At 63.2% G+C, this 46,208-nt stretch carries 38 protein-coding genes, 1 tRNA gene and 1 pseudogene (1 of these 40 cut by a window edge); 30 read left to right on the top strand and 10 right to left on the bottom strand.

Annotated features, from left to right (window positions below; translation table 11 throughout):
- From AC1ROT_RS22230 to AC1ROT_RS22180, 11 genes and pseudogenes are all read left to right on the top strand, one after another.
- Positions 1-77 (top strand): EF-Tu C-terminal domain-related protein (locus tag AC1ROT_RS22230; RefSeq protein ID WP_445808136.1); only part of this gene is annotated, 77 nt, incomplete at its 5' end.
- 26 nt (positions 78-103) lie between these two features.
- Positions 104-180: transfer RNA gene (locus AC1ROT_RS22225), tRNA-Trp, on the top strand.
- 43 nt (positions 181-223) lie between these two features.
- A complete protein-coding gene (gene secE / locus AC1ROT_RS22220) occupies positions 224-421 on the top strand; it encodes a preprotein translocase subunit SecE (RefSeq protein WP_492973279.1) in 198 nt (65 codons plus the stop codon).
- 5 nt (positions 422-426) lie between these two features.
- Positions 427-957 carry a transcription termination/antitermination protein NusG gene (gene nusG / locus AC1ROT_RS22215; protein ID WP_492973278.1) on the top strand — a complete coding sequence of 177 codons (531 nt, stop codon included), beginning with the start codon at positions 427-429 and terminating at the stop codon, positions 955-957.
- 144 nt (positions 958-1,101) lie between these two features.
- Positions 1,102-1,536 (top strand): 50S ribosomal protein L11, encoded by a 435-nt coding sequence (gene rplK / locus AC1ROT_RS22210; RefSeq protein ID WP_341899184.1) that lies wholly within the window; start codon positions 1,102-1,104, stop codon positions 1,534-1,536.
- A gap of 15 nt (positions 1,537-1,551) precedes the next feature.
- Entirely contained in the window at positions 1,552-2,268 is a 717-nt protein-coding gene (gene rplA / locus AC1ROT_RS22205) for a 50S ribosomal protein L1 (RefSeq protein ID WP_492973277.1), read from the top strand.
- Positions 2,269-2,597: 329 nt separating this feature from the next.
- A complete protein-coding gene (gene rplJ / locus AC1ROT_RS22200) occupies positions 2,598-3,107 on the top strand; it encodes a 50S ribosomal protein L10 (RefSeq protein ID WP_492973276.1) in 510 nt (169 codons plus the stop codon).
- A 65-nt stretch (positions 3,108-3,172) separates the two neighbouring features.
- On the top strand, positions 3,173-3,547 hold the full coding sequence (gene rplL / locus AC1ROT_RS22195) for a 50S ribosomal protein L7/L12 (RefSeq protein WP_341915005.1): 375 nt from the start codon (positions 3,173-3,175) through the stop codon (positions 3,545-3,547).
- A 235-nt stretch (positions 3,548-3,782) separates the two neighbouring features.
- Positions 3,783-7,877, top strand: coding sequence for a DNA-directed RNA polymerase subunit beta (gene rpoB / locus AC1ROT_RS22190; RefSeq protein ID WP_493001709.1), 4,095 nt, complete (start codon positions 3,783-3,785; stop codon positions 7,875-7,877).
- A 38-nt stretch (positions 7,878-7,915) separates the two neighbouring features.
- A pseudogene (rpoC, locus tag AC1ROT_RS22185) lies at positions 7,916-12,187 on the top strand (DNA-directed RNA polymerase subunit beta'); the annotation flags it as partial.
- Between the two features lie 191 nt (positions 12,188-12,378).
- Entirely contained in the window at positions 12,379-13,233 is an 855-nt protein-coding gene (locus AC1ROT_RS22180) for a pPIWI-associating nuclease domain-containing protein (protein ID WP_493001707.1), read from the top strand.
- A gap of 72 nt (positions 13,234-13,305) precedes the next feature.
- Here the strand turns inward: AC1ROT_RS22180 and AC1ROT_RS22175 are convergent, their stop codons facing one another.
- Positions 13,306-13,752, bottom strand: coding sequence for a PAS domain-containing protein (locus AC1ROT_RS22175; RefSeq protein ID WP_492973273.1), 447 nt, complete (start codon positions 13,750-13,752; stop codon positions 13,306-13,308).
- Between the two features lie 114 nt (positions 13,753-13,866).
- On the opposite strand from AC1ROT_RS22175, the gene recO reads away from it, so the two are divergent.
- Genes recO through AC1ROT_RS22160 form a run of 3 tightly spaced genes read left to right on the top strand, consistent with a single transcriptional unit; the run spans position 13,867 to position 18,397 of the window.
- Entirely contained in the window at positions 13,867-14,631 is a 765-nt protein-coding gene (gene recO, locus AC1ROT_RS22170) for a DNA repair protein RecO (protein WP_492973272.1), read from the top strand.
- Between the two features lie 33 nt (positions 14,632-14,664).
- On the top strand, positions 14,665-16,902 hold the full coding sequence (parC, locus tag AC1ROT_RS22165; RefSeq protein ID WP_492973271.1) for a DNA topoisomerase IV subunit A: 2,238 nt from the start codon (positions 14,665-14,667) through the stop codon (positions 16,900-16,902).
- Positions 16,903-16,927: 25 nt separating this feature from the next.
- Positions 16,928-18,397, top strand: a complete 1,470-nt coding sequence (locus AC1ROT_RS22160; RefSeq protein WP_493001705.1) for a hypothetical protein — start codon at positions 16,928-16,930, stop codon at positions 18,395-18,397.
- 6 nt (positions 18,398-18,403) lie between these two features.
- On the opposite strand, the gene AC1ROT_RS22155 is transcribed toward AC1ROT_RS22160, so the two are convergent.
- Complete coding sequence (locus AC1ROT_RS22155) at positions 18,404-19,645, bottom strand: flavin-dependent oxidoreductase (RefSeq protein WP_493001703.1); 1,242 nt, start codon at positions 19,643-19,645, stop codon at positions 18,404-18,406.
- A gap of 23 nt (positions 19,646-19,668) precedes the next feature.
- Positions 19,669-20,661 (bottom strand): tripartite tricarboxylate transporter substrate binding protein, encoded by a 993-nt coding sequence (locus AC1ROT_RS22150; RefSeq protein ID WP_493001702.1) that lies wholly within the window; start codon positions 20,659-20,661, stop codon positions 19,669-19,671.
- A 138-nt stretch (positions 20,662-20,799) separates the two neighbouring features.
- Here AC1ROT_RS22150 and AC1ROT_RS22145 point away from each other — a divergent pair, with 138 nt between their 5' ends.
- The gene (locus tag AC1ROT_RS22145; RefSeq protein WP_492973267.1) at positions 20,800-21,309 is read left to right on the top strand and encodes a MarR family winged helix-turn-helix transcriptional regulator; all 510 of its coding nucleotides are present in this window, start codon (positions 20,800-20,802) and stop codon (positions 21,307-21,309) included.
- On the opposite strand, the gene AC1ROT_RS22140 is transcribed toward AC1ROT_RS22145, so the two are convergent.
- On the bottom strand, positions 21,306-22,493 hold the full coding sequence (locus tag AC1ROT_RS22140) for a hypothetical protein (RefSeq protein WP_493001700.1): 1,188 nt from the start codon (positions 22,491-22,493) through the stop codon (positions 21,306-21,308). The two genes, AC1ROT_RS22145 and AC1ROT_RS22140, sit on opposite strands and share 4 nt — an antisense overlap.
- A gap of 577 nt (positions 22,494-23,070) precedes the next feature.
- On the opposite strand from AC1ROT_RS22140, the gene AC1ROT_RS22135 reads away from it, so the two are divergent.
- The 6 genes from AC1ROT_RS22135 (at position 23,071) to AC1ROT_RS22110 (ending at position 29,178) form a co-directional block, all read left to right on the top strand.
- Complete coding sequence (locus tag AC1ROT_RS22135) at positions 23,071-23,871, top strand: undecaprenyl-diphosphate phosphatase (RefSeq protein WP_493001698.1); 801 nt, start codon at positions 23,071-23,073, stop codon at positions 23,869-23,871.
- 32 nt (positions 23,872-23,903) lie between these two features.
- Positions 23,904-25,535: an AMP-binding protein gene (locus AC1ROT_RS22130; RefSeq protein WP_493001697.1), complete on the top strand. Its 1,632-nt coding sequence runs from the start codon at positions 23,904-23,906 to the stop codon at positions 25,533-25,535.
- Between the two features lie 222 nt (positions 25,536-25,757).
- Positions 25,758-26,801 (top strand): COX15/CtaA family protein, encoded by a 1,044-nt coding sequence (locus AC1ROT_RS22125; RefSeq protein ID WP_493001695.1) that lies wholly within the window; start codon positions 25,758-25,760, stop codon positions 26,799-26,801.
- Positions 26,802-26,804: 3 nt separating this feature from the next.
- Complete coding sequence (gene cutA, locus AC1ROT_RS22120) at positions 26,805-27,131, top strand: divalent-cation tolerance protein CutA (protein ID WP_493001693.1); 327 nt, start codon at positions 26,805-26,807, stop codon at positions 27,129-27,131.
- Between the two features lie 76 nt (positions 27,132-27,207).
- Positions 27,208-27,897: a peptide-methionine (S)-S-oxide reductase MsrA gene (gene msrA, locus AC1ROT_RS22115; protein WP_493001691.1), complete on the top strand. Its 690-nt coding sequence runs from the start codon at positions 27,208-27,210 to the stop codon at positions 27,895-27,897.
- 75 nt (positions 27,898-27,972) lie between these two features.
- Positions 27,973-29,178: an MFS transporter gene (locus tag AC1ROT_RS22110; protein WP_493001689.1), complete on the top strand. Its 1,206-nt coding sequence runs from the start codon at positions 27,973-27,975 to the stop codon at positions 29,176-29,178.
- Position 29,179: 1 nt separating this feature from the next.
- Here AC1ROT_RS22110 and AC1ROT_RS22105 read toward each other — a convergent pair whose 3' ends face one another.
- The 3 genes from AC1ROT_RS22105 to AC1ROT_RS22095 are packed head-to-tail and all read right to left on the bottom strand — an operon-like array spanning position 29,180 to position 31,820.
- Complete coding sequence (locus AC1ROT_RS22105) at positions 29,180-30,502, bottom strand: O-acetylhomoserine aminocarboxypropyltransferase (protein WP_493001688.1); 1,323 nt, start codon at positions 30,500-30,502, stop codon at positions 29,180-29,182.
- 5 nt (positions 30,503-30,507) lie between these two features.
- A complete protein-coding gene (locus AC1ROT_RS22100; protein WP_493001686.1) occupies positions 30,508-31,011 on the bottom strand; it encodes a CoA-binding protein in 504 nt (167 codons plus the stop codon).
- Between the two features lie 2 nt (positions 31,012-31,013).
- Positions 31,014-31,820, bottom strand: coding sequence for an enoyl-CoA hydratase (locus AC1ROT_RS22095; RefSeq protein WP_493001684.1), 807 nt, complete (start codon positions 31,818-31,820; stop codon positions 31,014-31,016).
- A gap of 258 nt (positions 31,821-32,078) precedes the next feature.
- On the opposite strand from AC1ROT_RS22095, the gene galU reads away from it, so the two are divergent.
- Positions 32,079-32,954, top strand: coding sequence for a UTP--glucose-1-phosphate uridylyltransferase GalU (galU, locus tag AC1ROT_RS22090; protein ID WP_492973256.1), 876 nt, complete (start codon positions 32,079-32,081; stop codon positions 32,952-32,954).
- A gap of 27 nt (positions 32,955-32,981) precedes the next feature.
- The gene (locus tag AC1ROT_RS22085) at positions 32,982-34,298 is read left to right on the top strand and encodes a UDP-glucose dehydrogenase family protein (RefSeq protein ID WP_493001682.1); all 1,317 of its coding nucleotides are present in this window, start codon (positions 32,982-32,984) and stop codon (positions 34,296-34,298) included.
- A 6-nt stretch (positions 34,299-34,304) separates the two neighbouring features.
- Here the strand turns inward: AC1ROT_RS22085 and AC1ROT_RS22080 are convergent, their stop codons facing one another.
- The 3 genes from AC1ROT_RS22080 to AC1ROT_RS22070 form a co-directional block, all read right to left on the bottom strand.
- Complete coding sequence (locus AC1ROT_RS22080) at positions 34,305-35,570, bottom strand: MFS transporter (RefSeq protein WP_493001680.1); 1,266 nt, start codon at positions 35,568-35,570, stop codon at positions 34,305-34,307.
- Between the two features lie 206 nt (positions 35,571-35,776).
- On the bottom strand, positions 35,777-36,817 hold the full coding sequence (locus AC1ROT_RS22075) for an adenylate/guanylate cyclase domain-containing protein (RefSeq protein WP_492973253.1): 1,041 nt from the start codon (positions 36,815-36,817) through the stop codon (positions 35,777-35,779).
- 148 nt (positions 36,818-36,965) lie between these two features.
- Complete coding sequence (locus AC1ROT_RS22070; protein ID WP_493001678.1) at positions 36,966-38,189, bottom strand: D-alanyl-D-alanine carboxypeptidase; 1,224 nt, start codon at positions 38,187-38,189, stop codon at positions 36,966-36,968.
- Positions 38,190-38,363: 174 nt separating this feature from the next.
- Here AC1ROT_RS22070 and AC1ROT_RS22065 point away from each other — a divergent pair, with 174 nt between their 5' ends.
- The 7 genes from AC1ROT_RS22065 to AC1ROT_RS22035 form a co-directional block, all read left to right on the top strand.
- A complete protein-coding gene (locus tag AC1ROT_RS22065) occupies positions 38,364-39,116 on the top strand; it encodes a hypothetical protein (protein ID WP_493001677.1) in 753 nt (250 codons plus the stop codon).
- A 182-nt stretch (positions 39,117-39,298) separates the two neighbouring features.
- Positions 39,299-39,763: a phasin family protein gene (locus AC1ROT_RS22060; RefSeq protein ID WP_492973250.1), complete on the top strand. Its 465-nt coding sequence runs from the start codon at positions 39,299-39,301 to the stop codon at positions 39,761-39,763.
- A 176-nt stretch (positions 39,764-39,939) separates the two neighbouring features.
- Positions 39,940-40,269: an ATP-dependent Clp protease adapter ClpS gene (gene clpS / locus AC1ROT_RS22055; protein WP_492973249.1), complete on the top strand. Its 330-nt coding sequence runs from the start codon at positions 39,940-39,942 to the stop codon at positions 40,267-40,269.
- Between the two features lie 16 nt (positions 40,270-40,285).
- Entirely contained in the window at positions 40,286-42,667 is a 2,382-nt protein-coding gene (gene clpA, locus AC1ROT_RS22050; protein WP_492973248.1) for an ATP-dependent Clp protease ATP-binding subunit ClpA, read from the top strand.
- 158 nt (positions 42,668-42,825) lie between these two features.
- Positions 42,826-44,424, top strand: coding sequence for an ABC transporter substrate-binding protein (locus AC1ROT_RS22045; RefSeq protein WP_492973247.1), 1,599 nt, complete (start codon positions 42,826-42,828; stop codon positions 44,422-44,424).
- A gap of 70 nt (positions 44,425-44,494) precedes the next feature.
- Positions 44,495-45,487 (top strand): ABC transporter permease, encoded by a 993-nt coding sequence (locus tag AC1ROT_RS22040; RefSeq protein WP_492973246.1) that lies wholly within the window; start codon positions 44,495-44,497, stop codon positions 45,485-45,487.
- Positions 45,484-46,208: the 5' portion of an ABC transporter permease gene (locus AC1ROT_RS22035; protein ID WP_493001676.1), read on the top strand. It continues 214 nt past the right edge of the window; only the first 725 of its 939 coding nucleotides appear in the window; it begins with the start codon at positions 45,484-45,486; its stop codon lies off the right edge, out of view. The genes AC1ROT_RS22040 and AC1ROT_RS22035 overlap by 4 nt, the downstream gene beginning before the upstream one ends.

Raw genomic sequence — 46,208 nt, 5'->3', positions numbered from 1 at the left:
ATGAAGGCCTGCGCTTCGCGATCCGCGAAGGCGGCCGCACCGTCGGCGCCGGCGTCGTCGCCAAGGTCATCGCGTAACATTACGCGACGACTGACGCGCATGCAGGGGCGTAGCTCAACTGGCTAGAGCACCGGTCTCCAAAACCGGGGGTTGGGGGTTCGACTCCCTCCGCCCCTGCCAGCGTGGCAGACGTAACGAGTTTCGAGTTTAGGATAACAAGGCGATGGCGAAAGTCAGTCCGATCGAGTTTTTCCGGCAGGTCCGGCAGGAGACCGTCAAGGTTACCTGGCCGAGCCGTAAGGAGACCCTGATCACCACAGCAATGGTGTTCGTGATGGGGCTGGTCGCCGCGCTGTTCTTTTTTGTGGTCGACACGATCCTGCGCTTCGGTGTGCAGACGATCCTCGGCCTGGGGAGCTGAAGACGATGGCGGCGCGCTGGTACATCGTCCATGTCTACGCGAACTTCGAAAAGAAGGTCGCGCAGGCGATCCGCGATGGCGCGGCACAGAAGGGCATGTCCGAGCACTTCGAAGAGGTGCTGGTCCCGACCGAGGAAGTGGTGGAAGTCCGCCGCGGCCAGAAGGTCAATGCCGAACGCAAGTTTTTCCCCGGCTACGTGCTGGTGAAGATGACCATGACCGACGAGACCTACCATCTCGTCAAGAATTCGCCGAAGGTCACCGGCTTCCTGAGTTCGGGCGGCAAGCCGTCGCCGATCACGGAAGCCGAGGCGCAGCGGATCGCCAATCAGGTGAAGGAAGGTGTGGAGCATCCCAAGCCTTCGGTCACCTTCGAGGTGGGCGAGCAGGTGCGTGTGGCCGACGGCCCGTTCACGTCGTTCTCCGGCGTGGTGGAAGAAGTGGACGAAGAGCGCGCCCGCCTCAAGGTGGCGGTGTCGATCTTCGGTCGCGCCACCCCGGTGGAGCTGGAATACAGCCAGGTCGAGAAGCTCTGACCTGACTGCTTGAGTACCCGGGCCGCATATCGCCGGGTTCACCGCGTGGGAGACAGCTAAGGTCCATATTCGCCGGACCGACCCTGTCGCACCGCGTATCCGCTAGCGGGGAGCAAGGCTCTCCAAGCAGGAAAGGAAGTTAGTATGGCGAAGAAGATTGACGGCTATATCAAGCTGCAGGTTCCGGCCGGCAAGGCCAACCCGTCGCCGCCGATCGGCCCGGCTCTGGGCCAGCGCGGCGTCAACATCATGGAATTCTGCAAGGCGTTCAACGCGCAGACCAAGGACCTTGAGCAGGACATGCCGATCCCGGTGGTTATCACCGTGTATTCGGACCGTTCGTTCACGTTCATCACCAAGACCCCGCCGGTGACCTACTTCCTGAAGAAGGCTGCCAACATCAAGTCCGGTTCGAAGACGACCGGCCGCGGTGACAAGGTCGGTTCGGTGACGATGGACCAGGTGCGCGAGATCGCCAAGGCCAAGATGAAGGATCTCAACGCTCACGACGTTGATGCGGCAGCCCGCATGATCGTTGGTTCGGCCCGCTCGATGGGCCTGGACGTTCGTGGCGAATAAGGGGAGATCTGAATCATGAGCAAGCAGGGCAAGCGTTTCACGACCGCCGCGAAGACGGTCAATCCCGATCACCGCTACGGCGTTACCGAAGCCGTCAAGATGGTGAAGGCCAATGCCAAGGCGAAGTTCGATGAGACCATCGAAATCGCCGTCAACCTGGGCGTCGATCCGCGTCATGCCGACCAGATGGTCCGTGGCGTTGTGACCATGCCGTCGGGCACCGGCAAGACCGTTCGCGTCGCCGTCTTCGCCAAGGGTGCGAAGGCCGAAGAAGCCAAGAAGGCTGGTGCCGACCTGGTCGGCGCCGACGATCTGGCCGAAATCATCAACACCGGCAAGATCGAGTTCGATCGCTGCATTGCCACGCCGGACATGATGGCCGTGGTTGGCAAGCTGGGTAAGGTTCTGGGCCCGCGCGGCCTGATGCCGAACCCGAAGCTCGGCTCGGTCACCATGGATGTCGCTGGCGCCGTCAAGGCGGCCAAGGGCGGCCAGGTCGAGTTCCGCGTTGAGAAGGCCGGCCTGCTGCATGCCGGCATCGCCAAGGCGTCCTTCACCGAGGAGCAGATCCTCGCCAATGTGAAGGCGTTCATCGATGCCGTGATGAAGGCCAAGCCGACCGGCGTGAAGGGTCACTACGTCAAGAAGATCGCGATCAGCTCGACCATGGGTCCGGGCGTGCGTCTCGATCTGACCGACGCGATTGGCGGCGGCGACAAGGCCGCTGCGTAAGTAACGAGTTTCGTCAGCCTTCCTCGGAAGGCTGACGGAGCGATGTTCAGGGCAACCTGGGCATCGCAACCTGTCCGAGACTGCAGGCCCCCGGAAGCTTTTTAGCCGAAGGGTTTAATGGGAATGGCCACCTGCATAGACGGGGAAGAGAATTTTCAGGGCGCCGGTTACGACCGGGGCCCGGAAGGTTCGAGCCCTGGGACAGGCGAACCGGGTGATCGGTTTGCCGCAGACGGTGGAGCTGAGAAGCGAAGCCGGAGCGACCAGATCGATTGCTCAAGTGCCAACCAGGATCAGGGCAACCTGATTCCTTGTTTAGGAGACGAACAGTGGATCGTGCTCAAAAACAGGAGATGGTGACCACGCTCAACCAGGTCTTTAAAGAGGCCGAGGCTGTGGTGGTAACCCAGAATAACGGTCTGACCGTTGCTCAGGTGACTGAGCTGCGCCGTCAGATGCGTGCCGCTGGCGCCAGCTTCAAGGTCGCGAAAAACCGTCTTGTCTGCCTTGCCCTCGAGGGCACCACCTACGCATCCCTGAAGGACCTCTTCAAGGGGCCGACCGGCATTGCCTATGCCAATGATCCGGTCGCCGCAGCGAAGGTCGCCGTGGAGTTCGCCAAGAAGAACGACAAGTTCGTCGTTGTTGGCGGCGCCATGGGCGAAACCGTCCTGAATGCTGATGGTGTCAAAGCCTTGGCGACCCTGCCGTCGCTCGACGAACTGCGCGGCAAGATCATCGGCCTGCTCAACGCGCCTGCGACCAAGGTCGCTGGCGTCGTGCAGGCGCCGGCTGGCCAGTTGGCCCGCCTGCTCAATGCGTATGCCACGAAGGGTTAAGGCCGAAAAGCCGAACCGTAACTGTCAAACCAGGTATCGAACCTACACACTAAGGAGTCACTCAAATGGCTGATTTGAACAAGATCGTTGACGAACTGTCGACGCTGACCGTCCTCGAGGCTGCCGAGCTCGCCAAGCTTCTCGAAGAGAAGTGGGGCGTTTCGGCTGCTGCCCCGGTTGCCGTTGCCGCCGCTGGCGGTGGCGCTGCTGCCCCGGCCGCTGAAGAAAAGACCGAGTTCAACGTGATCCTCGCCGATGCCGGCGCGAACAAGATCAACGTCATCAAGGAAGTCCGCGCCATCACCGGCCTGGGCCTCAAGGAAGCCAAGGACCTCGTCGAGGGCGCTCCGAAGGCTGTCAAGGAAGGCGTCAACAAGGACGACGCCGCCAAGATCAAGGCCCAGCTGGAAGCCGCTGGCGCCAAGGTCGAAGTCAAGTAATACGCGTAACGGCGAGGGGGCGGGTCCGGTGTGGACCTGCCCCTAAGCTGCCCTATATCAGGGGCTCATTTCAGGGTTACACACCCCGTCCGCCGCGGATTTCGGCGGATCGATACGGTTCGGATCTTTGGGCGCGGCGATCGCCCGGCGGGATTAACAGGCCCGCGAAACTCATCGCTGGTCCGAACCGTGCGGCGCGATCCTTTCGCTGCACAGATATAGATTTGGGACAGACATGACCTTGTCGTTCACCGGCCGCAAGCGCGTTCGCAAAAGCTTCGGGCGCATCCCCAGCGTTGCCTCGATGCCGAACCTCATCGAGGTTCAGAAAAGCTCCTACGACAGTTTCCTGATGATGAACGACGCTGGCGACCAGCGCCCCGATTCGGGCCTGCAGGGCGTCTTCAAGTCGGTCTTCCCGATCAAGGATTTCAGCGACAGCTCGTCGCTCGAATTCGTCAAGTATGAGTTCGAAGCGCCGAAGTACGATGTCGACGAGTGCATGCAGCGCGGCATGACCTTTGCCGCGCCGCTGAAGGTGACGCTGCGCCTGATCGTCTTCGAAGTCGATCCCGATACCCAGGCCAAGTCGGTCAAGGGCATCAAGGAGCAGGACGTGTACATGGGCGACATGCCGCTCATGACCGACAAGGGCACCTTCATCATCAATGGCACCGAGCGCGTCATCGTTTCGCAGATGCACCGCAGCCCGGGCGTGTTCTTCGACCACGACAAGGGCAAGACCCATTCCTCGGGCAAGTATCTCTACACCGCCCGCGTCATTCCCTATCGCGGTTCGTGGCTCGATTTCGAGTTCGATGCCAAGGACATCGTGCATGTCCGCATCGACCGTCGCCGCAAGCTGCCGGTCACCACGCTGTTCTTCGCGCTGGGCCTGACCCAGGAAGAGATCCTGGACTCCTTCTACAAGAAGGTGATCTTCAAGCGCGACAAGAAGGGCTGGCGCACCGAATACAATGCCGAGCGCATGCGCGGCGTGCGCCTCAACAGCGAGCTGATCAACGCCAAGACCGGCAAGGTCATGGTCGAGGCCGGCACCAAGGTGACCCCGCGTCTGGCCAAGAAGCTGGCGGAAGAGGGCCTGAAGGAACTGCTGGTGTCGCCGGCCGACATGGTTGGCAAGTACAACTCGCTCGACATCGTCAACGAAGAGACTGGCGAGATCTATCTGGAAGCGGGCGAGGAGCTCGACGTCAAGAAGATCGAGACCCTGGAGGCTGCCGGCATCGAGCAGATCTCCGTGCTCGACGTCGATCACGTCACCATCGGCTCCTACATCCGCAACACCATGGTTGCCGACAAGCACCAGGGCCGCGAGCAGGCGCTGTTCGAAATCTATCGCGTCATGCGTCCAGGCGAGCCGCCGACGGTGGACACGGCGGAAGCCCTGTTCCACGGCCTGTTCTTCGATTCCGAGCGTTATGACCTCTCGGCCGTCGGCCGCGTGAAGATGAACGCCCGTCTCGGCCTGGAAGCCGAAGACACCGTGCGCGTGCTGCGCACCGAGGACATCCTGGCCTGCGTACGCACGCTGGTCGAACTCAAGGATGGCCGCGGCGAAATCGACGACATCGACCATCTCGGCAACCGCCGTGTGCGTTCGGTCGGCGAGCTGATGGAAAACCAGTACCGCATCGGCCTGGTCCGCATGGAGCGTGCGATCCGCGAGCGCATGAGCTCGGTCGAGATCGACACGGTCATGCCGCATGACCTGATCAATGCCAAGCCGGCTGCCGCTGCCGTCCGCGAGTTCTTCGGCTCCAGCCAGCTCTCGCAGTTCATGGATCAGACCAACCCGCTGTCGGAGATCACCCACAAGCGTCGCCTCTCGGCGCTTGGCCCGGGCGGTCTGACCCGCGAGCGCGCCGGTTTCGAAGTGCGCGACGTGCATCCGACCCATTACGGCCGCATCTGCCCGATTGAGACGCCGGAAGGCCCGAATATCGGTCTGATCAACTCGCTGGCGACCTATGCCCGCGTCAACCAGTATGGCTTCATCGAGAGCCCGTACCGCCGCATCCGCGACGGCAAGGTGACCGACGAGGTCGTCTATCTGACCGCGATGGAAGAGGGCAAGTACACCATTGCCCAGGCCAACGTGGAGATCGACAAGGGCAAGCTGGCCGGCGACCTGGTTTCCTGCCGCCGCAACGGCGATTTCGTCATGGTCCGCCCCGAGGGCGTCGACTTCATGGACGTGTCGCCCAAGCAGCTCGTCTCCGTCGCCGCGGCGCTGATCCCGTTCCTCGAGAACGATGACGCCAACCGCGCGCTGATGGGTTCGAACATGCAGCGTCAGGCCGTGCCGCTGATCCGTGCCGAAGCGCCGCTGGTCGGCACCGGCATGGAAGAGGTGGTGGCCCGCGATTCCGGCGCCACCATCGTTGCCAAGCGCACCGGCGTGATCGACCAGATCGACGGTACCCGTATCGTCGTCCGCGTATCGGACGAAGCCGATATGTCGAAGTCGAATGTCGATATCTACAAGCTGCTGAAGTTCCAGCGCTCGAACCAGAATACCTGCATCACCCAGCGCCCGCTGGTGAAGGTGGGCGATCAGGTGCGCGCCGGCGATATCATCGCCGACGGTCCCTCGACCGAGCTGGGCGAGCTGGCGCTGGGCCGTAACGTGCTCGTCGCCTTCATGCCCTGGAACGGCTACAACTTCGAAGATTCGATCCTGATCTCGGAGCGTATCGCCAAGGACGACGTCTTCACCTCGATCCATATCGAGGAATTCGAGGTCATGGCCCGCGACACCAAGCTCGGGCCTGAGGAAATCACCCGCGATATTCCGAACGTGGGCGAGGAAGGCCTCAAGAATCTCGACGAGGCCGGCATCGTCTACATCGGCGCCGAAGTCCATCCGGGCGACATCATGGTCGGCAAGATCACGCCGAAGGGCGAAAGCCCGATGACGCCGGAAGAGAAGCTGCTGCGCGCCATCTTCGGCGAAAAGGCTTCCGACGTGCGCGACAGCTCGCTGCGCGTGCCGCCGGGCGTCTCGGGCACCATCGTCGAAGTGCGCGTCTTCTCCCGCCATGGCGTGGAAAAGGACGAACGCGCCCTGGCGATCGAGCGCGCCGAGATCGAGCGTCTGGCCAAGGACCGTGACGACGAGAAGGCGATCATCGAGCGCTCCATCTATGGCCGCCTCAAGGAACTCCTGAACGGCAAGCAGGCTGACAAGGGTCCGAAGGGCTTCAAGGATGGCGGCAAGATCACCGACGAGATCCTGGCCGAACTGACCCCCGGTCAGTGGTGGCAGATCAGCGTCAAGAACGAAAAGTCGATGGCCGACATCGAGGCCCTGAAGAAGCAGTATGATGCCGCCACCACGCGCATCCAGAAGCGCTTCGAGGACAAGGTGGAGAAGCTGCAGCGCGGCGACGAGCTGCCGCCCGGCGTGATGAAGATGGTCAAGGTCTTCGTCGCGGTGAAGCGCAAGCTGCAGCCCGGCGACAAGATGGCCGGCCGCCACGGCAACAAGGGCGTCATCTCCCGCATCGTGCCGGAAGAAGACATGCCCTACCTGCAGGACGGTCAGCCGGTCGATATCGTGCTGAACCCGCTGGGCGTGCCCTCGCGCATGAACGTCGGTCAGATTCTGGAAACCCATCTGGGCTGGGCTTCGGCCGGCCTGGGTCGCCAGATCGGCGAGATGCTCGACAAGGTCAACCGCAACACGGCCAAGGCGGCCGATCTGCGCCAGACCATGAAGACCATCTATTCCAAGCAGGAATACGCCGACAAGATCAACGATCTGTCGGATGACCAGCTGCTCGAGCTCGGCGCCAATCTGCGTCGCGGCGTGCCGATGGCCACTCCGGTCTTCGACGGCGCCCATGAGCCCGACATCGTGGAGATGCTGGAGAAGGCCAACTTCGACAAGTCGGGTCAGGTCACCCTGATCGACGGCCGCACCGGTGAAGCCTTCGACCGCAAGGTCACGGTTGGCTACATCTACATGCTGAAGCTGCATCACCTGGTGGATGACAAGATCCACGCCCGTTCGATCGGCCCATACTCGCTGGTCACCCAGCAGCCGCTCGGCGGCAAGGCGCAGTTCGGCGGTCAGCGTTTCGGCGAAATGGAGGTCTGGGCACTCCAGGCTTACGGCGCCGCCTACACGCTGCAGGAAATGCTGACGGTCAAGTCGGACGACGTGGCCGGTCGCTCGAAGGTTTACGAGTCGATCGTGCGCGGCGACACCAACTTCGAAGCCGGCATTCCGGAATCGTTCAACGTGCTGGTCAAGGAAATGCGGTCGCTCGGCCTGAATGTCGAGCTGTCGCAGCGTTCCTACTGATCGCCACGAAACATTTCCTCCGATAGGAGACGATAGACATGAACGAACTGAGCAACGTTTTCGGCCAGCCCCAGGGCGCCCAGGCCTTCGACCAGATCCAGATCTCGATCGCCAGTCCCGAGCGTATCCGCTCGTGGTCCTACGGCGAGATCAAGAAGCCTGAGACCATCAACTACCGGACCTTTAAGCCGGAGCGGGACGGCCTGTTCTGCGCCCGCATCTTTGGCCCGATCAAGGACTACGAGTGCCTGTGCGGCAAGTACAAGCGCATGAAGTATCGCGGCGTGATCTGCGAGAAGTGCGGCGTCGAAGTCACGCTCTCCAAGGTGCGGCGCGAGCGCATGGGCCATATCGAACTGGCCTCGCCGGTGGCGCATATCTGGTTTCTGAAGTCGCTGCCTTCGCGTATCGGCCTCATGCTCGACATGACGCTGAAAGATCTCGAGCGCATCCTGTACTTCGAGAACTACGTCGTCGTGGAGCCGGGTCTCTCGCCGCTCAAGCAGTTCGACCTGCTGACGGAAGAGCAGCTGTTCACCGCCCAGGAAGAATATGGCGATGACGCCTTTGTCGCCAAGATCGGCGCGGAAGCCATCCGCGACCTGCTGGTGGCGCTCGACCTGGAAAAGGAGCGCGACAACATCCGCCAGGAGCTGATCGAGACGACTTCGGAACTGAAGCCGAAGAAGCTGGTCAAGCGCCTGAAGCTGGTGGAAAGCTTCATCGACTCCGGCAACAAGCCGGAATGGATGGTGCTGACCGTGGTGCCGGTGATTCCGCCGGAACTGCGTCCGCTGGTGCCGCTGGACGGCGGCCGCTTCGCGACCTCGGATCTGAACGATCTGTATCGCCGCGTCATCAACCGCAACAACCGCCTGAAACGCCTGATCGAGCTGCGCGCGCCAGACATCATCGTGCGTAACGAAAAGCGCATGCTGCAGGAAGCCGTTGACGCCCTGTTCGATAACGGCCGTCGCGGCCGCGTCATCACCGGCGCCAACAAGCGTCCGCTGAAGTCGCTCAGCGACATGCTGAAGGGCAAGCAGGGTCGTTTCCGTCAGAACCTGCTCGGCAAGCGCGTCGACTACTCGGGCCGTTCGGTCATCGTCGTCGGTCCGGAACTCAAGCTGCATCAGTGCGGCCTGCCGAAGAAGATGGCGCTCGAACTGTTCAAGCCCTTCATCTACTCCAAGCTTGAGCTGCGCGGCCTGGCCGCCACCGTCAAGATGGCGAAGAAGATGGTGGAGAAGGAGCGTCCGGAAGTCTGGGATATCCTCGAAGAGGTCATCCGCGAACATCCGGTGCTGCTGAACCGCGCGCCGACCCTGCATCGTCTGGGCATCCAGGCCTTCGAACCGACCCTGATCGAGGGCAAGGCCATCCAGCTGCATCCGCTGGTCTGCGCCGCCTTCAACGCCGACTTCGACGGTGACCAGATGGCGGTGCACGTGCCGCTGTCGCTGGAAGCCCAGCTCGAAGCCCGCGTGCTGATGATGTCGACCAACAACATCCTCAGCCCGGCGAACGGCAAGCCGATCATCGTGCCGTCGCAGGATATCGTGCTCGGTCTGTATTACACGACCATGGAGCGTAACCATCCGCTCGGCGACGTGCTGAAGATCAAGGACGTCAATGCGGTGCTGAAGGCCTGGGCCGAAGACGATGTCATCGTCTACGATCCCAAGACCAAGGTGGAAGTGCCGAAGACGGCCGTGAAGGCCGAGCTGGAGCGTCTGCTGCAGGCTGGCGCCATCGTGGAGCGGACTCCGGTCTTCGCCACGATCGCCGAAATCCAGCAGGCGCTGGATGCCAAGGCGATCACGCTGCATCACCGCATCAAGGCCCGTCTCAGCACGGTGGACTCGGATGGCAATCCGATCATTGCCCGCGTCACCACCACGCCGGGCCGCATGCTGCTGAGCGAGATCCTGCCCAAGCACAAGAACGTGCCGTTCCGCGTGATCAACCAGCAGCTGACCAAGAAGGAGATCACCAACGTCATCGACGTGGTGTATCGCCATTGCGGCCAGAAAGAGACCGTCATCTTCTGCGATCGCATGATGGCGCTTGGCTTCACCCGCGCCTTCAAGGCCGGCATTTCCTTCGGCAAGGACGACATGGTCGTGCCGCTGACCAAGGAAAAGCATATCGACGACACCAAGAAGCTGGTCGGCGAATACGAGCAGCAGTACCAGGACGGCCTGATCACCCAGGGCGAGAAGTATAACAAGGTGGTCGATGCCTGGTCCCAGTGCACCGATCGCGTCGCCGACGAGATGATGAAGGTCATTCAGACCGACATCGATCAGGTCAGCGGCGAGCGCAAGCCGATCAACTCGATCTGGATGATGGCCCATTCGGGCGCCCGTGGTTCGGCAGCGCAGATGAAGCAGCTCGCCGGCATGCGCGGCCTGATGGCCAAGCCGTCGGGCGAGATCATCGAGACGCCGATCATCTCGAACTTCAAGGAAGGCCTCACCGTGCTCGAGTATTTCAACTCGACCCACGGCGCCCGTAAGGGTCTGGCCGACACCGCCTTGAAGACCGCCAACTCGGGCTACCTGACCCGTCGTCTCGTCGATGTGGCGCAGGATTGCATCATCACCGAGGACGATTGCGGCACCGAGCGCGGCCTCACCGTGCGCGAAGTGGTCGAGGGCGCCGAAGTGATCGCCACCCTTGGCGAGCGCATCCTGGGCCGTACGCCCAGCCTGGACGTGAAGCATCCGCTCACCGGCGAGGTTCTGGTCAAGGCCGGCGACCTGATGGAAGAGCGCGACGTGGATCGCATCGAGACGGCCGGCGTGGAATCCATGCTGATCCGTTCGGTGCTGACCTGCGACAGCCAGGTTGGCGTCTGCGGCAAGTGCTATGGCCGCGATCTGGCCCGCGGTACCAAGGTCAACATCGGTGAAGCTGTCGGCGTCATTGCCGCGCAGTCCATCGGCGAGCCGGGTACCCAGCTGACCATGCGTACCTTCCACATCGGCGGCACCGCCCAGGTGGCGGAGCAGTCGAGCCTTGAGGCCGCCTATGACGCGACCCTCAAGATCGCCAACCGCAACCTGGTGACCGACAGCCAGGGCCGCTTCGTGGTCATGGGCCGCAATTGCGAAGTCATCCTGGTTGACCAGAATGGCCGCGAACGCGCCCGCCACAAGGTGCCTTACGGCGCCCGTCTGGTCGCCGATGAAGGCGGCAAGGTGAAGAAGGGCCAGCGCATCGCTGACTGGGATCCCTACACCCGCCCGGTCATCACCGAGCGCGAGGGTATCGTGCATTACCGCGACCTCGTCGAGGGCGTGTCGATGCGCGAAGCGACCGACGAGTCGACCGGCATTTCCTACAAGGTCGTCTCCGACTGGAAGCAGAACCCGAAGGGCAGCGAGCTGCGTCCGCGCATTACGCTGCGCAACGACAAGGGCGAGATCCTCATGCTCGTCAGCGGTGCCGAAGGCCGCTACTACCTCTCGGCCGACGCCATTCTGTCGGTGGAAGATGGTGCGCAGGTGCATGCCGGCGACGTGCTGGCGCGTATCCCGGTGGAAGGCACCAAGACCCGTGACATCACCGGCGGTCTGCCGCGTGTGGCCGAGCTCTTCGAAGCCCGCCGCCCGAAGGACCATGCGGTGATCGCGGAGATCGACGGCCGCGTCGAGTTCGGCAAGGATTACAAGGCCAAGCGCCGCCTGATCCTGAAGCCGGCCGAAGAGGGCGCCGAAGCTGTTGAATACCTGATCCCGAAGGGCAAGCAGATTGCCGTTCAGGAAGGCGATTTCGTCCGTGTCGGCGACCATCTGCTCGATGGCAACCCGGCACCGCACGACATCCTCAAGGTGCTCGGCATCGAGGCGCTGGCCAACTATCTCGTGAACGAGATTCAGGAGGTCTATCGTCTGCAGGGCGTGAAGATCAACGACAAGCACATCGAGGTGATTTGCCGCCAGATGCTGCAGAAGATCGAGATCACCGACCCGGCGGAAACCACCTTCCTGATCGGCGAGCAGGTCGACCGCAGCGAGTTCGAAGAGGTGAATGCCAAGACCGAAGCCGATGGCCGCAAGCCGGCCAAGGGCATGCCGGTTCTGCTCGGCATCACCAAGGCGAGCCTGCAGACCCGGTCGTTCTTCTCGGCCGCGTCCTTCCAGGAGACCACCCGCGTGCTCACCGAAGCTGCCGTCGGCGGCAAGGTGGACAGGCTGGTCGGCCTCAAGGAGAACGTCATCGTCGGCCGCCTGATCCCGGTCGGCACCGGCGCGATCATGAGCCGCATGAAAGGCCTCGCCGCCCAGCGCGATCGCGACTTCGCCGATGCGCTGGAAAGCGAACTGCAGGCTGCCGTCGGCGACGCCGCCGAGTAAGCTTTCGGTTCATACCGAATAGAAAAGGGCGGTCCTCTGGGCCGCCCTTTTTTGTGCGTCGAAGGTTTCTTTCTGAGATAAGATAAACACTCAAATTAACTCGTTCAGTTCTACGACGATAGAATATCCCTTGATATGTGGTGAGCACTATCGTGCCGAAATACTACAAGAAGAAACTTGCCTTAAAGCTTTCTGAGGCATTGCCTGATGATTTTGCACGCCTAATTTTAAAGGGCGCATTACGTGTACTGCGTGATCCAGAGAATCCCATGAGAGTGCAGCACTTCGCATCTTCAATTCGCGAATCGCTGAGTTATACACTCCATAAGCTTGCACCTGACGACGAAGTAAAAGCCTGTTCTTGGTATAAGTTGGAGAAAGGCACAAACGGCCCCACCCGTATGCAGCGCGCAGTTTATGCTTCTCAAGGTGGATTAAGTGACAAATACGTAACAGGGTTGGGATTAGATATACGTGCACTGCACGGCGGCCTCACTCAAGCATTCGAAGAATTGAACAAAAGAACGCATGTCAGGAAAGAGACTCTAGCTCTTGATGAGCAGGAAATTAGGTCTTTTTCTAATGGAGCTCTTGGGGCGTTCATGGAGCTTTATGAGGCAATTGGTGAAGCTAGAGGTCAAATTGCTCAAGCTATTTCTGGGCACGCCGATCAAGAAGCATTTAGCCGATTTATCGAACAGACAGTCGATGAGCTTGATGAGCTTTCTACACATTCATCTGTAGATGATGTCTATGTTGGCGACATAGAAGTCGTCGATCTAAATTCAAAATTTATTACTTATCGTATTGAGGGAACTGTAGAAGTTGTTCTTCAGTACGGGTCGGATTCAGACGTAGATAATGACATAGGATATATCGATAATGACAATTATCCATTTAAGATGACATTGCGAGCTCCAGTTGCGACTCCCAACAGTGGTTTTGAAGAGGATCGATCTGAACGCGAGATTGACACTTCAAGTTTCTTCGAATGAGGAAACACAGGACTGAGAATTGATTCTAACTCTATATTGCGACAATAACCCCGCGACTTGCAGTAGTTCATCCTACCCGTAGCCGAACCCCACCGCGCCGCCGAGGAACATGGTGATGGTCTTGCCGTCCACCGTCAGCGGCAGGATCAGGCGCTCGTAATCGAGCCGCCGGCCGCTCAGCTTGGTGAACTTCCATTGCCGGGCCACCGGGCTGGCGGTTTTGATGCAGGTGTCATACTCGCCGATATAGGCGGCGGTGATATGGTCGAGGTCGATCTCGTCCATGAACTTTCCGGCCAGCGCATCGCCATAGATCTCGCGGAAGGCCTCGCCCACCAGGCGGTAGCGGATGCGGCCGTCCACCAGCTCCATGATGAACACCCAGGGCAGGATGTCGCGCAGCTCTTCCGGCGCGATATCGGCGCGGGCGGGGAAGGGGCGGTCGCCCTTTTTCGCCAGCCAGTAGTCATGCAGCTTTTGCAGACGCGCATCCGCGATCGTCAGGTCGGCGCCCGCCATGGTTTCCCCCGGTTTTCCGTCTGCCCGTCCGAAAGTGTGGGAGAGCCCCGAAGGCCTGTAAAGCGGATTTGTTTGCGCCTTGCCCGACCCGGAGAATCACCCTAAGCCATCTGTATGGAATGGCAGGATGACGGTGTGGTGCTCAGTGTGCGCCACCATGGCGAAAGCGCGCGCATCGTCGCGCTGCTGACCGAGCATCACGGCCGCCATGCCGGCCTGCTGCGCGGCTCTGGCGCGGGGCAGGGCCGCTCGCTCGGCGGCGGCATCCAGCCCGGCCAGATCGTGCGCGCCGACTGGCGGGCCCGGCTGTCGGAACAGCTCGGCTATTTCAGCCTGGAATCGCTCGGCCATCCGGCAGCATTAATGCTGGACGATCCGGCGCGACTGGCGGCGCTCAGCGCGGTCTGCGCCCTGATCGACACCACGCTGCCCGAGCGCGAGCCGCATCCGGCCCTGTTCAATGCCACCAAATCGCTGTTCACCCTGATGGCGGATATGCCCGAGCCGGGCGACTGGGGCGCGCTCTATGTGCGCTGGGAAGTCGGCCTGCTGGCCGAGATGGGCTACGGTATCGATCTGGGCAGTTGCGCCGCCACCGGCGCCACCACCGGGCTCACCCATGTCTCGCCGCGCACCGGCCGGGCGGTGTCGGCGGAAGCCGCGGCGCCCTATGCCGACCGGCTGCTCGGCCTGCCGGCCTTCCTGGTGCCGGGCCGCAGCGGCGCGGCGGCGTCGAATCATCCACTGCTGGAGGTCGAATCGGGCCTCGCGCTGACCGGGCATTTCCTGGAAAACCGCCTGTTCGCCCAGTTGCATAAAGCCGTGCCGCAGGCCCGCGCCCGGCTGCTGGAAGTGGTGCATCGCAGCCTGCATCCGTAGAAGAATCACCCCGTTTGTTGTAAGAACCGCCCCATGAGCAAGCATCTCCCGCCCAAGGACGTCCCCGAAGATATCCGCAACGTGCCGCTGCCCGACGCGCTGTCCGAGCGCTATCTGGCCTATGCGCTCAGCACCATCACCTCGCGCTCGCTGCCCGATGCGCGCGACGGGCTGAAGCCGGTGCAGCGCCGTGTGCTGTTCGCCATGCGGCTGCTGAAATTGGATCCCAGTGCCGGCTACAAGAAATGCGCCCGCGTCGTCGGCGACGTGATCGGTAAATACCATCCCCATGGCGACCAGTCGGTCTATGACGCGCTGGTGCGCCTGGCCCAGGATTTCGCCCAGCGCTATCCGCTGGTCGACGGCCAGGGCAACTTCGGCAATATCGACGGCGATAACGCCGCCGCCATGCGATACACCGAAGCCCGTCTCACCGAAGTGGCCAACGTCCTGCTGGCCAACCTGGATGACGACACCGTCGATTTCCGCCCCAATTATGACGGCGAGAATGACGAGCCGGTGGTGCTGCCGGCCGGCCTGCCCAACCTGCTGGCCAATGGCGCCAGCGGCATCGCCGTCGGCATGGCCACCTCGATCCCGCCGCATAACCTGCCCGAGCTTTGCGATGCGCTGCTGCATCTGATCAAGCATAAGAATGCCAGCATCGAGAAGCTGGTGGAATTCGTGCAGGGCCCGGATTTCCCTACCGGCGGCATCATGGTCGAGCCGCTGTCGAGCCGCATCGAGGCCTACAAGACCGGCCGCGGCAGCTTCCGCCATCGCGCCCGCTGGGTGAAGGAAGAGCTGCCGCGCGGCATGTGGCAGATCGTGGTCACCGAGATTCCCTACCAGGTGCAGAAGTCGAAGCTGATCGAGCGCATCGCCGAACTGATCACCGACAAGAAGGCGCCGTTGCTCGACGACGTGCGCGATGAATCGGCGGAAGACATCCGCCTGGTCATCATCCCGAAGAACCGCACCATCGACCCGGCCGTGCTGATGGAAAGCCTGTTCCGCAGCACCGATCTGGAAACGCGCTTCCCGCTGAACCTGAATGTGCTGGACGGCGGCAAGCTGCCCAAGGTGATGAACCTGCGCGAGGTGCTGCAGGCCTATCTGGATCACCGCCACGAGGTGCTGGAACGCAAGAGCAAATACCGCCAGGGCAAGATCGAGCATCGCCTGGAAGTGCTCGACGGCTATCTGATCGCCTATCTCAACCTCGACGAGCTGATCGAGATCATCCGCCGCGAGGACGAGCCCAAGCCGGCGATGATGAAGCGGTTCAAGCTCACCGATGTGCAGGCCGAAGCCATCCTCAACATGCGCCTGCGCAGTTTGCGCAAGCTGGAAGAAATGGAGCTGCGCGGCGAGCACAAGGCGCTGAGCACCGAACTGGCCGAGCTGAAAAAACTGCTGGGCGATGAGTCTCTGCGCTGGACGGCCATCGCGGCGGAAGTGCAGGAGATCAAGAAGCAGTTTGGCCCCAAGACCGCGCTCGGCAAGCGCCGCACCAGCGTCGGCGATGCGCCGGTCATTTCCGAGGAAGCCTTCGATATCCTGGTCGAGCGCGAGCCGATCACCGTGATCTGCTCGGCCAAGGGCTGGATCCGTGCCATCAAGGGCCATGTCGCCGATGACGGCACGGCGGCCTTCAAGGAAGGCGACAAGGGCCGCTTCTGGCTGCATGCCGAAAGCACCGACAAGCTGCTGCTGTTCGGCACCAACGGCCGCGCCTATACGATCGCCTGCGATAAGCTGCCGCGCGGTCGCGGCCATGGCGAGCCGGTGCGGCTCACCGTCGATCTCGGCAACGACCAGGACATCGTCGCCCTGTTCAAATACCAGGGCGACCGCAAATTCCTGGTCGCCGGCAGCGACGGTCGCGGCTTCATCTGCCCGGAAGAGGAAATGCTGGCCGGCACCCGCACGGGCAAGCAGATTCTGAACCTGCAGACCCCGGCCGAAGCCTGCGTGCTGACCCAGGTCGAGGGCGACACCGTCGCGGTGGTGGGCGAGAACCGCAAGCTGCTGCTGTTCCCTCTCGCGGAGCTGCCCGAGATGACCAAGGGTCGCGGCATCACCCTGCAGAAATACAAGGATGGCGGCCTGTTGGACGCCAAGACCTTCACCTACAAGCAGGGCCTGACCTGGACCGATTCCTCCGGCCGCACCAAGACCGAGACCGACCTCAAGGAATATCGCGGCGAACGCGCCCAGGCTGGCCGCATCGTGCCCCGCGGCTTCAACAAGAACGGCCGGTTCAGCTAGGACCTATAACGGAAGCGAAACCAGTATGCAGACTGTTCTTCGGCTTTGGGCGTTTCTGCTTCTGGTATTCGTCGCCGGCCCTGTGCTGGCAGTTGACGGCGTTGAGCGTAACCCGTTCGCCACCGCGCAGGATCTCCGCGCGGCACGAGCAGCAGCTACGGCAATCGTCCATCGATTTACCTACCGTAACGAAGCGGGAGCCGATGTTGTGGTTTCCGTCGGGGCGGATTACGCCGTTACGGAGAGCGGAGTTGTGGTCACGATCCACGACTTTCGCCTCAGGAGAGTTCTAGAACTTGATTCCGGAAGTAGACGCTTCATCAATCGATCTGCCTACAGTGCCGCCGGATTTGCGGATTACGAATTGCATAACCGCCAGATGTTGAAGGGCGCGCTCGCGGCCGGCGGACCTGACGTATTGAAGGCGGCTCCACCTTCCATCGTCGATGATTTCTGGATCGAAACTGATCTTTTTCACAGCAAGAATCCCGGAGCCATGGCGGGAGCTTCGATCAGGCAGTTTGGAAGCGGAATTGCGGTCGAATATTCTGGGCAGGAGATTGCCGTCTTTAAACCCGCTGAACGCGCCTTGCCGGTTGAGGTGGTCGCAGGGTTCTATCGGGTCCTGCGCCATGTCGCAGTGTTGCATCCGGGTATGGTTGCTGAAATGCGTAAAACTGGGCGGTTGCCGCAGGATTTACATTTCACGTCTTGGAGGCCGATGCAGGATAGGAAGCAGCATCAGTTGTCGCTTGTGGCGGTGGATGAAGTGGTGATGGATTATCCGTTGACGCAGGATTATGTCGCGATGCCGGATGATCGCCTGACCCTTTCTTTTCGTACGCACTATCTCCAACCGGTAACGCAAGCACTGACGGGCGGCATGATAAACCCAAGGTCGAACATAGATTCTTATCGGCAAGCTATCGCGACAAGTCTTGCCGCCGGGCAGAATCTTGATGCAGCGCTTCTGGCGTTGGAAATGACCTTGGCATTGAGTGAGGATTGCAGCATCCAGTCCGATGCATGCCGCGTAGTACAGGATGCATTTGCGCGAACTCAGCAAGATGCCGCCGTCACGGCTCTCTTGACGGCCAAAAATCAGGAAGGCAGGAAGCAGTATCTAGAGGCTATTGCGACATTACGAGGCATTCCTCGCGTCGGGCTCCGTTACGGACATATCTTGGATCTGTTTATGGCCAATGACATCGTTTCGGCTTATCAAGACCAGATGTCGACAGCGCGAGAGTCAGATCGGGCCCGTTTTACGGCAGATGTGATCGGATATTTTGCTGCGGCACTACGGGGGAATCCGTTTCTTGCAGGGACCTATAAGGATGTGGGGGGATTCTATTTCCACCAGTTCTATCCGCAAGAGGCATGGTTTTTGTGGGATGCCGGGCGTAGCCTTCCGCACCGAAACTCGCCGAGCCTGCTGGATGCAATCGACGTATTCGAACGTGGCTTGGAGCAGAACTATCCGTGGCTTTTCTGAAGACCGCTACCCCGCCGCCTTGAGCTTCTCTTTCTCGTAACCGGCCACTTTTTTATAGTTGTCGGTGATCGCCGTCAGTTCGGCCGGACTGATCACATCGCCGATCCTGGCAAACGGCCTGTCGCCGGTGCGCTCGAACACCTCGCGCAGGATGGCGTCGGGCGGGTTGGTGCGGTTGGTCAGCACCACATTGGTGGTGGCGGGCAGGCGCTTGGCCTCATAGGCCGCCAGCGCTTCCACCGGGTCTTTCCCCTCGGCCAACAGGTCGGCCAGCACACGGGCATCGAGGATCGACTGGCCGGCGCCGTTGGAGCCGCGCGGCACCATCGGATGCGCCGCATCGCCCAGCAGCGTGACGCGGCCCTGGCTCCAGCGCGGCAGCGGGTCCTGGTCCACCATCGGGAATTCCAGCACCATGTCGGCCGCCTTGATCATCGCCGGCACATCCAGCCAGTCAAACTGCCAGTCGGCAAAGGCCGGCAGGAAGTCGTCCAGGCTGCCGCTGCGGTTCCAGTCGCGCTGGATATGCTTGGGCGTCTCGATCTCGGCCACCCAGTTCATCATCTGGTTGCCCTCGGCATCGACATTCTCGCGGATCGGATAGATCACCATCTTGCCGTGGCTGAGCCAGCCGGCGCGGACCATGGTGGCGCCCGACAGGATCGGTTTCATGCGGGTGATACCGCGCCACATGTTGACGCCGGAATAGCGCGGCTGGCCTTCCGCCGGATTGAACTGCTTGCGGATCACCGAATGGATGCCGTCGCAGGCAATCGCCACCTCGCCGATCTGGTCGGGCAGGGCCAGGCCGGTTTCGGTATTGCGGAAATGCACGCGGGTCTGCTGCGCATCCTGCTCGACGCCGATGCACTGCCAGCCCAGATGGATACGGTCGGCGCCGATGCGCTCTTTTGCGGCTGCCAGTAACGCCGCCTGCAGATCCGCACGATGGATGGAGAGCTGCGGCCAGTCGTAACCGGCGGCAATCCCCAGCGGCTCGGCATGGATGAGCTGGCCGAAGCGGTTGAAGAAGGCGGCTTCCTTCGCGCTTACCGCCGCCTTGGTCAGCGGGTCTTCCAGCCCGAGGCGGAACAGCTCTTTCGTGCTGTGTGGCAGCAGGTTGACGCCGACGCCGACGGCGCGGATTTCCGGCGCCGCCTCGAAGACGCGGCAGGGAATGCCGCGGTCGTGCAGGGTCAGCGCCAGGGTCAGGCCGCCGATGCCGCCGCCGATAATAATCACATCCATGACTGACGTCCTTTTACGCGGGCTTACTCGGCCTCGATCTTGGCTTCGCTCACCACCTTGGCCCAGCGCGCGGTATCGGTGGCGGTCTGCTTGGCCAGGGCATCCGGCGTGCCGGTCTTCACCACCAGGCCCTGCTTCTGGATCGTCTCGCGCACGGCGGGATCGGACAGGATGGCGTTCAGTTCGGCATTCAGTCCTTTCACCATCTCCGGCGGCGTCTTCGCCGGGGCATACATGGCGAACCACAGATCGACATCGAAACCGGCGACGCCCTGTTCGGCCATGGTGGGCAGCTGCGGCGCCACCGGCGAGCGTTCGGCGCTGGTCACGCCCAGCACGCGGATGCGGTTATCGGCCAGGAAGGGCAGCGCCGTATGCACCGGCATGATCATCGCTGCCACGGTGCCGCCCAGCAGGTCCTGCACCGCGCCGCCCGAGCCCTTGTAGGGAATGTGGTTCAGGTTGATGCCGGCAGCCTGCTTGAAGCTCTCCATCGCCAGATGCTGCGGCGTGCCATTGCCGGGCGAGGCATAGTCGATCTTGCCCGGATTGGCTTTGGCTTCCGCGATGAAGTCCTTCAGGTTGGTCGCCTTCACGGAGGGATGCACGGCCAGCACCATCTGGCCGTTGGCGATGCTGCCGATCGGCGCGAAATCCCGGCTCACGTCATAGGGCACGGATTTGTACAGCGAGGGCGTCATGGTGAAGGTATTGGCGGTCACCATCAGCGTGTAGCCGTCGGGTGCCGATGTCGCCACCACCTGGCTGCCGATATTGCCAGACGCGCCGACGCGGTTTTCCACCACCACGGTCTGGCCCGAACGCTGGCGCATCTGCTCGCCGATGATGCGGGCCAGGATGTCCATGCCGGTGCCGGGCGTGAAGGGCACCACGATCTTCACCGGCCGCTGGATCAGCGACTGCGCGGCAGCCGGGAGTGGGAAGAGGGCGGGTGCGGCCAGTGCGGCCAGAACGGTTGACGTCAGGGCGGCGCGGCGGGTCAGGGACTGCATCATGGTTTCCTCCTGCGGCGCCTCTTGGCGGGCACCGTCAATTCTGTTGGGCCATATTCATCAGACGTCTGATTATTATGTCGGGTCGCTGTATGTGTCAATTCGGGAAAATATGCTATGTCGGCAGGGCAGGGATGAATCATGGCCAGACCGAAACGCGCAGAAGCCGAACCGACCGGGCATCCGGTGCCCGAAATCTACGACCGCCCCGGATTCCAGATCCGCCGGGCGCACCAGAATTCGGTTTCGACTTTTTTGCAGTATCTCAAACCCCATGACCTGACGCCGCCGCAGTTCGGCGCGCTGTCGGTGGTGCTGCGCTGGGGCCCGATCAGCCAGATCGACCTGGCCCGCAGCTTAGGGTTCGACCGGTCGACCACCGCGCTGGTGGTCGAGCTGCTGGTGAAACGGAAACTGATCGCCAAGACCGCCAATGCGCAGGACCGCCGCAAATTCGCGCTGACGCTGACGCCGGCCGGGAAGAAGCTGGTGCAGGCCTGCATGGCGGATGCAAACCGCGTGCGCGAAACCCTGCTGGCGCCCTTCACCAAACAGGAAGCGGCCGAGTTCCTGCGCCTCCTGCGCAAGTTCAACGATGCCTTCGACGGCGTTTCGAAAGCGCCGCCGGTGGTGGGGCGCCGGCGCGGCTAGCGCTTCGTCACGCGCACCAGCGCGGCGAACTCGATTTCCTCGGGCTTCTCGGCGCCGTGGTTGATCGAGGTGATGCGCAGCCGGTCATCCGCCGGTGGATGGATGCGGAATTCGAATTTTCCGATCTCGGCCACCAGCCGGCTGTCACGCTGTACCAGCTTCCAGGTCGTGTTGGACGCCTTGTCACCATTCACCGCTGCGCCGATCTGGTAGGGCGCGTCGACACGGCCCTGGCTGAGCGGCGGGACGGTCAGTACGGCAAAGCGGCCGGTGGCAATCGTGCCCTGCCACTGGCCGGTGAACCCGCTGCCGTCCGATGGCGGAATGGCCGGCGGCGCGATGTTGAAGGTTGCGGGTGTTGCCGGATCGCCGTCGCTGCAGCCCGGTGCCTGTGCGCCCTCGAAAAAGCGGATCAGGCAGGGACCATAGCGGCGGGCGAACTGCCAGCTGCCGCCGCCGCCATGGCCGCTCATGCCGGCATAGGGTGGTTCGCTGACGATGAAGTTGGCGACGCCCAGCTCGGCCAGCTTCTTGCTCGCATAGGGACCGCGGATACCGGGCTGCTTGGTCTCGAACCAGTCGTCGCCGCTGAAAAATCCGGCCGAGACGCGGATCGGTTTGCCGGCGTATTTCTCCCACATCGTGCGGATGGCGAGGTCATTGTTCACCCAGTCGCCGCCGCGCGTGTAGTCGCCGAAGCCGGCCGGCGAGAGCGGCAGGATGCCGGAAATCTCGGCGCCGTAACTGCCGGCCTGGATGCTGGCATAGGCGCCGCGCGACTGGCCGCTCAGGATGATTTTGTCGTAGCCGCGGGCCTTCAGTTTGTCGATGCCCATCAGGATGACGCTGGCGGTCAGGTCGGTGGCGCCGGTGCCGCCGCGGCCCAGCCCGATCAGGGAATGACGGCGCAGGTTAAAGACGTCCCAGCCGGCTTCGGCAAAGACCTGCATCACCGGCGGCACTTTCTCGGGCGCAATCTTGTCCGGCGAGTAACCGTCGTTCCAGACCACCACGCCTTTGGCCTTGCCCGGACCGTAGGGATGAGCTGCCGGGATGGTCTTGCCCGGAAACACCGCCGGCTCGAACCAGTAATGCTGGCCCTCGACGAAATTCTGCGCCGCGGCTGGCGCAGATACCGCTGCGATCAGACCGGCCAGGATCAGCCGGCGCAGGGATGGCTGCATATTTTACCCCCAGTTGCCGCTCCGTCCTTGTCCACCCGGCAGAGTCGGCTTGGCCCATCATGCCGGGCGGGGCGGAATCAAAAAAGGCCGGGTCGCGGGGACCCGGCCTTTTGACGTTTAATTCACGGCAGCGTTCAGAGAACGCCAAACAGATAGAGCAGAATGATGATCGGGATCGGAATGCCAATGAACCAGAGTAAAAGGCCGCGCATGAGAAACTCCTTTGCAAAGTAACGTCCTCATAAACGCTTGATGCGGCATTTTGTTTCAGCCGCGGGCCACCCCTTCACGGCGCCGGTTTCTGGCTGTCAGATAGGGGCATCTTGCCGATTCCGGCAAAATGTACTATATTTGTTCTAAGCTGTCCTGTGCCAGAAATCCGGGAACCCGGCTGCATGACATCGTATGCATTTGCCTTGTGTCTCGGAGAAACAGGACGGCCCAGGATGGCTCGGTTTGGTCTCAGATGGCACGAGATGGCCAAAGATGGCGTTGCGCTGGTCCGGTTTGGCTCACTTTGGTCAAATCTGGCGCGAGTTGGCAGGTTTGCCAGCGAATTTCCCAAGGATTTCAATAAATGCTGATCGATTATTTGCAGGCCGCCTTCCTTGGCATCGTTGAAGGCCTGACCGAGTTCATCCCGGTCTCCTCCACCGGCCACCTGATCCTGCTGGTCGATCTGCTGGGCTTCGAGGGCCCGCCGGGCAAGGTGTTCGAGATCGCCATCCAGCTTGGCGCCATCCTGGCCATCTGCGTGGTCTACTGGCCCAGGCTCTGGGGCACGCTGTCGGGCCTGGGGCGCGACGACAAAGCCAACCGCTTCACCGTCAATGTGCTGTTCGGCTTCCTGCCGGCGCTGGTGATCGGCTTCTTCGCCCATGGCTTCATCAAGAGCGTGTTGTTCAATCCCTGGGTCGTGTCGGTGGCGCTGATCGTCGGCGGGCTGCTGATCCTGGTGATCGAACGCTTCACCGGCAAAGGCGAGGTGGAAAGCGTCGATGACTTCAAGTTCCGGCTCAGCCTGAAGATCGGCTTCCTGCAATGCCTGGCGATGATCCCCGGTGTGTCGCGTTCGGGCGCTACCATCATGGGCGCGCGCCTGCTGGGTGTGCAGCGCGCGGCGGCTGCGGAATTCTCGTTCTTCCTGGCGGTGCCCACCATGGTGGCGGCCACGGCCTACGACCTGTTCAAGAACTGGCAGAGCCTGACGCTGGATGGCGCCGGCCTGATCGCGGTCGGATTCATCACGGCCTTCCTCTGCGCTATGCTGGTGGTGCGCAGCGTGATCGCCTTCATCAACCGCTACGGCTTCGTGCCTTTTGCGTATTACCGTATCGTCATCGGCGCCGTGATGCTTGCCGTTCTGGTCCTGCGCTAGAAGAATGACAGAAAAGCCGGAGGAAACCGTTCATGCAGGGAGAAGGGCTGCCGCCCTCGGTCTACGCGGCCTTTAGGCAGAGCGCGCAGACGCACGCGCAGAGCAGTTTCCTCTGCGTGCCGGCACGGACCGGACTGGCTGAAGGACTGGAGCTGTCCTACGGCGCGGTGCTGGCCATCGTCGATGCGCTGAAGGATCGTTATGCCGCGGCGGGCTATGGCATCGGCCACCGCGTCGCCCTGCTGCTGGATATGCGGCCGGAATTCTTTTTCCATTACCTCGCGCTGAACGGGCTCGGCTGCGGCATCGTGCCGGTCAATCCCGACTACCGCCATGACGAGATGCTCTATCTGCTGGAGCATTCCGAAGCCGACCTCGCCATCGTGCTGCCGGGCCGTATCGCCGATCTGGAGGCTGTGGCGAAAGAGCGGACCGCCAAGCCGCTGCCGGTGCTGAACGGACTGGACATGCCGGCCGGCATTCCGTCGCCACAGACCAAGCCGCGTGCCGGCCTCCCGGATCACGATACCGAATATGCGCTGCTCTATACCTCGGGCACCACCGGCCGGCCCAAGGGCTGCGTGCTGACCAACTTCTACACGCTGAATGCTGGCGACTGGTATGCCCGGCTGGGCGGCCGCATGGTGATGCGACCGGCGCAGGAGCGCTTCTACAATCCGCTGCCGCTGTTCCACATGAATCACGGTGCCATCACGGTGGCCTGTGCCATCCTCGGTGCGCACTGCCTGATCCTCACCGAGCGCTTCAGCCCGACCCGCTGGTGGCCGGAGGTCGTGCAGACCGGGGCGACCATCATCCACTACCTCGGCGTTGTACCGCCGCTCTTGCTCAACCAGCCGGTCAGCGCGGAAGAAAAGCAGCATCGCGTGCGCTTCGGTTTCGGCGCCGGCGTCGAGCCGCAGTTGCACAAGCCGTTTGAGGATCGCTTCGGCTTTCCGCTCTGCGAGGTCTGGGGCATGACCGAGACCGGCCGCGTCTTCTGCGATTGCATCGAGCCGCGCCAGACCGACACGCGCGCCTTCGGCCGGCCGCTGCCCGGCCTGCAGGCGATGGTGGCCGGCGATGATGGCGCCGAGCTGCCGCGCGGGCAGGAGGGCGAGTTGCTGGTGCGCCATTCGGCCGCCACGCCACGATATGGTTTCTTCGCGGGCTACCTGAAGAATGACGCAGCCACCGAAGAGGCCTGGAGGGGCGGCTGGTTCCATACCGGCGACGTGGTGCGGCAGGCCGAAGACGGCATGCTGTATTTCGTCGACCGCAAGAAGAACATCATTCGCCGCTCGGGCGAGAATATCGCCGCCGCCGAGATCGAGGCCTGCCTGCAGGCGCATCCGGACGTGGCGCAGGTGGCGGTGCTGGCGGCGCCCGACGAGATCCGCGAAGAGGAAGTGATGGCCTGCATCGTGCCCATGAAGCCTAGAGAGGGGGCGGGGCAGGCGGGCGATGCCGCGCTGGCCGAGGCGCTGTTCGCCTGGTGCTTCGAGCGGCTGGCCTATTTCAAGGCGCCGGGCTGGGTGCTGTTCGTTGACAGCCTGCCCACCACCGGCACCCAGAAGGTGCAGAAGACGCAGATTTTTCAGGCCGGCGAGGACCCGCGCCAGCGGCCGGGGATTATCGATCTGCGGGCGCGGAAGAAGCGGTAATCCAGTCGTCATGCCACGGCGAAGCCGTGGTATCCACGACTTGGGATATGCTGAGGAAGACGTGGATGCCACGCCCGGGGCGCGGCATGACGAAACGGGGAGAATGGTGGCGGAGGCAGGTTTGAACCGCCGACCCGTGCGACATTATACGCGTATGCCCCGGCCTTGACCCGGCCGGGGTCCCGGTCTTTGTTCTGGACCGGATCGATTGAGGGACACGACATGGCGACGACGATTACGGCAATGGTGAGCGAGCGGCGGCAGCAGGATGCCCGCGCCGTGGCGCTGTGGCTGTTTGCCGTCGCCGGCCTGGTGGCGCTGATGGTTGTCATCGGCGGACTGACACGCCTCACTGAATCCGGTCTGTCGATGGTGGAATGGAAACCGATCACCGGCTGGCTGCCGCCGCTGTCGGAGACCGCCTGGGCCGCGGAGTTCGAGAAGTACAAGCAGTTCCCCGAATATCAGAAAGTGAATATCGGGATGACGCTGGAGGGCTTCAAAGGCATCTTCTGGCTGGAATACATCCATCGTTTGCTCGGTCGCCTGATCGGCGTCGCCTTTGCCATTCCGATGATCCTGTTCTGGATCGGCGGTCGCATTCCCGCCGGCATGAAACCGCATCTGCTGCTGATGTTCGTGCTCGGCGGCAGCCAGGGCGCGCTCGGCTGGTTCATGGTCGCCAGCGGCCTGGTCGACCATCCCGATGTCAGCCACTACCGGCTCACCGCCCATCTCGGCCTGGCCTTCCTGATCTATGCCTATCTGCTCTGGGGCGCGCTGTCGCTGGTGCGTCACCATCGCATGGTGTCGGCGAAGGGCGGCGGCATCGCCGCGCTGCTCACCATCGTGGTGTTCCTGCAGGTGCTGTCCGGCGGTCTGGTCGCCGGTATGAATGCCGGTCTGGCGCATAACACCTGGCCGCTGATGGACGGCGCCTTCATTCCCGACGGCCTGTTGATCGCCGAGCCCTGGTGGATCAACCTTTTCGAGAATGCGATGACCGTGCAGTTCCAGCATCGCATGCTGGCCTATACCGTCTTCGTGCTGGCGCTGGTCACCTCGATTACGCTGAAAGGCCGGGCGCCCACCGGCCTGCGTCATGGCCTGCTCGGCATCGTGTTGCTGCAGGTCGGCCTCGGCATCGCCACGCTGCTGCAGCATGTGCCGGTGGCGCTCGGCACTCTGCACCAGGCCGGCGCCGTCGCCGTGCTGACCGTCGCCGTGGCGCTGTGGCATGACCGCGCGCTCGGCAGCTATGACTGACACATGACAGAGATTGTCCTGCTCTACTGCACGGCGCCCAGCCTCGACGACGCCGAGGTGATCGCCGAGGCCGTGGTCTCGCAGCGACTGGCTGCCTGCGCCAACATCATTCCCGGCATGCGCTCGGTCTACTGGTGGGATGGCAAGCTGACGCGCGGCGAGGAAGCGGTGCTGATCCTCAAGACCCGTCCCGACCTGGTGGAGGCCGCGAGCGCCGCAGTCAAGGCCGCCGGCAGCTACAGCGTGCCCTGCATCCTGCCGCTGGACGTCGGGCAGGGCGGCAACCCGGATTACATCGCCTGGCTGTTGGCTGAGACCAGGAAGGCCTGACCACAGTTTCGTGATGCGGCCTTCCAAAGCCGCAGGTGCAGATTACATCTTTGTCGCGCCATCACCGGGGCCCGCCATGTTCAGATTGACCACCATCGCGCGTTTCACTGCAGCCCTGCTGCTGGTTGCCATGCCCGTATCGGCCTTCGAAGCCGGCCGCGCCATCCCTGCGCCTGTGACCGATGTGGCCATGCCGGCGGCACCCTCGGCTGTCGCGGTCTTTGCCGGCGGCTGCTTCTGGGGCGTGCAGGGCGTGTTCCAGCATGTGGAGGGCGTCACCAGCGCCGTCTCGGGCTATGCCGGCGGCGACCAGGCTTCGGCCGACTACAAGAAGGTCAGCGCCGGCGTCACCGCCCATGCCGAGGCGGTGCAGGTGACCTACGATCCGCGCAAGATCTCTTACGGCCGGTTGCTGCAGATCTACTTCTCCGTCGCCCATAACCCGACCCAGCTCAACCGCCAGGGACCCGATATCGGTCCGCACTACCGCTCGACCATCTTCCCGCAGGATGTGGAACAGGCGACCGTGGCCAGGGCCTATATCGCCCAGCTCAACCAGGCGAAGGCCTTCGACAGGCCGGTGGTGACCACCATCGAGCCGGACCGGGCTTTCTACCCGGCCGAGGACTATCACCAGGACTACATGACCCTGCATCCGAACCAGCCCTATATCGCCATCAACGACCTGCCCAAGATTGCTGAGCTGAAGCGCTTCTTCCCGGCGGTTTATCGCGACAAGCCTGTGCTGGTGAAGGCCGGCTCCTGATTGTTGCGGTACATTTTCGGGCTTGCCTGAGCGGGCCGGGGGCGTAGTCTTCCCGGTATCCCCAGGAGAGTCGTTATGTCCCGTTATTCCGGTTTCCTGACGCTGACCTTCTCCAGCGTCGCCCATACCTTTTCCCATCTGTTCACGCTGCTCTACGCCACCGTGGTGCTGGTGCTCGAGCGCGAATGGGGCCTGGGCTACGACGCGCTGTTCGCGCTCTCGATCCCGATGAGCGTGCTGTTCGGCGCCGCAGCACTGCCCGCCGGCTGGCTGGGCGACAAGTGGAGCGCGTCTGGCATGATGGCGCTGTTCTTCCTCGGCGTCGGCGCCTTTTCGATCCTCACCGGCTTTGCCGACAGCCCGCTGACCATCGGCCTGGGACTGGCCGGCATCGGGCTGTTCGCCGCGATCTATCATCCGGTCGGCATCCCGTGGCTGGTGCGCAATGCCGTCAACCGCGGCCGCGCGCTCGGCATCAACGGCGTCTTCGGTTCGGTCGGCACGGCGGCCGCCGCCATCGTCGCCGGCCTGCTCGCCGATCTCTATGGCTGGCGCGCCGCCTTCATCATTCCTGGCATCCTCTGTCTGATCGTCGGCATCTTCTTTGTCTGGGCGCGGCAGTCGAACCTGCTGCTGGATCGCGGCGACGATCTGGTGCCGAGCGCACCGCCGGGCAAGAGCGACATCTGGCGCGTCTTCTGGGTGATGTCGGCCACCATGCTCTGCACCGGGCTGATCTTCCAGGCCACGGCCTTTGCACTGCCCAAGGTGTTCGACACGCGGCTCTCAGGGCTGTTCAACGACAGCATGCTCGGCATCGGCGGCATGGTCACCATTGTCTACACCGCCTCGGCGCTGTCGCAGATCGTCGGCGGCGAGCTGGCCGACCGCTACGCGCTGCGCAGCGTCTATGCCGCCGTGCAGTGGCTGCAGATTCCGGTGATCCTTGGCGCCATGCTGCTGATCCACCCGGCGCTGGTGCCGGTGGCGGCGCTGATGGTCAGCCTCAATGTGGCGGGGCAGGCAGCCGAGAATTCGCTGCTGGCGAAATACACCCCGCCGCAATGGCGCGGCCGCGCCTTCGGCGCCAAATTCGTGCTGACGCTCGGCGTGTCGTCGCTCGGCGTGGCGGTGATCCCGGTGATCTACCGCGTCACCGGCACGCTGGATGCGCTGTTCCTGCTGCTGGCCGCCGCCGCTGCCGGTGCCGGCATCTTCGCGCTGCTGCTGCCGCGCGAGAAGGCCGAAGCGGCGGCGCCTGTCATGCAGGCGGCCGAGTAGGTCACACCGCGTTCAGGGCCTTATCGAGGTCCTTGATCAGGTCGGCCACATCCTCGATGCCGATGGACAGCCGGATCACATCGTCGCCGGAGCCTGCCGCGGCGCGCTGCTCAGGGCTGAGCTGGCGATGGGTGGTGGAGGCCGGGTGGATCACCAGGCTGCGCGTGTCGCCCACATTGGCCAGATGCGAAAAGATCTGCACGGTATCGACGAATTTCAGGCCGGCTGCATAGCCGCCCTTGAGGCCGAAGGTGAAGACCGAGCCGGCGCCCTTGGGCATGTAGGCCTGAGCCAATTTATAATACTTGTCGCCCTTCAGGCCGGCGTAAGACACCCAGGCGACCTTCGGATGCTTGGACAGGAACTCCGCCACGGCCAGCGCATTGTCGCAATGCTTGCGCATGCGGAGCGACAGCGTCTCCATGCCGGTCAGGATCATGAAGGCGTTGAAGGGCGAGATGGCGGGCCCGAGGTCGCGCAGCGAGATCACGCGGCAGGCGACGGCAAAGGCCATGTCGCCGAAGGTCTCCCAGAAGGTGAGGCCGTGATAAGCCGGCGAGGGCTTGGAGAGATGGGGGAACTTGTCGTTCTGGCCCCAGTCGAACTTGCCGGAATCGACAATCACGCCGCCCATCGAATTGCCATGGCCGCCGAGGAACTTGGTGGCCGAATGCAGCACGATATCGGCGCCATGCTCGATCGGGCGGCACAGATAGGGCGAGGCCATGGTGTTGTCGATGATCAGCGGGAGGCCGTTGCGATGGGCGATCTCGGCCAGCGCCGCAATATCGGCAATCACGCCGCCCGGATTGGACAGGCTTTCGGCATAGATGGCCTTGGTTCTGGGCGTGATCGCTGTCTCGAAACCGACGAGGTCGTCGGGATCGACGAAGGTGGTGTGCCAGTCGAAGCGCTGGAAGCTGACACCGAGCTGGGTGATCGAACCGCCATAGAGCTTGCTGGAGGCGACGATATGGTCGCCCGGATTCATCAGCATATGGAAGGCGACGAGCTGCGAGGCATGGCCGGTGGCCACCGCGGTGGCGGCGCGGCCGTTCTCTAAGGCAGCGACCTTCTGCTCCAGCACCGCCGTGGTCGGGTTGGTCAGGCGGGTATAGATGTTGCCGAAGCTCTGCAGGTTGAACAGCGAGGCGGCCTGGTCGGCATCCTCGAACACAAAAGCCGTGGTCTGGAAGATCGGCGTCGAACGCGCACCGGTGGTCGGGTCGGGTGCGGTGCCGGCATGGACCTGCAGGGTGTCGAAGCCATAAGGCGAGGTGTTCTCTGCCGCGCGGTTGTCGGCAGTCTTCTTGGTGTCAGCCATAATATTTAAATCCGGCGATTGCGCTTGGAATTGATGACCCGGGTGTTCACACCCATCCAGCCGATTTCCTGGCTCAGGCGTCCGTATTCGATCTTGGGGCAGCGGTTCATCACCACCGCCAGGCCGGCCGCTTCGGCCGTCTCTGCCGCCGCGTCATTGCGGACGCCAAGCTGCAGCCACAGCACCTTCGCGCCGATCCGGATCGCCTCGTCGGCAATCGGCGGGATGGCGTCGGAATTGCGGAAGCAGTCGACCATGTCGACCTTCACCGGAATCTCGGTCAGGGCGGCATAGACCTTCTCGCCCAGGATATCCTTGCCGGCCTCGCGCGGGTTCACCGGGATGACGCGGTAGCCCTTCTGCTGCAGGTATTTCATCGCAAAGAAGGACGGCCGGTTCCAGTTGGCGCTGGCCCCCACCATGGCGATGACATTCACCTTGCGCAGGATGCGGCGGATATACTCGTCGTCGTAATGGTCGTGATCGATCTTTTCCAAAACGGCACTCATCCTCAGCGACCCTCCCATTTCGGGTCGCGCTTTTCGATAAAGGCATCGATGCCTTCCTCGGCATCGCGGGCCAGCATGTTCTGGGTCATCACCTGGCTGGCATAGTCATAGGCCTGGGCCAGCGGCATCTCGAGCTGGCGGTAGAAGGCCTCCTTGCCGATCTTCACCGTCAGCGGCGACTTGGCGGCGATCTGTGTGGCCAATGCGAGGGCTGCTTCAGCCAAGGCAGCTTCCGGCACCACGCGGTTGACCAGGCCGATCTCGGCGGCGCGGGCGGCCGGCAGCAGGTCGCCGGTCAGCAGCATCTCCAGGGCATGCTTGCGCGAGACGTTGCGCGACAGCGCCACCATCGGCGTGGAACAGAACAGCCCGATATTGACGCCGGGTGTGGCGAAGCGGGCGCTGTCGGCGGCCACCGCCAGGTCGCAGCTCGCCACCAGCTGGCAGCCGGCGGCCGAGGCCACGCCATGCACCTGGCCGATCACCGGCTGGGGCAGGGCGACGATCGACTGCATCAGTACCGAGCACTGGCGGAACAGGGCTTCATACTGCCGACGGCCGGGGTTGGCGCGGACTTCCTTCAGGTCGTGTCCGGCGCAGAAGCCCGGGCCGCTGGCGGCCAGGATCACAGCTTTGACACTGCGGTCGGCCTTGATGGCGTCCAGTTCGGCCTGCAGGGCGGCCATCAGGCCGGTCGACAGGCTGTTATAGGCCTGCGGGCGGTTGAGGGTCAGGCGGACAATGCCGGCGGCGGGCTGGTCGCGCAGGACGGGCGCGGGCTGCTGGTCAAGGTCGGGCGCGGCGGACACGGGCCTTCTCCGTAACGTTTCCTGATCGGGTGAGTCCTTATGATAGGTGGTCGGGGCCGTCCGGGGAAGGCGGCGCGCCCCGGCTTGGCCCCTCTGCAGGAGCCGTATTTCCGCCCCATTACCCGGGCAGGAAAGGGGGGCCGGGCGGGCAGCGGCCCCGTTGCGTGCCATGCGAGGGCATCGTAAAACCGCGCCGTAGGCCCTGTTCGAATCGTCCGGTCCGAACCGACCGCCAACCAAGAAGAAAGTCCTGCACCCATGATCCGTCCGATCCGCAAAGCCGTGTTTCCTGTCGGTGGCCTCGGCACCCGTTTTCTGCCCGCCACCAAGGCGATGCCGAAGGAGATGCTGCCGGTGGTCGACAAGCCGCTGATCCAGTATGCCGTGGAAGAGGCGCAGGCCGCCGGCATCGAGGAATTCATTTTCGTCACCGGCCGCGGCAAGCAGGCGATCGAGGATCATTTCGACCGCTCCTACGAGCTGGAAGACACGCTGAAGGAGCGCAGCAAGACCGAGCTGCTCGACCTGATCAACAGCTGGATGCCCAAGGCGGGTGCGGTGTCGTATACCCGGCAGATGGAACCGATGGGCCTGGGCCATGCCGTGCGCTGCGCCAAGTCGCTGGTCGGCGACGAGCCCTTCGCGGTGCTGCTGGCCGACGACCTGATCCTGTCGAAGCGCGGCTGTCTGGCCGAGATGGTCGAAGCCTATAACAAGGTCGGCGGCAACATGATTGCCGCCATGGATGTGCCGCATGAGCACACCAAGCGCTACGGCGTGATTTCGCCGGGCAAGGATGCCGACAAGCTGGTGGAAGTGAAGGGCCTGGTGGAAAAGCCGAGCCCGGACAAGGCGCCCAGCCGCACCGCCGTGATCGGCCGCTATATCGTGCAGCCCCAGGTCTTCGATCATCTCGACAAGGTGCAGCGTGGCGCCGGTGGTGAGATCCAGCTGACTGACGCGCTGGCCCGCATGATCGGCGAAGTGCCATTCCACGGCCTGCGCTTCAGCGGCACGCGCTATGACTGCGGCGACAAGATCGGCTTCCTGCATGCCAATATCGCCTTCGCGCTCGACCGTCCGGACATGCGCAAGGATGTCACCGAAATCCTGCAGGGTTACAAAACGCTTTAATCGACGGCTGAGCCGGGGGAACAGACTATGCGTGTAGCGATGATCGGCACCGGCTATGTCGGCCTGGTGTCGGGGACCTGTTTCTCCGAGTTCGGCCATACCGTCACCTGTGTCGACAAGAACCCCGACCGCATCGCCAGCCTGCTGCGTGGCGAAAGCCCGATCTTCGAGCCGGGCCTGGACGATCTGGTCGCCCGCAATGCCAAGGCCGGCCGGCTGTCCTTCACCCAGGATATCAAGACCGCGGTGGCCAATGCCGATGCGGTGTTCATCGCGGTGGGCACGCCGTCGCGGCGCGGCGATGGCGAGGCCGACCTGTCCTATGTCTACGCCGCCGCCAAGGAAATCGCGGAATCGCTGACCCATTATACGCTGGTGGTGACCAAGTCGACCGTGCCGGTCGGCACCGGTCGCGAGGTCGAGCGCATCATCCGCGAAACCCGGCCTGATGCCGAATTCGAAGTGGCGTCCAATCCGGAATTCCTGCGCGAGGGCGCGGCCATCGAAGACTTCATGCGGCCCGACCGCGTGGTCTGCGGCGCCGAGAGCGACCGGGCGCGGGAGCTGCTGCGCGCCCTGTACCGGCCGCTCTATATCAACGAGACGCCGATCCAGTTCACCGCGCTGGAAACCGCCGAGCTGATCAAATACGCCGCCAATGCCTTCCTGGCGACCAAGATCACCTTCATCAACGAGATCGCCGATCTCTGCGAGAAGGTGAATGTGAACGTCCAGGACGTGGCGCGCGGCATCGGCCTGGACGGCCGCATCGGCGGCAAGTTCCTGCATGCCGGCCCGGGCTACGGCGGCTCGTGCTTCCCGAAGGATACCAACGCGCTGGCCGCCACCGCCCGCAAGTATGCCGCGCCGCTGCGCATCATCGAGACGGTGATCGATGTCAACGACAAGCGCAAAAGCCGCATGGCCGAGAAGGTGATCGCGGCCTGCGGCGGCAGCGTCAAGGGCAAGACCATCGGCGTACTGGGTCTGACCTTCAAGCCCGAGACCGACGACATGCGCGACAGCCCGAGCCTGGATATCGTTCCGGCGCTGCAGTCTGCCGGCGCCACCATCCGCGCCTTCGATCCCGAAGGCATGCATGAGGCGCAGAAGCTGCTGAAGGACATCACCTGGTGCCAGGACGCCTATGACGTGGCGACCGGCGCCGATGGGCTGGTGCTGATTACCGAGTGGAACCAGTTCCGCGCCCTGGACCTGGTCCGGTTGAAGACCCTGCTGAAGCAGCCGCTGCTGGTCGACCTGCGCAACGTCTACAAGCCCACGGAGATGCAGCAGGCCGGCTTCACCTATCACTCGGTCGGCCGGCCTCCGGTCAAGCCGTAAGGCGGTTCAGCCGGCGGGCCGTTCTTCGGTCCGTCGCGGCAGCAGGTACCAGCCCAGCGCCAGCAGCAGCAGGCCCAGCGCCAGGCCGAAGGCCCACTGATAGGCCTCGGTCGGGTAGTTGCCATTGGCGCCGCGCGGCCACAGGCCGATCAGCCAGCCCATGCCGGCCTGGGCGAAGAAGGTGAAACCGAACACCACGCCGTTGAGCAGGGTGTTGACCCGGCCGGCCTGTTCCAGGGTGAACTGTCCGCTCAGGATCGGGTAGGCGAGTGCCGTGGTGTTGCTCAGAATCCCGAAGGCGATCCACAGCAGCGGGTTGGTCGGCGACCAGCCGGCGCATAAGACCAGCAGCACCACGGCATAAAGTGCCACACCCCAGACCATGGTGCGGCCCAGCGGAATGCCGCGCCGCTGCAGCCGGTCGGCGGCGATGCCGGTCAGCGTGAAGCCGGCGGTGAGCGCCGCGGCCACCACGAACAGCACCTGCGCCGTGGCGGCGCGGTCCAGCCCGCCGACATCACGCAGGTAGGGGGCGGCCCACAGGCCTTGGATCGACATGCCGCTGGCCATGCCCATCATCGAGACCGGAGCGATGCGCCAGAACCGGCGGTCGGCCAGGAACTGGCCGCATTCGCGCAGCTGGGTGCCGAGGCTGCTGGTCGCAACCGGGCTGGTGCGTTCACGCTCGGGTACCACGAAGAAGATGGCGGCCGAGGCGAAAACGGTCATCACCGCCAGGCCCCAGAACAGCACCGTCCAGTGATAATGCTCCAGCGCCAGTTCCACCGGCAGGGTGGCAGCCAGCGCGCCCAGCCCGCCGGCGGTCATGAACACGCCATTGGCCAGTGCCCAGCGGTCCTTGGGCAGCCACAGCGCAATCGCCTTCATGGCCGACATCAGGCCGCCGGCCACGCCTAAGCCGACCAGCGCGCGGCCGATGACGAGATGCGTCAGCCCGCTGCCGATCGCGAAGACCACGGCGCCGAGTGCGGCAGAGAGCAGCAGGCAGGCCTGCACCCGGCGCGGGCCGAAGCGGTCGAGCAGGATGCCGAGCGGCAGCTGGAAGAGGGAGAAGGTGACGAAATAGGCCGCCGTCAGCGTGCCGAGATCGGCGGCGCCGATCCCCAGGTCGCGCTGCAGGTTCGGCGCGATCACGGCATTCACGCTGCGGAACAGGTAGGACATGAAATAGCCGCAGGCGAATGGCAGCAAAACGCGGCCGGCCACGAAGGCCATGCCGGGACTGGACAGACTCGGATTGGAAAGGGCCATCACCCTCGCTCCTCGTTTGGTTGTGCCGTCCTGTCGGTCTGGGTGACCAGACAGAGGGAAGCAACCAAGGGGCGGGATGCCATGCCATCCGCAATGCGGGACGGCAAATCAGGGCTTCGGGCGTTGGCGATATTAAGACGGGCTGACCGGTTTGTCAGCGCAGATACACCGGACATTTCCTCGAACTCTTTTTTGTTTTTTCGTACTCAGGCGATGCGGTACAGGTCGATGGATACAGTCTTGCCCGGCAGGGTGAAATTGCCAAGCGCGCTGGCCGTCAGGCCGGCAGGCAGGGGGGCCGCGGCCAGCGCCTCGGCCGAGGCGATGATGCTGTCGGACAGGCCCTTCGACACCACTTCTATCTTGGCCGTGGTGTTGACGGTATCACCCAGCAGGACGATTTCGCGCTTCACCTCGCCCATTTCGCCGGCCACCACCGGGCCCGCATGCAGGATGGCGCGGAAGTCGGGCGCGACGCCGAACTCGGCGCGGTAGCGGTCGGCCAGCTGGGCGAAACGCTGGCGGGCGGCGATCACGGCGGCATAGGCCCCGGCAGGATCCTTGCCGCCCTCCAGCGGCCAGGTGACGATCATCTCGTCGCCGACGTATTTATGGATGATGCCGCCCCAAGCGAGCACCGGCTCGGTCAGGTCGCTGAAGAAACGGTTCAGCAGGCTGTGGAAGGCCATGTCGCCGATCGTCTCGGCGATGGCGGATGAGCCGCGCATGTCGAAAAAGACCAGCAGGCGGTGTTCCAGCCGTGGCCGATGGTAGCGCCCGCGCAGCATGTTGCCCATCACGCCCGGGCCCAGCAGCAGCGACATTTCCATGGTGAAGTTGATCAGCAGCGCGAAGCCGACCGAGAAGACGAAGGTGACGGCGGTGATCCGGTTCAGGCCGAAGCCCGGATCACCGGGCGCGCCCAGCAGGCTGCTGCCGATGAAGTCGCCGCCCAGGATGGCGCCGATATAGACGACCTCCTTGATTGCCAGAAGCTGCCAGAACGGCTTGCGGCGCAAACCGTTCGTGCCTTCCACGACATAGAGTTCGAAATAGGCGATGGCGCTGCTGACCAGCAGGCCGGTGAAGCCGCCGCGCAGCGTGCCGTGCACCAGGGTGTGAAGGCCAAGGGTATTGTCCAGGATGACGCCGACGGCGGTGCCGTAGCCGGCCCCCAGCAGGACGCCCAGCGCCATGAACATGACCAGCATGGTCTGGCGGCGGCGTTGGGTATGGGTCATGTCCATGGGGCGGAGTCTGGCACCTGGGATGCGGCGTGAAAAGCCGCAGCGGCGGGGAGATGGGTCAGCAGGCGGTACGCAGCCTGGCAGGAAACGAAACGGGCCGCGGTGACATCGGTCACCGCGGCCCGGATTGTCCGGCTATGCCGGTGGATCAGGCGTCGGGCGATACGACCGAGCAGGTCATTTTTTCGCGCTTCAGCTGTTCGCAGGCCTGGCGGGCATCGGCCTGGGTCAGGCCGGTGAGGCGGGCGCGGTACAGCGTGATCTTGTTGCCTGCATCGACGGCGTCAACCAGCGGCTCGGCCGCCGGCAGCTTGCCGCGCGCCTTGTTGACCAGCTTTTCGGCGGCGGCAGCCTGGCGGAAGGCGCCCAGCTGCACGGCCCATTCGCCGTTTTTGGCCGAAGCGGCGGCGGCCGGCTTCTTGCTGCCCTTCTTGGCCTTGGCCGGTGCGGGGGCCGGGGTGGCGGCTTCGGCACTGGAGATCAGGCCGAAATGGCGATCGGGCTTGCTGCTGTCGGCCATGACCGGCGCGTTGGTGTCGCCGTTCTCGATCTTGTCGAAGGCAGCATCCAGCAGCTTGATCATCTGGTTGTCGCGGGCGACCACGCTGGAGCCGCCGAAGACCACGCCGATCACCCGGCGGCCGTCGCGCTTGGCCGAGGCCACCAGGTTGAAGCCCGAGGCGCGGATGAAGCCGGTCTTGATGCCGTCGACGCCTTCGTAGCGCTTCAGCAGGTGGTTATGGTTGTTGAAGACCTTGTCGTTCCACTCGAATTCCGGGGTCTGGAAATACGCGTAGTAATTCCGATGGTTCTTCAGCAGGGCGAGCGCCAGCACCGACATGTCGCGGGCGGTGGTCTTCTGGCCCGGATTGGGCAGGCCCGACGCGTTCTTGAAGGTGGTGCTGGTCATGCCGAGCTGGCGGGCGCGGCGGGTCATCATGTCGGCGAAGACGGCTTCGTTGCCGCCGGCGATGGCTTCGCCCAGGGCGACCGTGGCATCGTTGGCCGACTTGGTGACGGCAGCCAGGATGGCGTCTTTGACGAACAGCGTCTGACCGGGGGTCAGGCCGATGGCGGACGGGGCCTGAGTGGCGGCATGGGGCGACACCGGGATGCGCTGCTCCAGTTTCAGGCGGCCGTCCTTCAGGGCGTCGAACGCCATGTACAGCGTCATCATCTTGGTCAGCGATGCCGGGTAGCGCGCGGTGTCGGCTTCATGGGCATGCAGCACCCGGCCGGTATCCGCGTCGACCACGATGGCCGAATAGCCGGCGGCCTGGACCTGACCGGCGAATACAATGGTGAGCAGGGTGAAACAGATTGTTACAAGACCTGGCAGAATCCGCCCCTTGGCCGCACACTTTGCCTTCATTATGCCTTCCTCGGTTGCCCTGATACTGGCCGGCGACCGGGAGCCCCCCAAGCCGCGAATCGGATGCAGGATATTAACCACAGCACCCCTTGTCCAGCGCGTTGTGCACTAACAAATTGAATCTGTTCAGATTCAATCAGCCGTGCGGCTGCTACTTCTCAGGATGTGAAGCTTATGTCGACGACCTTTAAGAAAGTATTGGCGCGGTCGATGGCCGCTATGGCCCTGGCGACCGGCCTGGCCGCCTGCGCCGCCCAGGGGCCGACGGACAACCCGCTCAGCCGCAGCCTGACCTGGGAACGCTATGTCGGTGGCGACGACCTGGCCCGCAGTTGCACGCCTGGCCAGCCGGCCCGCTACCGGCTGGTCTACAATGGCCGCCAGGATCACCAGCAGAAGACCTACGACTTTTCGGCCCAGCCCGATGGTGGCGCCATGCTGGAGGCCCGGGTGATCGGGCGGGGCAACCTGAACGATCCGAAGACCCCGCTGTCGATCACCGATCCCTTCGGCCCCTGGCGGGGCCCCCAGGCCCTGTACCGCCTCAGCCCGGCCGAAATGGAGAAGGTCAAGGCGGCCCTGGCAGCCACCGGCTTCGATGCGCCGGCGCCGAACGGGCTGTTCCTGCGGGGCGATACCTTCTACTGGACCGCCAGCGCCTGCCGGGACGGGCAGTTCCACTTCCAGGCCTGGGCCTGGCCGTCGCCGGAATTCGACCGCATGGCGGTGCCGCTGATCGAAGCGCTCGCCCCCTATGACAAGACCGGGGTGGCGACCATGCGGCCCTTCGAAATCCCGCTGCCGCCCTACAGCAGTTTCCTGGACGACCGCGGCCAGTCCGGCGCGGTTTCAACCGGCGAAACGCCCCACCGCTACCAGGTCGGTCCGAACGGGCTGCGCTACAGCCAAGGCATCCTGTTCAACTGATTTTACCGGATTTCAGCCGATTCTATTGCGTTGCACAAGATTTTTGTGCAGCGCAACATTTTTCTGTTGACGGGTACCAGAAGTATGCCTAAATTCAAGGCGTGCAGTGCAGCATATTGCAGTCCCCGCTGAAGGCGGGTCTGGCCCCGTTACAAACCCGGACAAGCAAGGACAAGAACCCCATGTCGACCAAAGCCAAGACCAAGATCGAAACCGAAGCCCTCAACGGCACCCCCTACGAGTCGATGATCGTCGCCTCGAAGGAGCAGGTGGAAAAGGCCCTCAAGGCCAGCACCGAAGCGCTCGAGACCGCCATGTCGGCCGGCAAGGAGCAGGTGGATGCCATCGTCAGCGCCGGCAATGTCGCCGCCAAGGGCTTTGAGACCATCAACGCCGAAGTGATCGCCTACAGCAAGAGCAGCATCGAAGAGCAGATTTCTGCCGCCAAGGCGATGATGGGTGCCAAGACCCTGCAGGAATTCATCGAGCTGCAGAACGATTACGCCAAGAGCGCCTTCGAGGCCTATACCGCTTACAGCACCAAGCTGAGCGAAGTGGCCACCAAGGTTGCGCAGGACGCTTTCGCGCCGATCAATGCGCAGGTCCAGGCCACCGTCGAGAAGATGGTGAAGCCGCTCGCTGCCTGATCTGCGACGGCTTGATCGCCGTCACATTTCCTCCCCAGCGTCAGTAGCGTTTCCGGGCCCGGCTGCAAAGCCGGGCCTTTTTTTGTCCCAAGGGTGCTGGTAATTTTAACCTGTGGGGCCATATCATCCTCCGTGCACCACATTGTTGCGGTGCCGCAGTACTGCTGGATTGAGGCATGAGCGAACGGGACGGACGTGACGGGCGCGGGCGCACCGAAGTCGGCGTGGTCACAAAGACCCGGCCGAAAACACAGAAGCCACCCATGTACAAGGTGCTTCTGCTGAACGACGATTACACGCCGATGGAGTTCGTCGTGCATGTCCTCGAGCGCTTTTTCAACAAGGCGCGCGAGGATGCGACCCAGATCATGCTGCATGTCCACCAGAAGGGCGTCGGGATTTGTGGCGTCTTTACCTACGAAGTAGCAGAGACCAAAGTAACCCAGGTGATCGATTTCGCGCGCCAGCACCAGCATCCGCTGCAGTGCACGATGGAACGCGACTGAGGGAGGCGTCTGACGTATGGCTTCATTCTCCCGGACATTGGAACAGACCCTGCATCGCGCGCTGTCGCTCGCCGGTGCCAAGAAACATGAATTTGCCACCCTCGAGCACCTGCTCTTCGCCCTGACCGAAGACCAGGACGCGATTGCCGTCCTGCGGGCCTGCAATGTCGATGTGGAAAAGCTGCGCCAGCGGATCGGCACCTTTATCGATGAGGATCTGCGCGGCCTGGTGGTCGGCGCCCCTCAGGATGCCAAGCCGACGCTCAGCTTCCAGCGCGCTGTGCAGCGGGCGCTGTTCCATGTGCAGTCGTCCGGCCGCGAGGAAGTGACCGGCGCCAATGTGCTGGTGGCGATCTTCTCCGAGCGCGAAAGCCATGCCGTGCATTTCCTGCAGGAGCAGGACATGACCCGCCTGGATGCCGTCAGCTATATCAGCCATGGCGTCGCCAAGTCGCCGGGCCGCGGCGACCGCCGGCCGGTGCGCGGCGCCGACAGCGATGTCGAGCAGCGGGCCGAGCGTGCCGACCGGTCGGATCGCGATCGTGAGCGGACCGACCGTGGCGGTCCCAAAGACAAGGACAAGGAGGCGCTGAGCGCCTACTGCGTCAACCTCAACGAGAAGGCCAAGGCGGGCAAGATCGACGCCCTGATCGGCCGCGAGGCCGAACTGGAACGCACCATCCAGATTCTGTGCCGCCGCACCAAGAACAACCCGCTTTACGTGGGCGATCCCGGCGTGGGCAAGACCGCCATCGCCGAAGGGCTGGCGCGCCGCATCGTGCGCGCCGAGGTCCCCGACATCCTGAAGGATGCCGTGATCTATGCACTGGACATGGGCAGCTTGCTGGCCGGTACGCGCTATCGCGGTGATTTCGAGGAACGTCTCAAGCAGGTGATGCAGGAGCTGGAAAGCCAGCCCGGCTCGATCCTGTTCATCGACGAGATCCACACCGTGATCGGCGCCGGCGCCACCTCGGGCGGCGCCATGGATGCGTCGAACCTGCTGAAGCCGGCGCTCGCCTCGGGCGCGCTGCGCTGCATCGGCTCGACGACCTATAAGGAGTTCCGGTCCTATATCGAGAAGGACCGTGCGCTGCTGCGCCGCTTCCAGAAGATCGACGTCAACGAGCCGACCCCGGCCGATGCCATCAAGATCCTGAAGGGCATCAAGGGCTATTACGAACAGCACCATGGCGTGCGCTACACCGAGGATGCCATCAAGGCGGCGGTGGAGCTGTCGTCGAAATACATCAACGACCGCAAGCTGCCCGACAAGGCGATCGATGTGATCGACGAGGTCGGTGCGGCCGAGCTGATGAAGCCGGAAAGCAAGCGCCGCAAGACCATCGGCGTGAAGGAGATCGAGGCCATTGTCGCCAAGATCGCCCGCATCCCGCCCAAGTCGGTCTCGCGCGAGGACAAGGAGTCCCTGCGCAGCCTGGATGCCGACCTGAAGCGCGTGGTCTATGGCCAGGATCAGGCCATCGATGCGCTGGCCAGCGCCATCAAGCTGTCCCGCGCCGGCCTGCGCGAACCGGAGAAGCCAATCGGCAACTACCTGTTCTCAGGCCCCACCGGCGTCGGCAAGACCGAAGTCGCGCGCCAGCTCGCCACCATCATGGGCGTCGAGCTGATCCGCTTCGACATGTCGGAATACATGGAACGCCACAGCGTCAGCCGCCTGATCGGTGCGCCGCCGGGCTATGTCGGTTTCGACCAGGGCGGCCTGCTGACCGATGCGGTTGACCAGCATCCGCATTGCGTGTTGCTGCTCGACGAAATCGAGAAGGCCCATGGCGACCTGTTCAACATCCTGCTGCAGGTGATGGACCACGGCAAGCTGACCGACAACAACGGCAAGCATGTCGATTTCCGCAATGTCGTGCTGATCATGACCACCAATGCCGGTGCGTCGGAAATGTCGAAGAATGCCATCGGTTTCGGCCGCGACATGAAGGAAGGCGAAGACGAAGAGGCGATCAAGCGCCTGTTCACGCCGGAATTCCGTAACCGTCTGGACGCGGTGATTCCCTTCGCGGCGCTGGCACCGGAAGTCATCAACCGGGTGGTCGACAAGTTCGTCGCCCAGCTGGAAGGCCAGCTCGCCGACCGCAACGTGACGGTCGCCCTGACCGACGAGGCCCGGGCATGGCTGGCCGAGCGCGGCTATGACAAGCTCTATGGCGCCCGGCCGCTCAGCCGGGTGATCCAGGAGCATATCAAGAAGCCGCTGGCCGACGAGCTGCTGTTCGGGCAGTTGGCCAAGGGCGGCCATGTGCTGGTCAAGGTGGTCGAGGACAAGCTGGCCTTCGAGTTTACCGCCGAAAAGGGCGGGAAGGGCGGCGGTGGCTCGGCCGATGGGGCGCCGGACGGCAAGGTGCCGGAATACGCGCACTGATCCCTGCCGCCACGTCACAGGCGGCGAGTCCGTAGACATAAATTCTCCATAAAATTACAGTGTTGGTCATGTGATGCCGGCCGGGGTCCCCCGGCCGGCATCCAGACAAACCGCACGTTCTGTGCACGGACCTAAAAAACGACAACAGGAGGCTGTTTATGGCCGTATTCCGATTGAAGGCTGCGCTGCTTGCCGGCGCGCTATCCCTCGCTCTGCCGCTGGTCGCCGCGCCGGCTCTTGCCCAGGGCAAGGTGCTGCGCTGGGCCAGCCAGGGCGATTACCTGACCATGGACCCGCATAGCCAGAATGAAGGTCTGACCCGCACGGGCAGCTTCCAGAGCTATGAAGGCCTGGTCGGCTACAGCGCCGATCTGAAATTCGTCCCGGCGCTCGCCACTTCGTGGAAGGCGGTCGACACCACCACCTGGGAATTCAAGCTGCGCCAGGGCGTGAAGTTCCATGACGGCAGCGACTTCACCGCCGATGACGTAGTGTTCTCGGTGAAGCGCGCCCAGCATGCGAATTCGGACTTCAAGACCTATATCGCCAGCGTCAAGGAAGTGAAGAAGATCGATGCGCAGACCGTGCATGTGATCACCGATGGCGCCAATCCGATCCTGCCCAACCAGATCGCCAACATCTTCATCATGTCGAAGGCCTGGGCGGAGAAGAACAACGCGGTCAATCCGCAGTCCTATAAGGACAAGGAAGAGACCTTCGCGGTCCGTAATTCCAACGGCACCGGTCCCTTCGTGATGAAGCTGCGCGAACAGGACGTGCGCACCACCTTCACCAAGAATGCGACCTGGTGGGGTCTGAAGGACAACCCGCATAACATCGACGAGATCGTCTACACCCCGATCACCACGCCGGCGACCCGCGTCGCCGCACTGGTCTCGGGCCAGCTCGACTTCGTGCTCGACGTGCCGGTGCAGGACGTGGAGCGCGTCAAGCGCTCGGCCGGCCTGCAGGTGAAGAAGACCAACGAAATCCGCACCATCTTCCTGGGTCTCGATGTTGGCAGCCCGGAACTGAAGTACGGCGACGTGAAGGGCAAGAACCCCTTCGCCGACAAGCGCGTGCGCCAGGCCATGTATCACGCCATCGACATGAACGCGATCGTGCAGAAGGTGATGCGCGGCGACGCCGTGGCGGCCGGCATGATCACCTCGCCGGGCGTGCATGGCTACGACAAGGCGCTGGACAAGCGTCTGCCCTTCGACCTTGCCAAGGCCAAGGCGCTGATGACGGAAGCCGGCTATGCGAACGGCTTCGGCATCAAGCTGGACTGCTCGAACGACCGCTACGTGAATGACGAAGGCATCTGCCAGGCCGTGGTCGGCATGCTGGCGCAGATCGGTATCAAGGTCGATCTGGCGGCCCAGTCGAAGACCCTGCATTTCCCCAAGCTGCAGAAGAAGGACACCTCCTTCTATCTGGTCGGCTGGGGCGTGCCGACCTTCGACAGCCATTATGTCTTCTCGTATATGGCTCAGACGCCCGACGGCAAGAACGGCAGCTGGAACTTCACCAACTATACGAACCCCAAGCTGGACGGCATGATCAATGGCATGCTGAGCGAGCTGGACCAGGGCAAGCGTGACAAGCTGATCCACGACGCCTGGACCATCCTCAATGACGAGATCATCTACCTGCCGCTGCACCATCAGGTGCTGAACTGGGCGATGAGCGAAAAGCTGGACATGCCGATCATTGCCGACAATGTGCCGCGTTTCCATTTCGCCAAGATGAAGTAAGATTGTCGCCGCCCCGGCCAAGATTGAGTTGAATTGGCCGGGGCGGCACTCTTTTTAAAGTACACGCCCCATGCTCGGTTATATTGTCGGACGGCTGTCCCAGGCGGTCGCAGTGATGCTGGCTGTCGCCCTGGTCGCCTTCATGCTGTTCAATTACGTTGGCGATCCGATCAACAACATGGTCGGTCAGGATGCCACCACGGTGGATCGGGCAGAGCTGCGCGATCAGCTCGGCCTCAACGACCCCGCCATCATCCAGTTCGGCCGTTTCCTCGGGAATGCCGCCCAGGGCAATTTCGGCCTGTCCTACCGCATGAAGCGGCCGGTGGCGGTGCTGATCCAGGAGCGCCTGCCGGCAACCCTGGAGCTGGTCTTCCTGTCGGCTCTGCTGGCGCTCGTCGTCGGAATTCCGCTCGGCGTCTATACGGCGTTGCGCCGCGACGGCTGGCTCAGCCGCGTGGCGTTGACCACCAGTCTGGTCGGGGTGTCGCTGCCCACCTTCGTGATCGGCATCGGCCTGATCTACCTGTTCTCGGTGCAGTTCGACCTGCTGCCCAGTTTCGGGCGCGGCCAGGTGGTTTCGCTGGGCTGGTGGAGCACGGGCTTCCTGACCAAGTCGGGCTGGGCTGCCATCGTCATGCCGGCGATCACACTCAGCCTCTACCAGCTCACCCTGGTGCTGCGCCTGGTGCGCACCGAGATGCTGGAAGTGCTGCGCACCGACTACATAAAATTCGCCCGGGCCCGGGGCCTGAGCAACCGCATCGTACATTTCCGCCATGCGCTGAAGAACACCATGATGCCGGTGATCACCATCATCGGCCTGCAGATCGGCGGCCTGATCGCCTTTTCCATTGTCACCGAAACCGTGTTCCAGTGGCCGGGCATGGGTCTGCTGTTCATCCAGGCGGTCGGCTTTGCCGATATTCCGGTGATGGCGGCCTATCTGGTCATGGTGGGAGTCATGTTCGTGGTACTCAACCTGGCGGTCGACCTGACCTACTTCCTGATCGATCCGCGTCTGCGGGTGGATCGTGCAAAAGCGGCGGGGAAGGCCACATGAGCGCCGCTCCGATGAACACGCCCCTGGCCATGGTGCGCCGCTGGATCGACAGCGATCTGGCCTACAGTTTCCGGCGCTCGCCGTCGGTGGTGGTCTCGGCCATCGTGGCGCTGACTATCATCCTGGCGGCGGTGCTGGCGCCGCTGGTGTCGCCGTTCAACCCGTTCGACCCCGGCGCGCTCAAGCTGATGGATGCCTTCACGCCGCCATCCTGGACGGATGAGGGCAAGGCCGCTTACCTGCTCGGCACCGACGATCAGGGACGCGATCTTTTTTCCACCATTCTTTACGGCAGTCGTATTTCGCTGCTGGTCGGCTTTGCCGCGATTGCCTTTGCGGCGGTGTTCGGCACGCTGATCGGCGTGCTCTGCGGCTATCGCGGCGGTTGGCTCGATGTGATCGTGATGCGCACAGCCGATGTGCAGCTCACCATTCCAAGCATCCTGATCGCGCTGACCATCGATGGCGTCACCCGCACGGCGCTGCCGCGCGAACTGCATAATGAAATCGCCATCTTCGTGCTGATCTTCGCGATTGGAATCGCTGACTGGCCGCAATTCGCCCGTGTTGCCCGTTCAGCGGCGCTGGTGGAACGCAGCAAGGATTATGTCGCCGCCGCCCGCGTGATCGGCCAGCCCTCCTGGGTGATCGTACTGCGCCATGTGCTGCCCAACACGCTGGGGCCGGTTCTGGTGCTGGCTACGGTCGGCCTGGCGCTGGC

It is taken from the genome of Ferrovibrio sp. GW821-FHT12E11 (assembly GCF_058806975.1).
This window is presented reverse-complemented; position numbering and strand designations above follow the sequence as displayed.

What these genes read in the sequence shown, in the direction of transcription:
- msrA (WP_493001691.1), top strand. Translation starts at nt 27,208, where the DNA reads ATGTTCAGATTGACCACCATCGCGCGTTTCACTGCAGCCCTGCTGCTG.
- AC1ROT_RS22080 (WP_493001680.1), bottom strand. Translation starts at nt 35,570, where the DNA reads ATGGCCCTTTCCAATCCGAGTCTGTCCAGTCCCGGCATGGCCTTCGTG.
- AC1ROT_RS22060 (WP_492973250.1), top strand. Translation starts at nt 39,299, where the DNA reads ATGTCGACCAAAGCCAAGACCAAGATCGAAACCGAAGCCCTCAACGGC.
- AC1ROT_RS22085 (WP_493001682.1), top strand. Translation starts at nt 32,982, where the DNA reads ATGCGTGTAGCGATGATCGGCACCGGCTATGTCGGCCTGGTGTCGGGG.
- rpoB (WP_493001709.1), top strand. Translation starts at nt 3,783, where the DNA reads ATGACCTTGTCGTTCACCGGCCGCAAGCGCGTTCGCAAAAGCTTCGGG.
- AC1ROT_RS22075 (WP_492973253.1), bottom strand. Translation starts at nt 36,817, where the DNA reads ATGGACATGACCCATACCCAACGCCGCCGCCAGACCATGCTGGTCATG.
- AC1ROT_RS22040 (WP_492973246.1), top strand. Translation starts at nt 44,495, where the DNA reads ATGCTCGGTTATATTGTCGGACGGCTGTCCCAGGCGGTCGCAGTGATG.
- rplK (WP_341899184.1), top strand. Translation starts at nt 1,102, where the DNA reads ATGGCGAAGAAGATTGACGGCTATATCAAGCTGCAGGTTCCGGCCGGC.
- galU (WP_492973256.1), top strand. Translation starts at nt 32,079, where the DNA reads ATGATCCGTCCGATCCGCAAAGCCGTGTTTCCTGTCGGTGGCCTCGGC.
- AC1ROT_RS22045 (WP_492973247.1), top strand. Translation starts at nt 42,826, where the DNA reads ATGGCCGTATTCCGATTGAAGGCTGCGCTGCTTGCCGGCGCGCTATCC.
- clpS (WP_492973249.1), top strand. Translation starts at nt 39,940, where the DNA reads ATGAGCGAACGGGACGGACGTGACGGGCGCGGGCGCACCGAAGTCGGC.
- recO (WP_492973272.1), top strand. Translation starts at nt 13,867, where the DNA reads ATGGAATGGCAGGATGACGGTGTGGTGCTCAGTGTGCGCCACCATGGC.
- AC1ROT_RS22105 (WP_493001688.1), bottom strand. Translation starts at nt 30,502, where the DNA reads ATGGCTGACACCAAGAAGACTGCCGACAACCGCGCGGCAGAGAACACC.
- AC1ROT_RS22155 (WP_493001703.1), bottom strand. Translation starts at nt 19,645, where the DNA reads ATGGATGTGATTATTATCGGCGGCGGCATCGGCGGCCTGACCCTGGCG.
- AC1ROT_RS22125 (WP_493001695.1), top strand. Translation starts at nt 25,758, where the DNA reads ATGGCGACGACGATTACGGCAATGGTGAGCGAGCGGCGGCAGCAGGAT.
- AC1ROT_RS22145 (WP_492973267.1), top strand. Translation starts at nt 20,800, where the DNA reads ATGGCCAGACCGAAACGCGCAGAAGCCGAACCGACCGGGCATCCGGTG.
- secE (WP_492973279.1), top strand. Translation starts at nt 224, where the DNA reads ATGGCGAAAGTCAGTCCGATCGAGTTTTTCCGGCAGGTCCGGCAGGAG.
- AC1ROT_RS22175 (WP_492973273.1), bottom strand. Translation starts at nt 13,752, where the DNA reads ATGGCGGGCGCCGACCTGACGATCGCGGATGCGCGTCTGCAAAAGCTG.
- AC1ROT_RS22160 (WP_493001705.1), top strand. Translation starts at nt 16,928, where the DNA reads ATGCAGACTGTTCTTCGGCTTTGGGCGTTTCTGCTTCTGGTATTCGTC.
- clpA (WP_492973248.1), top strand. Translation starts at nt 40,286, where the DNA reads ATGGCTTCATTCTCCCGGACATTGGAACAGACCCTGCATCGCGCGCTG.
- cutA (WP_493001693.1), top strand. Translation starts at nt 26,805, where the DNA reads ATGACAGAGATTGTCCTGCTCTACTGCACGGCGCCCAGCCTCGACGAC.
- rplL (WP_341915005.1), top strand. Translation starts at nt 3,173, where the DNA reads ATGGCTGATTTGAACAAGATCGTTGACGAACTGTCGACGCTGACCGTC.
- AC1ROT_RS22135 (WP_493001698.1), top strand. Translation starts at nt 23,071, where the DNA reads ATGCTGATCGATTATTTGCAGGCCGCCTTCCTTGGCATCGTTGAAGGC.
- AC1ROT_RS22110 (WP_493001689.1), top strand. Translation starts at nt 27,973, where the DNA reads ATGTCCCGTTATTCCGGTTTCCTGACGCTGACCTTCTCCAGCGTCGCC.
- AC1ROT_RS22100 (WP_493001686.1), bottom strand. Translation starts at nt 31,011, where the DNA reads ATGAGTGCCGTTTTGGAAAAGATCGATCACGACCATTACGACGACGAG.
- AC1ROT_RS22065 (WP_493001677.1), top strand. Translation starts at nt 38,364, where the DNA reads ATGTCGACGACCTTTAAGAAAGTATTGGCGCGGTCGATGGCCGCTATG.
- nusG (WP_492973278.1), top strand. Translation starts at nt 427, where the DNA reads ATGGCGGCGCGCTGGTACATCGTCCATGTCTACGCGAACTTCGAAAAG.
- AC1ROT_RS22150 (WP_493001702.1), bottom strand. Translation starts at nt 20,661, where the DNA reads ATGATGCAGTCCCTGACCCGCCGCGCCGCCCTGACGTCAACCGTTCTG.
- AC1ROT_RS22140 (WP_493001700.1), bottom strand. Translation starts at nt 22,493, where the DNA reads ATGCAGCCATCCCTGCGCCGGCTGATCCTGGCCGGTCTGATCGCAGCG.
- rplA (WP_492973277.1), top strand. Translation starts at nt 1,552, where the DNA reads ATGAGCAAGCAGGGCAAGCGTTTCACGACCGCCGCGAAGACGGTCAAT.
- parC (WP_492973271.1), top strand. Translation starts at nt 14,665, where the DNA reads ATGAGCAAGCATCTCCCGCCCAAGGACGTCCCCGAAGATATCCGCAAC.
- AC1ROT_RS22070 (WP_493001678.1), bottom strand. Translation starts at nt 38,189, where the DNA reads ATGAAGGCAAAGTGTGCGGCCAAGGGGCGGATTCTGCCAGGTCTTGTA.
- AC1ROT_RS22130 (WP_493001697.1), top strand. Translation starts at nt 23,904, where the DNA reads ATGCAGGGAGAAGGGCTGCCGCCCTCGGTCTACGCGGCCTTTAGGCAG.